Origin of the sequence: Candidatus Neomicrothrix sp. (assembly GCF_035329545.1) — a bacterium.
GTDB lineage: Bacteria > Actinomycetota > Acidimicrobiia > Acidimicrobiales > Microtrichaceae > Microthrix > Microthrix subdominans.
Map to the genome: position 1 here is coordinate 1 of NZ_DAOLGP010000016.1, position 57172 is coordinate 57172.

53 protein-coding genes (1 of these 53 cut by a window edge) are annotated in these 57172 nt (G+C 67.6%); 36 read left to right on the plus strand and 17 right to left on the minus strand.

Going from position 1 to position 57172, the window contains the following annotated elements:
• Positions 1-67 precede the first annotated feature (67 nt).
• Complete coding sequence (locus PKD89_RS10395) at positions 68-958, minus strand: restriction endonuclease (protein WP_287375482.1); 891 nt, start codon at positions 956-958, stop codon at positions 68-70.
• Between the two features lie 160 nt (positions 959-1118).
• Positions 1119-1814 carry an HAD family hydrolase gene (locus PKD89_RS10400; protein ID WP_289011624.1) on the minus strand — a complete coding sequence of 232 codons (696 nt, stop codon included), beginning with the start codon at positions 1812-1814 and terminating at the stop codon, positions 1119-1121.
• Between the two features lie 180 nt (positions 1815-1994).
• Between PKD89_RS10400 and PKD89_RS10405 the strand changes: the two genes are divergently transcribed.
• Genes PKD89_RS10405 through PKD89_RS10420 form a run of 4 tightly spaced genes read left to right on the plus strand, consistent with a single transcriptional unit; the run spans position 1995 to position 3699 of the window.
• Complete coding sequence (locus PKD89_RS10405) at positions 1995-2252, plus strand: type II toxin-antitoxin system Phd/YefM family antitoxin (RefSeq protein WP_289011625.1); 258 nt, start codon at positions 1995-1997, stop codon at positions 2250-2252.
• Entirely contained in the window at positions 2252-2671 is a 420-nt protein-coding gene (locus PKD89_RS10410) for a type II toxin-antitoxin system VapC family toxin (RefSeq protein ID WP_287375475.1), read from the plus strand. The genes PKD89_RS10405 and PKD89_RS10410 overlap by 1 nt, the downstream gene beginning before the upstream one ends.
• A gap of 51 nt (positions 2672-2722) precedes the next feature.
• Positions 2723-3241: a YbaK/EbsC family protein gene (locus PKD89_RS10415; protein WP_287391021.1), complete on the plus strand. Its 519-nt coding sequence runs from the start codon at positions 2723-2725 to the stop codon at positions 3239-3241.
• Entirely contained in the window at positions 3238-3699 is a 462-nt protein-coding gene (locus tag PKD89_RS10420) for an NYN domain-containing protein (protein WP_289011626.1), read from the plus strand. The genes PKD89_RS10415 and PKD89_RS10420 overlap by 4 nt, the downstream gene beginning before the upstream one ends.
• Before the next feature lie 61 nt (positions 3700-3760).
• Here PKD89_RS10420 and PKD89_RS10425 read toward each other — a convergent pair whose 3' ends face one another.
• The 4 genes from PKD89_RS10425 to PKD89_RS10440 all read right to left on the minus strand — a co-directional run bounded on the left by PKD89_RS10425 (position 3761) and on the right by PKD89_RS10440 (position 6132).
• Positions 3761-4054 carry a Dabb family protein gene (locus PKD89_RS10425; RefSeq protein ID WP_289011628.1) on the minus strand — a complete coding sequence of 98 codons (294 nt, stop codon included), beginning with the start codon at positions 4052-4054 and terminating at the stop codon, positions 3761-3763.
• Between the two features lie 33 nt (positions 4055-4087).
• Positions 4088-5008, minus strand: a complete 921-nt coding sequence (locus tag PKD89_RS10430; protein WP_289011630.1) for an AAA family ATPase — start codon at positions 5006-5008, stop codon at positions 4088-4090.
• A 75-nt stretch (positions 5009-5083) separates the two neighbouring features.
• On the minus strand, positions 5084-5635 hold the full coding sequence (locus tag PKD89_RS10435) for a DUF4916 domain-containing protein (protein ID WP_425591244.1): 552 nt from the start codon (positions 5633-5635) through the stop codon (positions 5084-5086).
• Positions 5636-5679: 44 nt separating this feature from the next.
• The gene (locus tag PKD89_RS10440) at positions 5680-6132 is read right to left on the minus strand and encodes a hypothetical protein (RefSeq protein WP_287375604.1); all 453 of its coding nucleotides are present in this window, start codon (positions 6130-6132) and stop codon (positions 5680-5682) included.
• 124 nt (positions 6133-6256) lie between these two features.
• Between PKD89_RS10440 and PKD89_RS10445 the strand changes: the two genes are divergently transcribed.
• From PKD89_RS10445 to PKD89_RS10460, 4 genes are all read left to right on the plus strand, one after another.
• Positions 6257-7063, plus strand: coding sequence for a DNA-formamidopyrimidine glycosylase family protein (locus PKD89_RS10445; protein ID WP_289011631.1), 807 nt, complete (start codon positions 6257-6259; stop codon positions 7061-7063).
• A gap of 37 nt (positions 7064-7100) precedes the next feature.
• Positions 7101-7421, plus strand: coding sequence for a hypothetical protein (locus PKD89_RS10450; RefSeq protein ID WP_289011632.1), 321 nt, complete (start codon positions 7101-7103; stop codon positions 7419-7421).
• A gap of 69 nt (positions 7422-7490) precedes the next feature.
• Entirely contained in the window at positions 7491-7712 is a 222-nt protein-coding gene (locus PKD89_RS10455) for a TlpA family protein disulfide reductase (protein ID WP_289011633.1), read from the plus strand.
• A gap of 202 nt (positions 7713-7914) precedes the next feature.
• Entirely contained in the window at positions 7915-9372 is a 1458-nt protein-coding gene (locus PKD89_RS10460) for a sugar transferase (protein WP_324332428.1), read from the plus strand.
• Between the two features lie 105 nt (positions 9373-9477).
• Here PKD89_RS10460 and PKD89_RS10465 read toward each other — a convergent pair whose 3' ends face one another.
• The 3 genes from PKD89_RS10465 to PKD89_RS10475 form a co-directional block, all read right to left on the minus strand.
• On the minus strand, positions 9478-11967 hold the full coding sequence (locus tag PKD89_RS10465; protein WP_289011635.1) for a lysylphosphatidylglycerol synthase transmembrane domain-containing protein: 2490 nt from the start codon (positions 11965-11967) through the stop codon (positions 9478-9480).
• Positions 11968-12159: 192 nt separating this feature from the next.
• A complete protein-coding gene (locus tag PKD89_RS10470) occupies positions 12160-13512 on the minus strand; it encodes a geranylgeranyl reductase family protein (RefSeq protein WP_287375624.1) in 1353 nt (450 codons plus the stop codon).
• A 147-nt stretch (positions 13513-13659) separates the two neighbouring features.
• Positions 13660-14403 carry a c-type cytochrome gene (locus PKD89_RS10475; RefSeq protein WP_287391037.1) on the minus strand — a complete coding sequence of 248 codons (744 nt, stop codon included), beginning with the start codon at positions 14401-14403 and terminating at the stop codon, positions 13660-13662.
• A 230-nt stretch (positions 14404-14633) separates the two neighbouring features.
• Between PKD89_RS10475 and PKD89_RS10480 the strand changes: the two genes are divergently transcribed.
• The 11 genes from PKD89_RS10480 to PKD89_RS10530 all read left to right on the plus strand — a co-directional run bounded on the left by PKD89_RS10480 (position 14634) and on the right by PKD89_RS10530 (position 23510).
• Complete coding sequence (locus PKD89_RS10480; RefSeq protein WP_287375630.1) at positions 14634-15059, plus strand: hypothetical protein; 426 nt, start codon at positions 14634-14636, stop codon at positions 15057-15059.
• A 4-nt stretch (positions 15060-15063) separates the two neighbouring features.
• On the plus strand, positions 15064-15480 hold the full coding sequence (locus PKD89_RS10485) for a 4Fe-4S binding protein (RefSeq protein WP_287375633.1): 417 nt from the start codon (positions 15064-15066) through the stop codon (positions 15478-15480).
• A gap of 81 nt (positions 15481-15561) precedes the next feature.
• A complete protein-coding gene (gene extP / locus PKD89_RS10490) occupies positions 15562-16299 on the plus strand; it encodes a selenite/tellurite reduction operon b-type cytochrome ExtP (RefSeq protein ID WP_051012058.1) in 738 nt (245 codons plus the stop codon).
• 13 nt (positions 16300-16312) lie between these two features.
• Positions 16313-17071, plus strand: a complete 759-nt coding sequence (locus tag PKD89_RS10495; protein WP_287375638.1) for a menaquinol-cytochrome c reductase cytochrome b subunit — start codon at positions 16313-16315, stop codon at positions 17069-17071.
• 97 nt (positions 17072-17168) lie between these two features.
• Positions 17169-18023 carry a ubiquinol-cytochrome c reductase iron-sulfur subunit gene (locus PKD89_RS10500; RefSeq protein WP_287375641.1) on the plus strand — a complete coding sequence of 285 codons (855 nt, stop codon included), beginning with the start codon at positions 17169-17171 and terminating at the stop codon, positions 18021-18023.
• Positions 18024-18095: 72 nt separating this feature from the next.
• The gene (locus PKD89_RS10505) at positions 18096-19544 is read left to right on the plus strand and encodes a c-type cytochrome (protein WP_289011639.1); all 1449 of its coding nucleotides are present in this window, start codon (positions 18096-18098) and stop codon (positions 19542-19544) included.
• Positions 19545-19547: 3 nt separating this feature from the next.
• A complete protein-coding gene (locus PKD89_RS10510; protein ID WP_287375645.1) occupies positions 19548-20537 on the plus strand; it encodes a hypothetical protein in 990 nt (329 codons plus the stop codon).
• 2 nt (positions 20538-20539) lie between these two features.
• Positions 20540-21031 carry an NADH-quinone oxidoreductase subunit A gene (locus PKD89_RS10515; RefSeq protein ID WP_287375648.1) on the plus strand — a complete coding sequence of 164 codons (492 nt, stop codon included), beginning with the start codon at positions 20540-20542 and terminating at the stop codon, positions 21029-21031.
• Positions 21031-21612 (plus strand): NADH-quinone oxidoreductase subunit B family protein, encoded by a 582-nt coding sequence (locus PKD89_RS10520; RefSeq protein ID WP_320412775.1) that lies wholly within the window; start codon positions 21031-21033, stop codon positions 21610-21612. The genes PKD89_RS10515 and PKD89_RS10520 overlap by 1 nt, the downstream gene beginning before the upstream one ends.
• Complete coding sequence (locus PKD89_RS10525; RefSeq protein ID WP_289011641.1) at positions 21609-22106, plus strand: NADH-quinone oxidoreductase subunit C; 498 nt, start codon at positions 21609-21611, stop codon at positions 22104-22106. The genes PKD89_RS10520 and PKD89_RS10525 overlap by 4 nt, the downstream gene beginning before the upstream one ends.
• Positions 22107-22208: 102 nt before the next feature.
• A complete protein-coding gene (locus PKD89_RS10530) occupies positions 22209-23510 on the plus strand; it encodes an NADH-quinone oxidoreductase subunit D (protein WP_287375653.1) in 1302 nt (433 codons plus the stop codon).
• Here the strand turns inward: PKD89_RS10530 and PKD89_RS10535 are convergent.
• On the minus strand, positions 23507-24481 hold the full coding sequence (locus PKD89_RS10535; RefSeq protein WP_289011644.1) for a DMT family transporter: 975 nt from the start codon (positions 24479-24481) through the stop codon (positions 23507-23509). The genes PKD89_RS10530 and PKD89_RS10535 overlap by 4 nt on opposite strands.
• Positions 24482-24559: 78 nt before the next feature.
• On the opposite strand from PKD89_RS10535, the gene PKD89_RS10540 reads away from it, so the two are divergent.
• Positions 24560-25594, plus strand: a complete 1035-nt coding sequence (locus PKD89_RS10540; protein ID WP_289011646.1) for a magnesium transporter CorA family protein — start codon at positions 24560-24562, stop codon at positions 25592-25594.
• Here the strand turns inward: PKD89_RS10540 and PKD89_RS10545 are convergent.
• Positions 25507-26319 (minus strand): hypothetical protein, encoded by an 813-nt coding sequence (locus tag PKD89_RS10545; protein WP_289011649.1) that lies wholly within the window; start codon positions 26317-26319, stop codon positions 25507-25509. The genes PKD89_RS10540 and PKD89_RS10545 overlap by 88 nt on opposite strands.
• Before the next feature lie 470 nt (positions 26320-26789).
• Here PKD89_RS10545 and PKD89_RS10550 point away from each other — a divergent pair, with 470 nt between their 5' ends.
• The 13 genes from PKD89_RS10550 to PKD89_RS10610 all read left to right on the plus strand — a co-directional run bounded on the left by PKD89_RS10550 (position 26790) and on the right by PKD89_RS10610 (position 44906).
• Positions 26790-28322 carry a glycoside hydrolase family 5 protein gene (locus PKD89_RS10550; protein WP_287391049.1) on the plus strand — a complete coding sequence of 511 codons (1533 nt, stop codon included), beginning with the start codon at positions 26790-26792 and terminating at the stop codon, positions 28320-28322.
• Between the two features lie 132 nt (positions 28323-28454).
• Positions 28455-29102 carry an NAD(P)H-dependent oxidoreductase subunit E gene (gene nuoE / locus PKD89_RS10555; protein WP_287375661.1) on the plus strand — a complete coding sequence of 216 codons (648 nt, stop codon included), beginning with the start codon at positions 28455-28457 and terminating at the stop codon, positions 29100-29102.
• Positions 29099-30562, plus strand: coding sequence for a complex I 51 kDa subunit family protein (locus PKD89_RS10560; RefSeq protein WP_287375663.1), 1464 nt, complete (start codon positions 29099-29101; stop codon positions 30560-30562). Before nuoE ends, PKD89_RS10560 begins: the two co-directional genes overlap by 4 nt.
• Positions 30555-33236, plus strand: coding sequence for an NADH-quinone oxidoreductase subunit NuoG (gene nuoG, locus PKD89_RS10565; protein ID WP_289011652.1), 2682 nt, complete (start codon positions 30555-30557; stop codon positions 33234-33236). Before PKD89_RS10560 ends, nuoG begins: the two co-directional genes overlap by 8 nt.
• The gene (gene nuoH, locus PKD89_RS10570) at positions 33236-34510 is read left to right on the plus strand and encodes an NADH-quinone oxidoreductase subunit NuoH (RefSeq protein WP_287375667.1); all 1275 of its coding nucleotides are present in this window, start codon (positions 33236-33238) and stop codon (positions 34508-34510) included. The genes nuoG and nuoH overlap by 1 nt, the downstream gene beginning before the upstream one ends.
• The gene (nuoI, locus tag PKD89_RS10575; RefSeq protein ID WP_289011655.1) at positions 34510-35208 is read left to right on the plus strand and encodes an NADH-quinone oxidoreductase subunit NuoI; all 699 of its coding nucleotides are present in this window, start codon (positions 34510-34512) and stop codon (positions 35206-35208) included. Before nuoH ends, nuoI begins: the two co-directional genes overlap by 1 nt.
• Positions 35208-35906, plus strand: coding sequence for an NADH-quinone oxidoreductase subunit J (locus PKD89_RS10580; protein ID WP_287375671.1), 699 nt, complete (start codon positions 35208-35210; stop codon positions 35904-35906). The genes nuoI and PKD89_RS10580 overlap by 1 nt, the downstream gene beginning before the upstream one ends.
• Positions 35903-36229, plus strand: coding sequence for an NADH-quinone oxidoreductase subunit NuoK (gene nuoK, locus PKD89_RS10585; RefSeq protein ID WP_287375673.1), 327 nt, complete (start codon positions 35903-35905; stop codon positions 36227-36229). Before PKD89_RS10580 ends, nuoK begins: the two co-directional genes overlap by 4 nt.
• A 4-nt stretch (positions 36230-36233) precedes the next feature.
• Positions 36234-38300, plus strand: coding sequence for an NADH-quinone oxidoreductase subunit L (gene nuoL, locus PKD89_RS10590; protein ID WP_287375675.1), 2067 nt, complete (start codon positions 36234-36236; stop codon positions 38298-38300).
• Entirely contained in the window at positions 38300-39913 is a 1614-nt protein-coding gene (locus PKD89_RS10595; protein ID WP_289011658.1) for a complex I subunit 4 family protein, read from the plus strand. The genes nuoL and PKD89_RS10595 overlap by 1 nt, the downstream gene beginning before the upstream one ends.
• Positions 39910-41463, plus strand: a complete 1554-nt coding sequence (locus tag PKD89_RS10600; RefSeq protein ID WP_287375679.1) for an NADH-quinone oxidoreductase subunit N — start codon at positions 39910-39912, stop codon at positions 41461-41463. Before PKD89_RS10595 ends, PKD89_RS10600 begins: the two co-directional genes overlap by 4 nt.
• Positions 41464-41616: 153 nt before the next feature.
• Positions 41617-43656, plus strand: coding sequence for an FHA domain-containing protein (locus PKD89_RS10605; RefSeq protein ID WP_289011659.1), 2040 nt, complete (start codon positions 41617-41619; stop codon positions 43654-43656).
• A gap of 65 nt (positions 43657-43721) precedes the next feature.
• Positions 43722-44906: an MFS transporter gene (locus PKD89_RS10610; RefSeq protein WP_287391060.1), complete on the plus strand. Its 1185-nt coding sequence runs from the start codon at positions 43722-43724 to the stop codon at positions 44904-44906.
• A gap of 88 nt (positions 44907-44994) precedes the next feature.
• Here PKD89_RS10610 and PKD89_RS10615 read toward each other — a convergent pair whose 3' ends face one another.
• From PKD89_RS10615 to PKD89_RS10635, 5 genes are all read right to left on the minus strand, one after another.
• A complete protein-coding gene (locus PKD89_RS10615) occupies positions 44995-47430 on the minus strand; it encodes a protein kinase domain-containing protein (RefSeq protein ID WP_289011660.1) in 2436 nt (811 codons plus the stop codon).
• Between the two features lie 112 nt (positions 47431-47542).
• Positions 47543-48130, minus strand: a complete 588-nt coding sequence (locus tag PKD89_RS10620; protein WP_287375690.1) for a hypothetical protein — start codon at positions 48128-48130, stop codon at positions 47543-47545.
• Positions 48130-48966, minus strand: a complete 837-nt coding sequence (locus PKD89_RS10625; RefSeq protein WP_324332431.1) for a hypothetical protein — start codon at positions 48964-48966, stop codon at positions 48130-48132. Before PKD89_RS10625 ends, PKD89_RS10620 begins: the two co-directional genes overlap by 1 nt.
• Before the next feature lie 415 nt (positions 48967-49381).
• Positions 49382-53644: an FtsK/SpoIIIE domain-containing protein gene (locus PKD89_RS10630; RefSeq protein ID WP_289011662.1), complete on the minus strand. Its 4263-nt coding sequence runs from the start codon at positions 53642-53644 to the stop codon at positions 49382-49384.
• Between the two features lie 250 nt (positions 53645-53894).
• Positions 53895-55433 carry an ATP-dependent DNA ligase gene (locus PKD89_RS10635; protein ID WP_289011663.1) on the minus strand — a complete coding sequence of 513 codons (1539 nt, stop codon included), beginning with the start codon at positions 55431-55433 and terminating at the stop codon, positions 53895-53897.
• Positions 55434-55526: 93 nt separating this feature from the next.
• On the opposite strand from PKD89_RS10635, the gene PKD89_RS10640 reads away from it, so the two are divergent.
• Positions 55527-55859, plus strand: a complete 333-nt coding sequence (locus PKD89_RS10640) for a hypothetical protein (RefSeq protein WP_287375711.1) — start codon at positions 55527-55529, stop codon at positions 55857-55859.
• A gap of 14 nt (positions 55860-55873) precedes the next feature.
• Here the strand turns inward: PKD89_RS10640 and PKD89_RS10645 are convergent, their stop codons facing one another.
• On the minus strand, positions 55874-56416 hold the full coding sequence (locus PKD89_RS10645; RefSeq protein WP_289011664.1) for a hemerythrin domain-containing protein: 543 nt from the start codon (positions 56414-56416) through the stop codon (positions 55874-55876).
• Positions 56417-56740: 324 nt separating this feature from the next.
• On the opposite strand from PKD89_RS10645, the gene PKD89_RS10650 reads away from it, so the two are divergent.
• Complete coding sequence (locus PKD89_RS10650; RefSeq protein ID WP_287391070.1) at positions 56741-57118, plus strand: NADH-quinone oxidoreductase subunit A; 378 nt, start codon at positions 56741-56743, stop codon at positions 57116-57118.
• Positions 57109-57172, plus strand: partial view of an NADH-quinone oxidoreductase subunit B family protein gene (locus tag PKD89_RS10655; RefSeq protein ID WP_287391071.1) — the beginning only. 455 nt of this gene lie beyond the right edge of the window; 64 of the gene's 519 nt are visible here — the first part of the coding sequence; the start codon lies at positions 57109-57111; the stop codon falls past the right edge of the window. The genes PKD89_RS10650 and PKD89_RS10655 overlap by 10 nt, the downstream gene beginning before the upstream one ends.

Genomic DNA, 57172 nt, shown 5'->3' on the forward strand with positions numbered 1-57172 from the left:
TACCAGGTGGCGCAACCCCCCAAAACTGGTCCCTACCAACTGGCGCACGACACGCGACGAAAGGATCTCAGCCGTGCATTTCTCTGACGGAATAGAACGGGTTGCCGGTCTCGACGGCATGCCGACGCTTTCGTTCGAGAACTTCTGCGAGCGAGATCCGGTTCTCCAGGATGGCGACTAGATCAGCCCCGTCCATGAGGATCAGCGGAGAGCGCTCCGTTCTCTTGAGGAGTGCGCCCTCCGTAAAACCCGATATTGAGATGCAGAGGCCGAGAGTGTTGGCTGCCTTCGATTCAACTTTGGCGCGGAAGTGATTGAGTTCCCTGGGGTCGACGGGTACCTTCCACCACTTTGCTTCCATCAGGTAGTCATCGGTGCGAAACGTGAATGCGCCATCAACCTGTTCGTGGTCGATGTTGTAGGCAGCCCTTGGATCGAGATCGTGCAGGGCAAATAGCCGCTCCAAGAGCCGCTCGAATTCAATGCCTCGACCTTGTGGGTCTGTCTTCTGGGAGTGCAAGACCATAAATTCAGCATTGAGTTCAGCCAGCACCGCCTCGTGCGTACGTCGCGTAGCTGATTGTTCGAGATCATCTTGAATCCGCCGAAGCGTCTCGTCTCGGGCATTGAGAAGATCGCGGTTCTGGCTCGTTACAGCCTGGACCGCCCTCAGGGCTGCTTGCGCAACCTTGACTTTGGAGGGCCCGTCTTCCGTTCGTGCGAGGCCGTCAAAAGCGTCGGGGTAGTCAGCCAGGCGTTCGAGCAGGTCGAGGGCGGTCTCTTGGTATCGAGATTCATTGGTCTGAAGTTGGGTGACGACTTCGACTGCGACCTGTCGCTTTGAGGATGCTTCGAAGCTAATACGGGAGAGAACCTCGGGGTGGTCGGCGAGGGCACTTCGTAGGAACCGCTCGAGGTCGCGCTTGTACCAGTAGAAAACAGCAAGTGCTTCAAGCATTGCGTCCCACGCACCGTCACTGATTCGAGCACTTCGTCGTCTGGTCATCCTGGTCAAGTGTGCCCCAAACGCCGGCCTCGTTGGTCAGCAAGGCGACCAGCGTCCGTCGATTTGGCGGGCAGAGAAGATTGCTGCGGGTGGACGGGCCGCTCGGTTTGGCTCAACTGAATGGCAGCGACCCGAGGAGCCGCACCAGTTCGTTGAGGTCGCGCACCTCATGGTCTGCGTCGGATCGGAACCCGGGGTTATCACCGGTTCGGTTGAGATAGATCGAGGTGGCACCGGCTGCGTTGGCGCCCTCGACGTGGTCCCAGTCGTCGCCGATGTGGGCGATCTCGGTGACGTCGACCCCCAGCTGGGATGCGACCATGGCGAACGCCCGGGGGTCCGGCTTTTCGAACCCGTGGTCGGGGCCGAGCACCACAGCGTCAAAGGTGTCGTGGAGCCCGCACCGTTCCGGGTAGGTGTTGCCGTTGCTGAGCAGACCCAGTCGATAGCGGCCCTTCAGCAAGGCGATCGCCGGGGCGACGTCCGCAAACAGCTCGATCTGGTTGAACCTGATGTTCATGTAGTGCTCGACGAGGACGGCCGCCGCGGCATCGGGCGTTGGGTGGCCTTGCGCAGTCAGCACCTCGGCAAAGGACCGCTCCCGCACCTCCTCGAGCCGGTGGGTGGCGCCGCGGAACCGCTGAACCAGCACGTCCCGCGCCTGGTCCATCGCCTCGGGGGTGACGGCGCCGGCCGGCACGTCGCCGCGCCGCTCCATCTCGGCGATGGTCGCCCGAAGTGCCCGACGTTTCACGGCGTCGAAGTCCCACAGCGTCTGGTCGGCATCGAAGCTCAGGGCTGTGATCATTGCGTTGCCTCCAGCTGGCACACCCGGCCCAAGTACTCCTCGACCTTCGCTTCGCTCCTCCACGACATTCAGTTGACGCTATAGCGACGGCGCGATGGCGAGGAGCTGGCTGAGGGTTCGATCTGCGGTGATCAAAAGCAGCAACGTTGCTACATTGGGCAGGCAGGGAAGGGAGAGGTCATGTCACCGACCAAATTCACCAGTAGGGAGTTCAACCACGACACGGGTGCAGCAAAGCGGGCATCGGCTCACGGTCCGGTGTACATCACCGATCGAGGGCGACCAGCGCACGTGTTGTTGACCATCGAGGACTACCGCCGTCTCGCCGACGGCGAAGCCAACGTCGCCGAGCTGTTGTCCCTGCCCGAGGGTATCGGTGACATCGAGTTCGACCCGCCACGCTCCCGCGAGCACGGCACGCCCGCGATGTTTGACTGATGTTTGTCCTCGATACCTGCATCGTGTCGGAGCTTCGCAAATCCCGATCACAGGCCGATCCGGGTCTGATCGGTTGGGCGGACGGGGTGCCGGCGACGGAGATGTATCTGTCGACGATGTCGCTCTGTGAACTGGAGCTTGGCGTGCTCCTCGCGGAACGGCGTGACCGGGCAACCGGAAGTGTCCTGCGAACCTGGCTCTCGGAGGCGGTGATGCCGACGTTTGCGAGACGCATGCTCCCGATCGACGGTCAGGTCGCCGCTCTGGCGGCGTCGCTCCACGTGCCCGATCCTGCTCCGCTTGCCGGCTCCCTCATCGCAGCGACCGCGCTGGCGCACGACATGGCCTTGGTCACCCGAAACGTGGCCGACTTTGACCGGTTTGTCGGTCTGTTGGTGATCAACCCGTTTGAGACGTGAGCGGCTGCCCGGGATCGGCCGCACGGTCGCTGAACATGGGATCATTCGATGATGAGCAACGAAACCTCTACGAACGCAGGTGTCGCCCCAACGGCGAGCACGTCCGGCAGCGTCGCCCGGGTGGTTGAGGCCCTCGACGCGGCCGGGATCGACGCCGAGGTTCGGCACTTTGACGAGTCGACCCGCACTGCCGCCGATGCGGCGGCGGCCTTGGGCGTGTTGCAGGCCCAGATCGCCAAGACCCTGGTGTTTCTCGCCGACGGCGCACCCATCATTGTGGTGATGGGCGGCGACGACCGGGTGGACACCGAGGCGTTGGGGGCCGCCCTCGACGGCGCCACGATCGGGCGGGCCGATGCGGATTCCGTGCGGTCCGGCACCGGCTTTGCCATCGGCGGTGTGAGCCCCGCCGGGCTACCCCGCGGCCTCACCGTGCTGGTCGATCGCTCGCTCAGCGAGGTCGGCGAGCTCTGGGCGGCGGCAGGCACCCCGAAGAGTGTGTACCGCACCAGCTATGGCGAGCTGCTGTCGGTCACCGGCGGGCGAGAGGTCTCGGTGGCCCAACGGTGAATACGGGGGCGGAAGACGCGGGGGTGGAGCGCCCGGGGGTGGAGCACACGGTGGCGGAGGGACAGTCCACGCCACTCTGGGTGATCGACGGTAACAACGTGATGGGATCTGCTGCCGACGGGTGGTGGAACGACCCGTCCGCAGCGGCCGCGCGGCTGGCCGAACGGGTAGGACGCTGGGCCCGGTCGATCGACGCTGCGCTGGCGCTCGTGTTCGACGGATCGCCCGATGACGCGATCTCGGCGGCGGCCGGCGGCAACCTCGAAGTGCTCTATGCCCGACGGAAGGGCCGGGACGCCGCCGACGATCGCATCGTCGAGGAAGTGGAGGCCCGCTACGGCGACCATCCTGAAACAACGGTCGTCACCTCCGACCGTGGCCTGATCGGCCGCCTGCCCCCGGGTGTGCTCGTGACGGGTGCCGGACGGTTTCTGCGCTCCCTTCCGGAATCATCGTGACCCTCGACGATCTTGAGGAACCGGATGCCGCACCACATAGGGTGGCGTCGCTGTGGCGCCGTCAGTCGTGGAACTGAACCGACTGGCGGTGCGCGACCAGCGGTTCCACGTGATCGGTGACGACGGCCCTGTGCGCGGGATGGGCCAGGTAGGCGCGCCAAGCGGCCTCGTCGGCGTACTCGCCCACGATGGCCACGTCGGCGGTGTCGTCGCGGAGCCCCAGATCCCGGCCCGCTCGGTAGGAGACGATCTCGGGGATCTGGGCGGGAAGGGAACGCAGCGCGTCCACCAAGGCGTTGACCTGGGTGTCGTCGGCGTCATCTCGCATGGTCAGCAGCAGCACGTGGCGGAACATGGCCTCATTATCTCATGCGCCGTGGTGCGCTGATCAGGGCGAATCGGCCAGCCCGTCCAGCGCAGAGCCGATCGCCTCGAGGTCCTCGGGGGTCTTGGCGATCGAGCCCAGAGTAGAGCGGGCAACGTTCGTCTCGAACTCGACGAGGCCGAGTGCGGTGAGGGCTGCGACCCAGTCGATCGACTCGGCCAGCCCTGGCGGGTAGTCCAGGTCGAGTGTCCGTACCTCGAAGACGAATGCGGTTGCTGCCTCGATCAGCGGCAGCCCGGCGTCACCCACTCGGCGGCGGACGATCTCGACCGCTCGTTCGACCGACGGGTGCTCCATCCGGTGGTAGTGGCAGCCCCGTTTGAGTGCGTTGCTGAGCGGACGGCTGCCGTTGCACGTAATGATGACGATCGGCGGAACCTTGGGGCCAAACGTGCCGATTTCGGGCACGGTCACCGACATCTGCCCGAGAAACTCCACCAACAGGGCCTCAAAGCGAGCGTCGCTTCGATCGACGTCATCGATCAGGAGTACAGCTGGCACCTCGTCGTCGTGGCGAACCGCACGCAGCAGCGGCCCGTCGATGAGGAAGTCCGCGGTGAAGAGGTCGTCCAGCGACGTCGCCGGCGTCGCTGCCGGGCTGACGTCCTGTGCCTGGTCGGTGGGAAGGTCGTTTGTGGCCTCGGCCCGCCGGAGCGCCAGCACCTGTCTGGGCCGGTTCCACCGATAGAGCGCGTCGTCGGCGGTGCTGCCCTCGTAGCAGTGCAATTGGATCAGCGGGGTGCGCAGCGCAGCGGCCAGCGCCGTGGCGGCGGAGGACTTGCCCACGCCGGAAGGGCCTTCCAACAGGAGCGGTTGGCTCAGCCGCATGGCCAAGAACAGGGCCATTGCCAGGCCCTCGTCGGCCAGGTAGTCCAACCGGTCGAGTTCGGAGCGCAGCGGATCGAGCGTGGAGTTGATGGACACGCCGTCAGCTTGGCAGGCCACCGATCAGGGCGGCGCCGTTGCGACGCAACGTCATGATCGGGGCAGGCCCGTCGGTCAGGGCAGGGCGGCTGCGTGGGCGAGTGCCATGCGGATGAGGCGTCCCTGGCCGTTGGCCATCTCGCCGCCGGTCGCCACTGAGATTGCTTCCTCGGGGGTGATCCAGGCAAGGTCGAGGGCATCCTGGGCCGGCGAGCACGGGCCGCCAACCGGCACGACGTAGGCCAGGCTGATCGCATGCTGGCGAGGATCGTGGAAGCCGGTGACCTCCCGGTCCGGGAAGTACTCCACAACGGTGAAGGGGGCAATCGAGGCCGGCAGCCGGGGCTCGGCGTCGGCCCCCAGGTCTTTGGCAAGGTGCCGCAGCAGGGCGTCGCGCACCCGCTCCCCGTACAGGACCCTCCCGGAGACGACCGCCCGGCTCATCGAGCCGTCGGGCAACATGCGCAACAGCAGGCCCACCTCAACCACCTCGCCGGCGGTGTTGACCCGAACCGGCACGGCGTTGACGTACACCATCGGCACCGAGTCACGGGCCGAACCCAGCCGCTCAGGGCTGAGCCAACCCGACTCGGCCAAGGGGTTGCCGTTGGCCGACGGGTGGACCACCTCCACCTCGCCGAACGAACCTTCGCCGCCCGCTCCCTGGTCGCTCACAGCTCTGGCGAGTCCTCGAACACCTGATCGCGATCGTCCTCAATCAGTTCGAGCGCTTCCTCGTCGGCCGGCAGCACTGCGGGGGCGGACCGCTTCTCGGGTTCGGCGGCATCGGCTGCCAAAAGGTCGGGTACCTCGGTAAGGCCCAGTTCGGCCCTGACCGAACGGACGACCTCGGCGTCGTCCTGCAGACCCGGTTCGAAATCGTCCTCGAGCACGAAGTACTCCACCGCTCCTCGCAGCAGCGCCCGCTGAGCGTCGTCCAATCCCTCCGCTTCGTCGAGCAGTTGTGAGATCTGCTCCGCCAGGCGGTGCGCCCGGCCCGATTCCGGGCTGGACTCCAGCTCGGCCAGCCGGGTTGCCACCCGCGAGCGCAGATCAGGAATTTCCGAGATCATCAGGTTGTCGGCCAGCATCCTGGCTCGTGCGAGTGCTACTTCGGTAGGCATCGGTGCTCCTGGGTTCACGGCGGGACCGTGGTAGCGGTACCCGCTTCGCGCCCGCCGCATGCGGGGACCCTCAGTGTGCCACGACCGAGGTGGCGTCGGCGGCTGGCGGCGGCATCCTGTGACGATGCCCGAGGGAGACACCCTGTACAAGACCGCCGCCCGGCTTCGACCGGCGCTCGAGGGCGGCGAGCTGGTGCGCTTCGAAGCGCCGCGCCTCCAAGGGCTCCGCCCTCGACCCGGTGAACGGATCGACTGGGTTCGGGCTGTGGGCAAACACCTGCTGATCGGCTGTTCCGGTGGGTTGATCATCGACACCCATCTGCAGATGGCCGGCACCTGGAGGCTGGTCGAGACGGGTGGACGGTGGCCGAAACCGCAGCACCTCCTCCGTTGCCGAGTCGACGTCAGGGATTGGCAGGCCCTGTGTTTTTCGGCCCCGATGGTGCGGACCTGGCCGGTCGCCGACCTCGGTACTTCCCGTTCACCGCTCGCCCACCTGGGGCCTGACCTGTGCCTGGTCGACGCCGACCTCGACGCTGCGGTCGAGGCGATCGAGCGGCTCGCCGAACCGGACGCCGACGTGGGTGATGTGTTGCTCGACCAGCGCTGTTGCTGCGGGGTCGGCAACGTCTATCGCAACGAAGTGTGTTGGGCCCTGAAGCTCCACCCCGCCACCCCCGTCGGTTCGCTCGACCGTGCGGCGCGTCGTCGGCTGGTTACGACCGCTGCGCGTCAACTGCGTGCCAACCTGGTCGGCGGGCAGCGTCGCACGGTCCCCGGTGGTCTGGCCGTGTACGAGCGAGCCGGCGCGTCGTGTCGACGCTGTGCCACGCCGATCGCCACGCGACGGATGGGCGCGGGCCAGCGAGTCACCTTTTGGTGCCCCACGTGTCAGGAGGACCCGCTCGGTGAGCCGAAGCGGCGCAGGTGATGTTGAGGCCGATCCGACGAGGGATACCGTGAAGGGTGTGACCCCCGTCCCCGATCCTGTGACCCAGCGGTCCGGTGCATTGCGGCCAGGACGTGCGCTTTCAATCCGTTCCGTCGTCGGTGGGGTGGTCCTGACCGGCGCACTCCTGGCCGTGGGCTGCGGCGGTGACGAGCCGAGCGCCGTTGCGGATGGCGATGCTGCACCAAGCGCGTCGCGCTCCGGCGGCGAGGCTCCGCTCGATGCAGAGGCGGCAGACGCCATCAACCTCAGGGTCGTCGCCGACGGTTCTCAGGTGGCCCTCGCCGATGTGGCCGCCACAGACCGGCCAACCCTGCTGTGGTTCTGGGCCCCCTTTTGACCCGTCTGTCGGGCAGAGGCTCCCGACATCGAGCAGTTGGCTCGAGAGCATTCAGATGACCTGACCGTGGTGGGCCTGGGCACCCAGGACACCTTCGCCGACGCAGAAACATTCGGTTCCGAATTCGACATGTCCGCCACCCGGTTGCTCTGGGAAGATGGTTTCGACTCGTGGCAGATGCTCGGGATTCGGGCCCAACCGGCCGGCATCCTGTTGGACGCCGACGGCAAGGTCGTCGACTCATGGCAGGGTCCCGTGTCCCCCGACGATGTCCTGGACGCACTTCCGTAAACCCGGGAATTGTCGTCTGAATCTCATCCGGGAGGGTGGGTGAACCCGACATAGCTCTTGAATCACCCTGATTCCACCCCGCTATAGTGGACCCGGATTGGATACACTCAAGGTCGCGTCCTCGGTGGAAGTACACCGGTTGAAGGGCGCTTGCGAGAGCACCTTGGCGGGAGCGGCGCACATGGCGACAGAAGCGGTTGGGATGCGGCAATCCCACTTTGCGGGACAGCTGGTCGACTTCGACTTTCGGTCGCCCTCCCTCGGCCACCCGGGGCTTGCCGCCAAGGTGGTGTTGGCGACCGTCGATACGGTCGTGATGTTGGCCAGCTCGCTGGTCGTGATGCTCGTCGTAGCTCGGTTGGGTGGGTGGGGGCCCGGGGACTGGCGCCGGCACCTGGCGTTGTTGGTGCTGTCGGTCCCCGTGTGGCCCACGGTGTTCGTGCAGCACAAGCTCTACACCACCCGGTTTGTCGCCAGACTGATCGACGAGGTTCGACGCGGCGCCCACGCCATCTTCATCGGCATCGTGGCGCTGGTCGTGATCGCCTCGCTGTTCGACCTGGCGATCTCGCGCGGCTATTTCGCCGGGCTGCTGGTGGTCGGCAACCTGGCGCTGGGGGCCGAGCGCTACGCGGCCCGGCGGATCTTTGCCCGTCGTCGTTACCGGGGGGCATCGACCAAGCGCGTGCTCCTGGTCGGCACGAGCGCTGAGGCCCAGGCGCTGGCGGCCATGTTCGTCATCGAGAAACACCTCGGCTACGAGGTGGTCGCCTTCGTTGACGACGACCCCGATGCCCCCGAGACGATCGATGGCATCCCGGTGTATCACCAGAGCGAGGATCTGGTGGAGTTGGCCGATGCCAAAGAGGCTCAGGGCGTGATCATCGCCACCACGGCGATGAGCCTGGAACGCTCCAACCGCTTGGTTCGGGAGTTGTCCGAGGCGCGGTTGCACGTCGAGATCACCTGGCCGCTGCGCGACATCGCCTCCCATCGACTCACCGTGCGGCCGCTCGGTCGATTTCCCGTCGCCTACGTCGAGCCGGTGGCGCGTTACGGCTGGCGGACCGCAGCGAAGCGAAGCTTCGACCTGCTGCTCGCCGGCTTGGGGCTTGTTCTCGCATCGCCGTTTCTGCTGTGTGCTGCTGTGGCGATCAAGCTGACGTCGCCTGGGCCGGTGCTGTTTCGCCAGACACGGGTGGGGCAGCATGCCCGGCCATTCGAGGTGCTGAAGCTGCGGACGATGGTCATCGATGCCGAAGCCCGACTGGCCGAACTCGACAAGCTGAACGAGGCCGACGGTCCAATGTTCAAGATGAGCGGCGACCCGCGCATCACGCGGGTCGGTCGCTGGTTGCGTCGGGCCTCGTTTGATGAGTTGCCTCAGCTCTGGAACGTCATGCGGGGGGAGATGAGCCTGGTGGGCCCCCGCCCGGCCCTGGCCTCGGAGATGGCCGAGTGGGACCCCGAGCTGTACAACCGACTGCGGGTCAAGCCCGGCATCACGGGGATGTGGCAGGTCAACGGTCGCAGCAACACGTCCTTTGCCGACTACCAGCGTCTCGACCTGTATTACGTCGATAACTGGTCGATCCTGGTCGACGTTGGCATCCTGGCCAAGACCCTGCCAGTGGTGTTGTCGTCGCGAGGAGCGATGTAGCGACCCGTGTGGCTGGGCGATGTAGCGACCCGTGTGGCTGGGCGATGTAGCGACCCGTGTGGCTGGGCGATGTAGCGACCCGTGTGGTCGGGTTTCGCTGCGACGTCAGATGTACTCGTGGCGCTGGAGCCAGCGAAACCCGATCCAGCCGGGAAGGTTGGGCAGCCAAAAGGTGATTAGGCGAAACAGGATGACCGCTGGCACCGCTGCGGCGTTGGTCAGGCCGGCAGCGACCAGCCCGCTGACCAATGCGGCCTCGATGGCGCCCATGCCCCCCGGGGTCGGCGCCACCGATGCCACGCTGGCACCGATCAGGTAGACCGCTCCGATCGAGGCCAGCGGCAGGCCGCCGCCGAGGGCCACGACGGCGAAGTACAGGGCGAACATGTTGCCGAACGTCACCAGCGCGGATCCGCCGAACAGCTCCAGCATCTTGGCCGGACGGCGCACGACGTCGGAGACGCCATCGGCGGATCGCTTGATGGTCGGCCAGACGCGCTCGCGCAAGAGCCGACGTGTGGCCGGCACCAGCAGTGCGAGGCCGGCCAACACGGCGACGACAGCAAGCCCGATGAGCAGCGATTCCGGCTTGGGGAGCGAGACGCCGCGGAATGCGCGACGGCCTGCCCAGATAACGAAGATGGCGAGCATCGACATGTGGACGAGGAAGCCGGCCACGGTGGTGAGGCCCACCGCCGACACAGCCACAGCCTTGTCGACGCCCTGCTTCTGGAGGAAGCGGGCGCTGAGCGCCATACCGCCCACCCCTGCCGGCGCCAGGGTGCCCGTAAAGGACGCAGCCAGCTGTGAAACGACCAGCGGACCGGGTCGCAGACGTAAAGGCACGGCGCCCGCCAGTCCGGCGGCCCCGCCGACGTAGGTGACGGCGGTGAAGGCGGCGATCACGGGCATCCACCACCAGTTGGCCTCGCCGAGCCGTTGGACCATCTTGGGCACGTTGGCAATCTGCGGGAGCATGGCGTAGGTGGCGGCGGCGAGAACGACCAGCATCAGCACGGTCTTCTTGTCGACCCGTTCCAGCTGAGCGAGCTGTACGTCCTCGACGTCGGTCTCCTGACGCGCCGCCCGTTGCAGATCGTCGAGCAGATGCTTGTGGGGGCGGAGCGCCTTGCGTGTCGGCTGGTCGAGCGCCTGTGTCTGCAGGCGAGGCAGGGCCCGAACGACCGCGTCGGCCCCGAGCACTTCGACGGCGGGACGTACGCTTCGCTCTGGTCCTGCGAGTAGCGCAACGGCCACGAGCGCCTGGGCGACGTCGGCGTCGAGCGCAGCGTCGTCAGCCGCCAGCTCGCCGAAGGCGAAGTCGACGAGCGAGACCAAGCCGTCCGCCCCGAGGATCAGCGAGTCTGGTCCGATCCGTCGGTGGGCAATCTGGCGCCGGCGCAGCGAGACCAGCTGGGCAAACGCATCGCGCACCTGAGCATCGTCGAGGGCGGTCGGATCCTTGGAGCCGGTCTCGACCGGGCCACCGCCGTCGTCGTCGACCGAGCGGTCGTCGGAGGGCAGAACCTTGAGGTCTCCAAAGGGCCGCCCGTCGAGGTGGTCATAGGCGATCAGCACCGACTCGAGACCGGTGGGAGCGATCCCACGCACCTTGGGCGTTCGAACCCCGGCGTCCCTCGCTGCATACGTCATCAGCGCTTCGTGTTCGATGCTCTGCTCCAGCGAGGCGAACGGGCGGTCGTCCCCGGCGTGCTTGTAGCGGATAAACCGGTACAGCCGATTGAGCAGGTCGGCGGCCCGGCGTTCCTCCCCGGACACTCGGACGTGCAGCTGCGAGCCATCCTCGAGCACCGCTTCGCACCGGGTCGATCCGGGGGTGTCGGTAGCGAGGATGCTGAGCTGCCGCACGGCCAAGCCGTCGTTGACCAGCGCCTTCGTGATCCTCGCGGCGCTCGGGCGGCGATCGGGCCGCCCGAAGGCGTACAGCACAGCAGCCCCGATCGTGGCTCCAATCGGGAGGGCCATGATCAGGGTGCCGGGCAGGTTGTAGGAGACGACCAAGCGGATGACGACCAGGACGGTGATCCCAATCTTGCCGGCCCGACGCCAACGCGACACGACAAAGGGGCCGAGCACGATGAACGATGCGGTCCAGACGGCGATGCCCAGCGCTCCCGAGGTCGTCGCCACCGTGATGCCGTCGCGTGCGGTCAGCTGGGCGACGATCGCCTTGGGGGTACTGCGGTCGACGAAGTGCAGGACGAGGGCCATCGCACCGATCGCGAAGACGTCGGCGACGAACACGTAGCCGAACAACCGGAAACGCTTCGTGACGAGGGGGACGAGCACGATGGCCCCGATGACGACGAAGCCCAGCCATTCGAGCGACCCGTGGATGATCCGCTCGATCGTGCCGGGCAGCCGGTCGAGAAACCGGACGGCATCGCCTTCGAGTCGCACGACCGAATCCTGGACGAGGAGCATCACCACGATCAGCGCTGCAGCGATGACGGCAAAGATGCACACCCGGAGCAGGTCGACGGGCGAGCGCTGGTACCCGAGCAGTTCCTCTTCGGCCGGGGTTCCGCCGCTCGAGTACACGGCGGCGGGGGCGGTCGGCTTCGGTCTCGACATTGACCCCAACGCGGGGGACGGTGGTGGCTGCGTCATCGCCGTGACCCGACGGCCAGGGAGACGCGTCCGATCAACCGAGGACCCATTGTGCTGCTGCCCATCACCGGATCCTGGTCGTCTGGCGGCCTTGGGTCCAGACCGCGCCGCAAACGGTGGGTGGTGGGCGGTGTGTTCGGTTCGGCACGGGCAGCGCTACACCCGTTCGGGGATGACCCGTGCGATCGTGGCAGCCGACTTGTAGGCCAGCTCGGCCGCACCCAGCTCGTCGGGGCGCAGCAGGTTGGCCATGATCGCCAGGACCCACTCCATCAACGTGCGGCTGCGCATGCCCACCCGGGTGAGCTGATGCATGAGTGCCGGTCGACCGATGATCTGGGCGAACAGACGGCCGACCTTGAAATACAACCCGTACTCGTCATCGAGCAGCTGCGGGTAGCGCTGAAGGGGGATGGCTGAGCCGCCCTCGATGCTCTCGCGTAGCAGCCGGGCGCCGATGCGGCCGGTCTCGTAGGCGTAATCGATACCCTCGCCGTTGAACGGGTTGATCGAGCCGCCGGCGTCGCCGGCCACCAGCCAGTTGGGGCCGACCTTGGGGTTGACCGAGCCGCCCATCGGCAGGCGCCCGCCGGTGGGCGCCTCGATCGGGGCGGTGGGGTCGATGCCCCAGTAGTCGGGCAGGGTGTGGGCCCACTCGGTCATCAGGTGGCTGGTGTTGACCGATTTAAAACCCGAGAAGGTGGACAACAGTCCGATGCCGACGTTGATCGTGCCGTCGCCCAGCGGGAAGACCCAGCCGTAGCCGGGCACCGCGTTGCCCTGACGGTCGCGAACGTCGAGGGCGGATTCGATCCACGGGTCGGCGTGCAGCGGGCTCTCGTAATAGCCACGGATCGCCATGCCCTGGGGCATCGCGCGGTTTCTGGCGGTGCCGAGCGCCCGGCCGAAGCGGCCTTTGGCCCCGTCGGCGACGACGACGAAGTCGCTGCGCAACTCATAGGTCTCGCCGGACGCCTTGTGCTTGACGGTGGCGCCCATCAACTGGCCGCCCTCGAAGACCGGGCCGACCGCCTCGGTGCCCTGGTGCATCACCGCTCCGGCGGCGACGGCGTTGTCGGCAACGAAGGTGTCCAGGTCGCAGCGCTTCACGACGTAGCCGTAGTTGGGGTGGATCGGGTGGTCGGGCCACGCCAGCTCCATCGTGCGGCCGTGGGCGATGGTGCGAAGGCCCGAGTACTTGTGGAACCGCTCCAGCTCATCGCTCAGGCCCATGTCCTGAAGCTGGGTGACAGCGCGGGGGGTCAGCCCATCACCACATGTCTTGTCGCGAGGGAAAACACCCTTTTCGACGATGGCGACGTCGATGCCGGCCTTGGCCAGCCAGTAGCCGGTGGCGGCGCCGGCTGGTCCGCCCCCAATGACGAGCACCTGGTGTCGACGTCCACCTTCGGGTGGGACGCCATTGGGTTGAGCGGTCGCACCGGCGATCGGGGACACCGGAACGGGCGCGTTGGGGGCGACGTCGGCTGGGGTGAGCGTGGCGGTCATCGGAGTTCTCCAGGCATGGGGGACCCCTCAGCCTGCCTCGCGGTCGAAGCCGGGCGTGGTCATAGCGGCCGGAGCCTGCTGCTTAAAGCCGTGCGGTAATGCGCACGACCGCTTTCGACGAGCGTGGCCGTCGTGAGGAGGGAACGATTACTCGACCGGTGGCTCGGCTTCCCACTTGTCGAGCGTCTCCTGGAGCTCAGCCTGCTTGTCGGCCAAGATCGGGTCATCGAGCACGGCCTGCCAGTCCTCGAGGTTGAACTCTTCGCCCGACAGGGTGGTCCGCTCGTGCAGGGTGACGTCGAGCAGTTCCTCGCCGGACAGGCTGGCCCAGGCGGGCATGCCGCCGCCCACCGCCTTGTTGACCCCGCCATAGGTGGGACCGACCTCGGTCTTCCAGCCGTCCGAGCCCAGGTAGAGCCAACGCACCTGTTCGGCCGGATCGGGGAAGGTGACCAGCAGGGCACCCTCGGCCAGTGCGGGACCGCTGCCGCCGCCGCCGCCGGCGCCGTGACATGCCGCGCAGTTGGTGCCGTACACCTCTGCGCCCGAGGCCAAGGGCGTGAGCTCGTCGGAGGTAGGTACATCGTTGGTGAAGGCGAAAATCAGCGCCCAGAGGGGCAGACCGACCAGCATCGCCTGGGCGAAGGCGGGGACTTTGCGACGCCGCTTGGCGGCCGCCACCCAGGGAAGGTCGGGCTTGGGTGGCTTCGGCGGAGCCGGGGGAGCGGCGGCGGGCGCCCGGGCCGGGGTGGCCGCCGCGCTCGTCGCGGGAGCGGCCGAAGTGGCCGGCGCCGGTGCGGCGGCGCTGCCGCCGGCATCGTCGCCGCCAAGGCCCAGCGCAGCGCGGCGTTCACGGCTGCGGGCCAGCAGGTGTTCGGGGATCTCGGTCACGCTCGCTATGTTAGGACCGACCCTGAAGCCCCAACAACACAGCTCGGCGAATCGGTCGCCATCTGGTGCCTCGCGGCGCCGCAGTGGTAAACCGTCACGGACTCCAACCCGCCGTCGACGCACTTGTGAGCCGATTCACGAACTGCGGACCCGATGGGTAGAGTTCAGTCCGATCCCACCCGGTCCGTTTGGGACCGACTTCGTCCAATCCCAGCTAGCGAGGAGAATCAGTGGTTGCCTTCATCACCACAATCGTGATCCTGGTTCTGATGATCCTCCCGGTGTTCCCCTACGCCAAGCGTCGACCCGAGGGCACGCCCCTCACCTGGGGCGAGGCGATGGTGGGTGCCACCTACGTCTTCGGCGTGTTTTTCTGGGCCTATGCGGTGGTGCCCCACCAGTGGCTCACCTTTGCCGACGCCGAACTCGGCTGGCGGAGCGACCTGGTGTGGCTCGGTCCGGACGGCACCTGGCTCAACTGGTTCCCGATCAACATCCCGGCCGTTGTCGCCCGTGACGTCATCGCCACGATGATCTACATCGTCGGACTGGGGTTCAACATCTGGATCTGGGCCTGGTGGCAAAACCGTTCGCAGCGCACGACGAAGCCGGTGCCGGTCTCCACCTATGGCCGCCCGCTCGTGAAAAAGGGGTGAGTCGATGGCTGTCACCGATGCCAACCCACCGCTTCCCGAGTTCGTCGACGACTACGTGCTCCAGGAGGTCGACGCCGACTACCTGGGCCGGGCGGTCAAGCCCAAGCAGTTCATCCACATTGACCAGTCCGAATGCATCATGTGCGAAGGCTGCGTGGACATCTGCCCGTGGAAGTGCATCCACATGGTCACCCCGGACGCGATCGAGGAGGCCATCGACACCGAGCAACCCGGTCAGGATCCGTCCGACCAGGTGATGTTTCTCATCGATGACGACGTGTGCACCCGGTGCGCACTGTGCGTCGACCGATGCCCGACGGGCGTCATCATCCTCGGCAAGATCGGGGCTCCCGCCGCCGGCGGCGACCAACATCAGCGCACCCCAACCCATGGCTACGGCTATGGGATGCGGTTGGGCTGAGCAGTAACGACGACTGAGATCAGGGAGTAGTTCGTGGCCAAGACCATGTCCTCCGGCGGCACTCAAAAGCTCCAAGAGCGGATGACGAAGCTGTGGGCCGATACCCAGGGTTCCCAAGCGTGGAACTCCATCTTCCGTCCGGGATCCATTTTCCGGAAGGGATACTCGGACAGCCCGAGAAACCGCAGCTATGTGGTGATGAACTCGGTGCTGTACCACCTACACCCGGTCAAGGTGAAGCGCCACGCGGTCAAGGTCAGCTACACGCTGTGCCTGGGTGGCCTGAGCTTCTTCCTGTTCATCCTGTTGACGGTGACCGGCATCTTCTTGATGTTCTTCTACCGGCCGACCGCCGCCCAGGCCTGGGGTGACATCTACCAGCTGCAGACCTCGGTCACGTTCGGGTTGTTGGTCAGAAACATGCATAGGTGGGGTGCCCACCTCATGGTGCTCTCGGTGTTCCTCCACATGGCCCGGGTCTTCTACCACGGCGCCTACAAGGCGCCTCGCGAGTTCAACTGGGTGATCGGCGTCATCTTGCTGACCCTCACCCTGCTGCTCAGCTTCACCGGCTACCTCCTGCCGTGGGACCAGCTGGCCCTGTGGGCGGTGACGGTGGGTACCAACATGATGGGCTACACGCCGGTGTTCGGTCAGCAGGTGCGTTTCGTGCTGCTGGGCGGAGGCGAGATCGGCTCCAATACACTGCTTCGATGGTACGTACTCCACGTCCTATTCTTCCCGTTCGTGACCGTGATCTTTATGGCTATCCACTTCTGGAGAGTCCGTAAGGACGGCGGCATCTCCGGACCGCTCTAGGAGAGGAACACCCATGACCGAAGTTCCCGAACATCTCCTCAAGCGGGCTCAAGCCGCCCGCGACAAGGCCAAGACCGAGGCGCCCGCTGATGCGGGCGGCGGCGATGCTGCCCCGGCAGGTGACAGCCGTATCCCGGCGCACTTGTTGGAGCGCTCCAAGGCCGCCAAGGCCAAGCAGGCCGGCGGCGGCGACGCAGCCGGCGTGGCGCCCACCGGTGGTGGCACGGCGGTAGCGACCGCTCCGCCCCCAGGGCCTCCGACGGCCGCCGGCCCGGGTGGACACACCCAGCGCCTGCTCACCGTGGTGAAGTCCGGCTCGATCCAGGACGTCAAGGCCAAGCCGATGGACAAGGTCCACACTTGGCCACACCTCCTGCTCATCGAGTTCGTAGCAGCCCTCTTGGTGACGGCGTTCCTGTTGATCTTCTCCTGGGTGGTCAACGCTCCGCTGCAGGATCTGGCCAACTTCAACCAGACGCCCAACCCCTCGAAGGCTCCCTGGTACTTCTTGGGCCTTCAGGAACTGCTGACGATGTTCCACCCGATGGTCGCCGGCGTGACCATTCCCGGCATGGGCATCTTCCTGTTGATCCTGGCGCCGTACATCGACAAGAACCCTTCGAACAAGCCGGAGTTCCGGAAGTTCGCCATCGCGTTGATGACCGTGCACCTGATGTTCTGGGGCGTCCTGACCATCATCGGTTCGTTCTTCCGGGGACCCGGCTTCAACTTCACGCTGCCGTGGCGTGACGGCATCTTCTTCGAGTTCTGAGCCAGGCTGACATGGACCAACGCCACAACACTCACCGCCACGTCACACAACCCCGATTCATCCGTCCCGGGTGGACGGAGAGGAAGCGAGCGACGCCATGGGCGTGATCCTCATTGCAGTTATCGTTCTGGTCGTTCTGGCCGCCGTCATGGTCCTGGCCACCGCTTTGCGCCGCAACAGCGAGCGGGCCGTCGGCGACCTGAAGGGCGAGACGCTGCGCAACGACCGCCGTCAGCGCAAGGCCAAGCAGGGTCAGAGTGTGCCGGCCGGCCGCATGGTCGAGCAGAGCGCCGAGATCGAGCGTGTGTCCAAGGAGGTCGTTCCCGCCTCCAAGGCGGAGGTGGCCACCTTCACCCCGCCCGACCCCGAGACGATTGGCGTCACCCGTCGGCAGTTCCTCAACCGGTCGGCGGTCACGCTGACAGCGTTTAGCGCCGCCACGTTCGGAGCGGCCTCGATGGTGGCCTTCCTGTGGCCGACCGGCTCTAGCGGGTTCGGCTCCAAGATCAACATGGGCAAGGTTGCCGACCTCGAGTCGGCGATCGATGGGGGTGGCGGCTTTCTCTACAAGCCGGAAGCCCGTGCCTGGTTGGTCCGCTTTCCCAGCGCCGCCCTGCAGAAGGCCCGCAGCGTGTACAGCCCACCCGAGTTGGTCGGCATGGAAGCGGGCCTGCTCGCCCTCTACCAGAAGTGTCCCCACCTCGGTTGCCGCGTTCCCGACTGCGGCACCTCACAGTGGTTCGAGTGCCCCTGTCACGGCAGTCAGTACAACCAGGTCGGTGAAAAAAAGGCCGGCCCTGCCCCTCGTGGCATGGACCGCTTCGCCATGGAGATCTCCGGCGGCAACTTCGTTGTCAACACCGGAGCCATCGTCGAAGGCCCCCCGATCGGTACCAACACCACCGGCCAAGAGGCCGAGGGCCCGCACTGCATCGGCTCCGCCGAAGAGTGATTTTGCGCTGAGGGCCGCCCGGCTCCAGTCTGTATTCGCTGATCCCCGACCTCGAGCACGAAAGTCGCACACATGACGATGCTGCTAGCCCAGCAGACCACGCAACGATCGATCGGCCTTCTCGTGCTCGTCGTCGTCGCGCTCGGCGGCGTGGCCTACCTGGTGATCCAGGCCCGCAAGGGCCGCCAGGAGATCGGTTCGGAGCTTGAACTGGCCGCCAACCGCAAGCCGTACTTGGACGACGACGAGCTGGAGACCACCAAGCTCGACCGTTCGCTGATGGCAGCGGTGGGGTTGTTGCTGCTGATCGCCGTCGCCCTGCCGCTGTACTGGCTGGCCGAACCCGGCCGTCAGGCCGGTGCTGTGAAGTCCTTCGACGAGAAGTTCGTCGAGGCGGGCTTGGAGATTTACGAGCAGGGCGCCCAGTGCGTCAACTGCCACGCGGCCGAAGGCGTCGGCGGCGTGGCGACGTTCGTCATCACCGACGAACAGGGCGAGTTTGTCGACCAGGTGCAGTGGAACGCCCCGGCGCTCAACACCGTGCTGTGGCGCTTCTCGGTCGACGAGGTCCGCTACATCCTCAACTACGGCCGGCCCGGTACGCCAATGGCTGCCTGGGGATTGCCCGGCGGCGGCCCCCTCACCGAGCAGCAGATCGACCAGGTGATCGACTACCTGTGGTCGGTGCAGCTGAAGCCAGAGGAAATGACGAAGGAGATCGACGACGCTGTCTCCCAGATCGATAAGGGTCTGGCCCAGCGGATGATGGACGTCCGCCAGGTGAACGAGGACAAGGCTGCGGCCTTCAGCGAGTTCTCCGGAACTCAGAAGACCGTGGCCGACCTGCCGCTGCCCGTCGATCCCGTTCAGGCGAAGGAGGCGGGTGCCGAGGCGGAAGACCAAGGCCTCGCGCCGGACGAGAGGAAGTTTGCGATGTCGCGGCTCGATGAGGCGGACGAGCTGCAGCTCGGAGAGATCCTCTTCAACCTCGACGCTGCCTCCGGCGCCTACAACTGCGCACGGTGTCACGTACCCGGCGCTGCATACGGCCAGGGCGGCGAGACCTTCGACGACCTGCAGTACGGCGCCATGGGGCCTCGTCTGCAGGGCATCGAGACCCGGTCGACACCCAACGAGCACTTCGAGTTCATCATGTCCGGTTCCGAGGACGGCGTGAAGTACTTCAGCCGCTCGGTCGGCTCGGGCAAGATGCCCGGCTTTGGCCTCAACCCCAACGCCGATGCGGAGGGCGTGCCCCAGCTGGGAACGCTCGGCATGTACGACCCATCTCAGGTGTGGTCGGTCGTCACCTACGAACGCAACTTGGATCGCATTCCCAGCGCCAACCCTGACAACGCTCCCCAGGCATCGTCTGAGGCTGCCCCGGCTGACGCCGCTCCCGACCCCACCGTCAATCCGGCGGTGCCCGCTGGTGGAGATGCCCAAGGGCAGGCCGACGCCGCGCCAACCGCTGCCGCACCCGCCGGTTCGGTCCCGACCAATCCCACCGAAGAGGGCTGATCCATGTTCTCGTTGATCGCAGCGATCACGTTTGACCCGACGATCCGGGGCATTCTCGTGGTGGCCGTCGCCGTCGCCGTGCTACCCGGTTCGATTTTCATGATCATCTCGACCAACACCGGCGTGAAGCTGGGCATCCTGATCACCCTTGCTGGGTTGTTCGGATGGATTTTCCTGATGAGTTCCGTGTGGTGGATGTACGGCATCGGCCTCAAGGGCCGAGATCCGTCGTGGCAGGCCATCGAAGTCAACATGTCGCGGGATTCCGATACGGTCACCGAGCAGGTCAATTCGCTTCCCCGACCTGAGGATCTGCCCGACCCGGTGGAACTGTTGAACCGGTACCCGGACATCAAAGCCACCGCCATGGAAGACCCGGCATTCGCTTCGCTGGTAGAGACCGACCCTCAGGAACATCGCTTGACGCTGTCGAAGGTGGCGTCACTCGACTCCCAGATCCGTGAGGACCTCAACGAAGAACTGGGTGGTTGGCGCATCCTGTCCGAGCAGGACACCCGCCGGGGCGAAACCACGGCTGCTGCCGACGCTGTGCTGGCGTCGGATCGGTCGGTCAGCCTGACCGGATTTACCGGAACCGCGGACTACTTCGTCGAGGACGTCTTCTTCTACGGCGGCAAGACGGCCGACGAACCGCAGCTGCCCGACGATGACACTTCGGCGCTCAGCCGCGCTTGGACGCGCATCACCTCGATCTTCGAGCCGAAGAACCCCGACCTGCTCTCGGTGGTGACCGTGCGGCAGGCGAAGAACTTCGAGCCCGATCCTTCCAAGCCGCCGGCGACCACCCAACCCCGAACCGATGTGGATGCCCTGTCGGTGATCCAGCTGCGCAACCTGGGCAACAAACGGTTTGTACCTGCCTTGTTCACCCTCGTCAGCTTGGTGCTGTTCGTGTCCTTTGCCTATTTGCTGCACCATCGCGACAAGCTCGAGATGGCCATGGTCGAGGCTCACGAGCAGGAGAAGGACTGACGATGGGCCAGTTCCTGCCGGTGCTGGCCCTGGTGATCCTTGGCGCGCTGTTCGCCGGTATCTCCTCCTTGCTGGGCAGGCTGCTCAACCCGCCTCAGCCCAACCCCCGCAAGAACGCACCGTACGAGTGTGGGATCGTCGATCAGGTCGACGTTTCCTCGCGCTTCCCGGTGAAGTTCTACCTGGTGGCCATGATCTTCATCGTGTTCGACATCGAGATCATCTTTCTGTACCCGTTCACCCAGATCTTCCGGGAGTTGGGTGGCTTCGGGTTGGGTGACATCGTGCTGTTCTCGGCCACGCTGTTCATCCCCTTCCTGTTCCTCGTCTCCAACGGTGCGCTGGACTGGGGGCCGATCAAGCGGCTTCGCAAATCCGATATCCGCATCGGCGCCCACCGCACGACCACGACGACCGTGCGTCGGGTGGGCACCGAGGGTCGCGGCGCGGTCGTCGACATCCCCACCCCGCGCCCCGAGACCGAGGCGGCCTGATGAGCAACGACCTGACCTTCCGAAACGACGGCATCGCCGGCCTAGAGCACAACTTCCTCACCGGTAAGTTGGAGGATCTGGTGCAGTGGACCCGCACCCGGTCGTCATGGCCCGCCACGTTTGGTCTGGCCTGCTGTGCACTGGAGATGATGGCCACCGGCGGCAGCCACTACGACATGGCCAGGTACGGCATGGAGGTGTTTCGGGCCTCGCCCCGTCAGGCCGACATCATGATCGTCGCCGGTCGGGTCTCCCAGAAGATGGCGCCGGTGCTCCGCCAGATCTATGACCAGATGATGAACCCCAAATGGGTGATCTCGATGGGCGTGTGTGCCTCGACCGGCGGCATGTTCAACAACTACGCCCTGGTGCAGGGCGTGGATCAGGTGGTCCCGGTCGACGTGTACGTGCCCGGCTGCCCCCCGGGCCCGGAGACGCTGATGCACGGCATCGAAACGCTGCATGCGTCGATCCGTGCGGGCGAGATCCTTGGCCGGCGGGAACGCTACAACGGCGGCGCCAACATCCACATCGATGGCCCCAACCTGGGTCAGTCGGTCACCGTGGCACCCCGCTCATGAGCGATACCGCCGTCACCGATGAGGCAACGCTCGATCGGTTCGCCGAGTTTCCCACGACGGGGGAAGGCAACCAGCGGGTGATGTTCGTACCCCGCGAGCGGTTGCTCGACGTGTCCGAACTGCTGCGCGCCGACGGGTACTGGATGTGTGTCGACCTGTGCGGCGTCGACTACCTGTTGAACCCGGATCGCCCCCTGCCCGGGGGTGTGACAGGCGAGCGTTTCGAGGTGGTCGTCTGCCTGATCGACCACCGCCATCACCGCCGGCTGCGTCTGCGCGTGCAGGTGCCCGAGGATGATCCGACCATTCCCAGCCTGATGTCGATCTGGCCGTCCGTCGACTTCCCGGAGCGCGAAGTGTGGGACTTCTTCGGCATTCATCCCGAAGGCCACCTGGGCGTCGATCGCATCCTCATGCCCGACTCGTGGGAGGGGCACCCGCTCCGCAAGGACTTCGAAGTGGGCGACATCCCCGTGCAGTTCAAGGAGGCCTGAGCAGTCGTGTCACCAAACGCGCCGTCTCCAACCGCACCGATCTCGGACGCGCCGACCGATCCAGCGTCGTCCATCGGCGGGTCATCACACGCCCCAAGTTCCTTGGCCGGTTCCCCCGAGGAACTGGATCCGTCGGCCGCGCTCGACGCCCTCGACGCCGCACGCGCCGAACTGCTCGACGACAAGTACGTCCTGCGACTGACCGAATCCGAGGCCGAGGAGCACTCGGGGCTCACCGAGGATCAGAACATGATCATGAACCTCGGCCCCCAGCACCCCTCGACGCACGGCGTGTTGCGGGTGGTGCTCGAGCTGGAGGGCGAAACGATCCGTCGCTCACGCCCGGTGATCGGCTACCTGCACACCGGCATGGAGAAGACCGGTGAGCAGCTCACCTACCTCCAGGGTCCCACCAACGTCACCCGCATGGACTACGCGGCCCCGCTGTTCAACGAGACCGTGTTCTCGCTGGCCACCGAGGAACTGTTGGGCGTCGAGGTGCCCGAGCGGGCCACGTGGATCCGCACGCTGCTGTGCGAGGTCAACCGCATCAGCTCCCACATGCTCTACCTGGCCACCAACGGCATGGACCTGGGTGCCGTCGGCATGATGTTGTACGGCTGGCGCGAGCGTGAGGAGACGCTGCGGTTCCTGGAGTTCGTCACCGGCCTGCGCATGAACCACAACTTCATTCGGCCCGGCGGCGTGGCAGCCGACCTGCCCGATGGCTGGCAGGCCGAGCTGGAATCGGTGCTCGATCTCATTCCCGGTCGCTTGGAGGAGTTCGACAAGCTGATGACCGGTCAGCCGATCTGGCGGGAACGGCTTCAGGGCGTCGGCGTCATCACGGCCGAGGAGGCGATCACCCTCGGCGCAACCGGCCCGATCCTGCGGTCAACCGGCTATGCGTGGGACCTGCGCCGCGAGCAGCCCTACCTGGCCTACGAGCACCTCGACTTCGACGTGATCGTTGGCAGCTACGGCGACTGCTTCGATCGCTACGCCATTCGCGTCAACGAGATCCGCGAGTCGATCAAGATCCTTCGCCAGTGCATCGATCAGATGCCCAAGGGCAACTACAAGGTTCAGAACAAGAAGGTCACGCCGCCGCCTCGGGCCCGCATCGACGAGTCGATGGAGGCGCTGATCCACCACTTCAAGATCTACACCGAGGGCTTCAAAGTGCCCGAGGGTGAGGTGTACACGGCGATCGAGAGTCCCCGTGGCGAGCTGGGCTGCTACATGGTGTCCGACGGCTCGGGCACGCCCTATCGCATGCACATCCGGGGCCCGTCGTTCCACAACCTGCAGTCGCTACCCCACCTGATGGGCGACTCGATGATCGCCGACACGGTGGCGATCATCTCGTCGGTCGACCCGATCATGGGCGAGGTCGACCGCTAGGACGTTTCCTCGGTGCCGGCTGCATCGACGGTCGTCGAGGTGGGGGTCGCAGGCGGCGTGGTCCCGGGGGTCTCGGAGCGGCTGGCCATCAGAGCGCCGCCGATCACCAAGACGACACCGATCACGGCCAGCGCCTCGACCTGGTCGCCCTGAAAGACCACCCCGAGCACCAGGGCAACCACGGGGATCAGGTAGGTGATGAAGGAGGCTCTGGTTGCGCCCACTCGGCCGACCAGGCTGCCCATGATCAGAAAAGCCAGCCCGGTGCCCACGATGCCGAGCACCGCAACCGCCAGCGCAGGGCGAATTGCAAACTCTGACGACGGCAGTCCCCACAGGCCGTAGGGCAGCGTCCACAGCGTTGCCAACGCCAGCATGCGGCCCATCAGCGGACGGGAGCCGTACTTGGCCTGCAAGGGGGCGGCAAGGTTGATGGCAATGCCATAACACATGGTGGCGACGACGACGAGGGCCACCCCCCACGCCTGAGTGCCACCCTCACCGGCGGAGGGGGCGCTGATGGCGATCACCCCGATGAAGCCGACCCCGACCCCGGCCAATTGGGCCCCGCTGGTGCGGGTGGAAAAGAACAGCACGCCGAACAGTGCGGTGAAGATGGGCATGGCGCCGTTGAGCAATCCGGTGACCGCCGAGTTGATGTGCTGTTCGGCGATCGGAAAGAGCGTGAACGGAATGGCCACCCACAGCACCGAAAGTGCCACCACCTTGATGCGGTCGGCGGGGTCGACCGCCATGGGTGGTCCGGGCAAGACGGCCAGCGTGAGTGCCCCCAGGCCCACCCGCAACAAGGTCACCAAGCCGGGGCTGATCGATTCGAGTCCGATCGCAATGAACAGAAAGGACGAACCCCAGATACCCGCCATCGAGACGAACATCGCCCAGTCCACCGCGCCGAAGGCTCGGGTGGGCGAAAGCGAGCGCACCGGGGCTGAGGCGAAGGGGTCGGGCATCGTCACAGTCTCGCCGACGGCGGCCGGTCGCCGTCGACGATGACGCCAACCATGAGCGGCGCCAGATACCCTCGGGCGATGATCGGGCCGCAGCCGTCGTCGGAACCCCGACCATCGGAGGTGTTGTTCGGCGGGGCACCGGCGGTCGCCAGCCGGGCCTATCGTTTCGGCAACGTCATCGATCGCCACTTTGGCCTCGATCGGGTGTCCGACTACCTGGAGCAGGCCGACACCGTGGTGTGGATCGATCTCTGCCGGCCGGCGACCGCCCAACTCGACGCCATTGCCGCCGAGTTGGGACTGCACGACCTGGCCGTCGAGGATGCCCTGGAGTCCCATCAGCGTCCGAAGCTGGACCACTACGACTCGCATCTGTTCCTGTCGTGTCACGCTCTCTCGACGACTGGGAACGGCAGCGAACTGCACAACACCCGGATCGACGCGTTCATCGGCGACCGGTGGCTGGTGACCGTTCGCCACAACGACGACTTCCCGCTGGAGCCGTTGCTGGCCCGCTGGGATCACTCGGGCGACCTCGTCAGCCATGGTGTCAGCTTTCTGCTCTACGGGCTGCTCGACGCAGTGGTCGAGACCTACTTCGATGTCGTTGCGACCTTCGACGACTTCTACGAGGAGATCAGCGACGGCATCTTCCGCGACCAGCCGGTCGATCCCGCGCGCCAGCGCAACTGGTTCGAGATGCGCCAGGCGCTGTTGCGCTTTCGTCGGCTCACCGTGCCGATGCGCGAGGTGATCACCGGGCTGATGCGATCGGATCGCGGCGTGGTTGCCAGCGACCTGTACCCCTACTACCAGGACGTCTACGACCACATGCTGAGGGTTATCGAGAGCACCGACGCCCTCCGGGAACTGGTCGCGACGATCGTGGAGACCAACCTCAGCCTACGGGACTACCGCCAGAACCTGATCATGAAAAAGGTGACCAGTTGGGCGGCGATCATCGCCGTACCCACGCTGGTCAGCGGCTACTACGGCATGAACGTGCGGTTTCCCGGCTTTGCCAGCTACTGGGGTGCCGCACTGTCGGCTGCGCTGATGCTGATCTGCTCGTTGACCCTGTACGCCATCTTCAAGCGGCGCGACTGGCTGTAGCTCACGACGGCCACATCGAGATCGGCATCGCAGCAGCGATCGAACGCCCGCTCCATGGCCTCAAGAATCCAGCTCTCCACATTGCCGAACGCTCCGCCCCCGAGCAGCGTCAGGTACAGGCGCTTGTTGCCGGTGCGTTCGGCGTTGGCGACCCCCGCCAGCAACGTCGCTTCGTAGGCCGCATCGAGTACGAGCCGAGCGAATGGCTCCCAGTCCTCGAGGGGCAAGTTCGAGTAGCCGACCGGAAGCGCCGAGCAGTACGCCTGGGTCACGAGATGTCCGGCGCCGGGCAATGTCACCTCCGTACCGGCCTGAATGCCGATGCGGAGGCCGCCCATCAGCACGTCCCGATCCTGGGGTGCCATCTCGGCCACCCGATCGGCAATATCCGCCAGCCCGCCAGGCGTCGCCAGGGCGTACCCGTTCGTCATCGTCCAGAGCCGACCGTCGTCGTTGCCAAGCGTTTTGCCCAGGTCCGTCAGGCAGTCGACCTGGGTCGTTTCGCTCTGTCCGATCGAGTTCCCGATCGGCACCAGCCAGTTGCGGTAGATCGTGCCGGCGCCACAGGCGACGGCGCACGCCGGCCCCTGTGTCCGATCCGCGGCGTAGCCGGTCACCCCACGCTCGGGGGTGATGTGCTGGTTGACCATCTCGAGCAGGTTGAACTGCGAGGCCACCTGGAAGAGCGCGCCCTCGTTCTGCGGGTCGGCGTGCAGCTCGGCCACGCGACAATCTCGCTCACCGAGAGCGGCCCTGGCCGCCCGGTCGTCGATGCCCGCAGCTCGGCCAAGGACGGCGTCGCCAGGCTGCCATACGTCAACGTCCGCCCGTTTGCCAGCGAAGTGAACACATCTCCGTCGACGACGAGCTGCGCACGCACCTCATCGCCAGTGGTCTCCCTGAAGCCAACCAGGTGGTGGAACCAGCTGTGCCCCGATGCCAAGTCGGTCTCCTCAGCTTGCGGCTCTCGCCGTGTTGACCGCAGCGAGCCTGGATCGTGTCGCTCAAACCTACCCGAGCTGGTCAGCCCGGCGATGTCGATGCTCGGTGTTGGAGCGCTCCGTGGGGCAGACTCTCGGCCGGGCCCGTTGGCGGGCGGACGCGAACGGGCGGAGACGAGTATGCGGCGGCAGGCTGCGGAGCGGATGATCACAGGCGGCGCGGCCGCGCCGGTGCGCGCCAAAGGAGCACATCGATGAGTGTGCTGCGGCAGACGCGCGCTGCGCTGGCCCTCCTGGCGGTGGCGGTCGTGGTGGTCGCCTGCTCGTCGGAGTCCTCGAAGGGGTCGGCCGCACGCACCGCTGGGACGACGCCGTCGGGGTCGCCAGTGGCGACTGCCCCATCGACCACCTTGAAACCGGTCGAGCTCTGCCCGAGCAGCGAGGAGCTGTTCTGCGCTCGGTCGCCCCATGCGTTTGTTCAGACCGGCGCCCACGGCGACGAGGTGAGTCCCCTGGCCCTGGCGCCCGGCGCCGCGCCCACTGCGGAGACACCGGTGGCGCTCAGCGGGGTGAACCTCAAGCAGGGTCCGTATCGGCGAGGCGGCGAGTGGACGTCCGAGCTGCTCGACACCGAGTTGAGCGCCATGGCCGCCGAGGGGGCCCCGGCCTTCTCGGTCGTGCGGGTTGCGCTGGACTGGCCTCGATTTCAATACGAGGATGCCGACGGCGCGATCAAGATCGACCCCGACGGGCTGGATGCGCTCGACCGGATGATCGACGACGCCGCCGCTGCGGACATCCACGTGATCCTGGACGTGATCCACGTGCGGGCGCCCGATGGGCCGTGCGACGCCGATGAGCGCCTGTCCGGAGCGAAGTGGGATGTGCCGGCCTGGGCCTGGCAACGGGTCACCGGTCAGCCCCAGGACGCCGATTGCAAGGCTCGGCCCAGGGAGTTGGGTGAGCTGATGGACGAGGTGCTCGTGTTGCCCGAGACAACCGAGTTCCTCCGCACGATTCTCGAGCGCTACAACGCCTCGACCGCTCGGGGTCGCAACGTGGTTGCGATCGAGCCGGTGAGCGAGGCCGAATCGTCCGGTGGCTCGGCGATCTCGCGCAGCCAGAACCTGATCGACTCGGTCTACGCCAAGTGGCTGGCAGCCGAGGGGGAGGCATCGCTGCGACGCGCCAACCCCACCAAGATCCTGATCCTCAGTCCCAACAAGGGTGACACCAGCCTTTTTGGCGTCGACCTGACCCCGATCTCGCAGCCCAACGTCGTGTGGTCGCATCACGACTACACCATCGCTGTCACCGGCGGCTCCGAAGCCGGTGCTGGGTACTCGAATGAGGGGTGGGCCTCGGCCGACGTGCAGGACCACTCCTACCAGGCCCGGCCGGGCCGCCCGGCCTACGACCCCGAGCAGGTGCCCTTCGATCAGCGACTGACCGAGCGGCGCGACTACCTGGCCCAAATGCAGGGTTGGGCCGCGGCCGGGGCGTTGCCGATCTTCGTGGGCGAGTACGGCACGTACAACACCTGCGCCCCCCAAGGCGACCTCGAGGCCACAACGGCCTATGCCCAGCACAGCCAGGAGATCTTTGATGGGGCAGAGGTGGGCGGCGCCCCGGCGCCGGTGTCGCGCACCTGGTGGCAGCTGTCGGTTGGCGGGCGTTTCGGTGGTGACTTTGCGCTGCTGACCGTCGACGGGCTTTCCTGCCCGGACACCGATGCTGCCGGTTGGATGCCCTACGCCGTCGACCTGACCGATGGCCGCACCCGTTAGCTCTCCGCACCACGCTGTGCCGCAGCGGGTTTGGTGGGTCGCGATGGTGTCGGTAGCCTTCGCTGCAATGCACCCCGACCCGTGGCGGCACATTCCTTCCTCACCCGCGAGCGGGCCTAGGCAGGTGGGATCGTGAGCCGTTTAAGCCCTGAGAATGAAGCGTTGGCCAGGGAGATCGTCTCCCGCTACCCGCGCCCCAAGTCGGCGGTGATCCCCTTGTGTCACCTGGTGCAGGAGGAGCACGGTCACCTCACCGACGAAGGCATGCGCCATGTGGCCGAACTGGTTGGCGTCACGCCGGCCCAGGTTCAGGGCACCGCCACCTTCTACGAGATGTTCAAGATGCACGAGACGGGGCGCTACGTGCTCGGCATCTGCACCAACATCAGCTGCATGGTGATGGGTGGCGCCGATCTACTGGCCCGGGCCGAGGAACGACTGGGTATCCGTTCCGGTTCGACCACACCCGACGGTCGCGTCACGCTGGAGGACACCGAGTGTCTGGCGGCATGCACCGATGCGCCGATGTGCCAGGTCAACCACCGCTACTTCGGCCACCTGAGCGCCGACGACTTCGATGAGCTGCTCGACGACATCGCGTCCGGGGCGATCGATGAGGTCGTGCCTCCGCACGGCACCCTGGCCTTGGTCCGTCAGCACATCCCGGCCGATCGCCAGGCGATCATTGCGCCGCCCGAAACGCAGGTGGCGCCCCCCAGGTGGTTTGCCCGACGCGAGACGGAGCTGGCGCCCGCATCCGACGAGGGTGAGCACCGATGAGCTACCGCGATCACATCACCACCTTCGGTGCGGGCGCCGATGTTCCGATGGTGGTGTCCTCACGCTTCGCCGAGCCCGCCGGCCACACCCTCGATGGGTATCGAAGCACCGGCAGCTACCGGGGTTACCAGGCACTCGAGCGGGTGCTCACGATGGCGCCCTCTGCCGTGGCGACCGCAGTGCGCGATGCCACCCTGCTCGGCCGCGGTGGCGCCGGCTTCCCTGCGGGTGCAAAGTGGGGCTTGATGCCCGGGGACGTGTGGCCTCGCTACATCGTCGTCAACGGTGACGAGTCCGAGCCGGGCACCTATAAGGACCGTCTGCTCATGGAGCGCGATCCGCACCAGCTGATCGAAGGTTCGCTGATCGCCGCCTACGCGGTTGGGGCGGCACAGGTGTTCCTGTACGTGCGTGGCGAGATGGCCCATGCCCAGGAGCGCATCGCCGCCGCCCTCAACGAGGCCTACGCGGCCGGGCTGGTCGGCCGCAACATCGCCGGCTCGGACTTTTCGGTCGACATCGTCATGGCCTGGGGTGCCGGCGCCTACATCGTCGGCGAGGAAACCGCCCTGATCGAGTCGCTCGAGGGCGAGCGCGGCATGCCGCGCTTGAAGCCGCCGTATTTCCCGGCCGCCAAAGGCCTCTACATGGCGCCGACGATCGTCAACAACGTCGAGACACTATCGAACCTGCCGTGGCTGATCACCCACGGGACCGAGGCGTACCGAGCCGTCGGCACCGAAACCAGCCCGGGCACCCGGCTGATCGCCCTGTCGGGACATGTCAACCGACCGGGCATCTACGAGGTGGCCCAGGGCACGACCACCTTCCGCGACCTGTTCTTCGGTGAGGATTTCGGCCAGGGCATCCGCGCAGGCCACGAGCTGAAGATGTTCATCCCCGGCGGCGGCTCTGCGCCGTGGTTCTACCCCGAACAGCTCGACATGCCACTCGAGGGCAAGGTGGTGGGCGGCGCCGGCTCGATGCTCGGCTCCGGCGCAGTCGTCGCCATGGACGAGACCACCGATGCGGTCGCCGCCTGCCTGCGGCTGGTGCGCTTCTTCGCCCGGGAGAGCTGCGGTAAGTGCACCCCGTGCCGTGAGGGCACCACCTGGCTCGAGCGCATCCTTCGCCGCATCATCGACGGCTACGGCCGTCCGGAGGACCTGGGCCTGCTGGCGTCGGTCGGCGACAACATCTCCCCCGGGCCCTACCCCAACGCCGCCTGGGAGGCCGAGGGCCTCGAAGCGGTGCCGTTCCCGCCCAGGCAGACGACGATCTGCCCCTTGGGTCCCTCTGCGGTGGCCCCGATCACCTCGGCGCTCCGCCGCTTCCGGCCGGAGTTCGAGGCCTACATCGCGGCGGCCGAGAACAACCGTCCCCGCCTGACCGTGACCGCCGACCCACCACCGGCCGATCGGGTCGACGGGGCTTCTGCCGCTGGAGGTGCGCATGTCTGAGGACACCGCTGCCGATGACGTGGCCACGGTCGACGGGGTCGATGCCGACACCGCCGGCGCGGCCGAGGTGCGGGTCGAGCTCGGCCGTCAACGGCCGACGCTCACCAGGTTTGCCCCGGAGAACCCCAAGCCGATCGAGATCACCGATCCGGTCGAGATCACGGTCGACGGGCGCACGATGACCGTGCAGAAGGGCGATCTACTGATCGATGCGGTCGAGCGCCACGGCGTGTACATCCCGCGGTTCTGCTATCACCCGCGCATGGAGCCGGTCGGCATGTGCCGGATGTGCCTGGTCGAGGTCGAAGGCCCGCGCGGCACTGCGTTGGCCCCCAGCTGTATGCAGTGGGTGTCCGACGGCATGGTCGTCCACACCGAGAGCCCCAACGCGTTGAAGGCCCAGGACGGGGTGATCGAGTACCTGCTGATCAACCACCCGCTCGATTGCCCGGTGTGCGACAAGGGCGGTGAGTGCCCACTTCAAGACCAGTCGATGGCCTACGGGCCGGGCGAGAGCCGCTTCGTCGAGGAGAAGCGCCACTTCGAGAAGCCGATCTCGCTGTCGGAGACCGTCTACCTCGATCGGGAGCGCTGCATCCAGTGCGACCGTTGCACCCGGTTTGCCGATGAGGTGGCCGGCGACCCGCTGATCACGTTCGTCAGCCGCGGCAACACGATGCAGATCTCGACGTTCCCCGACGAGCCCTTCGCCTCGTACTTCTCGGGTAACACCGTCCAGATCTGCCCGGTCGGAGCGCTGACCGCCAAGCCGTACCGGTTCAAGGCACGACCGTGGGACTTGGCCGAGGTCGAGAGCACGTGCACGTCCTGCTCGGTGGGCTGTCGGATCACCGTGCAGTCGAGCCGGGACGAGGTGCTGCGCTTTCAGGGTGTCGACAGCGACCCGGTCAACTGGGGTTGGCTGTGCGATCGCGGTCGTTTCGGGTTCGAGGCCCTCAAGCACGACCGGATCGAAACACCCGAGATCCGCCGCAATGGTCGTCTGGAGACGGCACGCTGGTCGGAGGCCTACTCGGCCGCTGCGATCGCGATCCGAACTGCGATCGATACCGACGGCCCGGGGTCGATCGGGGTCCTCGGCGGTGCGCGTCTGACCAACGAGGCCGCCTACGCCTGGACCAAGCTGGCCAAGGGTGTCTGGGGCACCGACCACGTCGACGCCCAGCTGGGCGACGGCCTGCCCGCCGACCTGACGCTCGGCCTGCCGGCAGCGACGATCGATGAGGTCTGCGAGCCGGGCGGCACCGTGCTCTACCTCGGACCCGACCCGCGCGAGGAACTGCCGGTGCTGTTCCTGCGCCTGCGTCATGCGGTCAACAGCGACCGGGTGAAGCTGATCAATGCATCGCCGACCAGCGGCAGCCTCGACGACCTGGCCACGGTCAACCTGCCCATCCCAATGGGCGAGTTGGGCCGGTCGGTCGCCGCCTTGCTCAACGTCGGTCACGAACCCGCCGGCTCGGTCGACCCCGACCTGCTCGCAGCCGCCGCGCGGCTGCTCGACAGCGACGGCCCGCTGCGGGTCGTGATCGGGCGCCGCTCGCTGGCCGAGGGGATCGGCCCGGTGGCCGACGCCGTCGCCGCCATCGCCAGCGCCCGCAGTGACGCTACGTTCCTGACCGCCCTGCGGCGCAGCAACGTGCGCGGCGCCCTCGAACTGGGTATGGCCCCCGGGCTGCTGCCCGGCCGTATGACCCTGGACGGCGGTCGTGACTGGATGGCCGAGCGTTGGCACCGCGTGCCCGAGACGACCGGGTTGGACGCCGCCGGCATCATCGAGGCCGCCGCCGACGGCCGGATCCGGACGTTGATCCTGCTCGGCGCCGATCCGCTCGCCGACCTGGTCGCCGACGTCGACACCGCTGCGGCACTCGAACGGGCCACCGTGATCAGCTTGGCAACCCACCACAGCGCCTCCTCCCTGGCGGGCGACATCGTGTTGCCGGTGGCCGCCCATGCCGAGGTCGGCGGGACAACCACCAACCTCGAGGGTCGGGTCAGCGCTCTGGGACAGCGGGTCAACTCGCCGGGCTCAACCCGGGCCGACTGGGTGATCGCCGCCGAGCTGTCCGCCCGCCTGGGCACCGACCTGGGCCTCACCTCGATCGAGGGCATTCAGGCCGAGATCGAGCGGGTGGTGCCGACCTTCGCCGGCGCCGAACTGGACCTGCTGGGCGACCCGGGTCGTCAGGACGGCGTGCTGGTGCCGGTGATCGACGACACTGATTGGGCCGAAGCCGGCCTCCCCGAGCGGCTCGCATTTGTAGCGCCCGAGGTCACCCAGGTGCCGGCCATCTCGAGCTACTCGTTCCGCCTCGTGCTCACCCGCCGCCTCTACGACCGCGGGACCATGCTGGGGGCCATGCCCTCGAGTGCTCCGCTGGCCACCTCGTCCGAGCTGCGCATGAACCCGGCCGACTTCGGTCAGTTGGGCATCGCCGAGGGCGCCGAGTTGACCGTCCGGTCACCATCGGGCTCGGTGACCGTGCCCGCCCGAAGCGACCACGCCGTCGTCCGGGGCAACCTGGAGCTCAACGCCGGCGCCCAGCCCGGAGCGCTTGCACTGTGCGATCCGGACCAACCCCTCACCGAGGTGCGGGTCGAGACGCTCGACGATCCGGGTGGTTCTGGACATGCGGGGGGAGCTCAGTAATGGATCCAATGTTGTCGGGCAACATCGGCTGGGCGGTCGTGGGCATCGTCGTGCTGAAGGCGGTCCTCGCGTTCACTGCGCTGCTGGTGGCGGTGATCCTCATGGTCTGGTTCGAACGTAAGTTCATCGGCGACATGCAGAACCGCATCGGCCCCAACAAGGCCGGGCCCTTCGGGCTGCTCCAGACCGTGGCCGACGGACTGAAGCTGGCCTTCAAAGAGGACCTGCTGCCCGACCGCGCCGACAAGGTGGTGTTTCGGCTGGCCCCGTTCCTGGCGGTGGTCCCCGCTTTCGGCACGTTTGCCATCATCCCGCTGGCAGGCAACTTCAACGACGGCAGCGACGGCGTGGTGTCGGTGTTTGGCTACAAGACCTTCGTCCAGGTGGCCGACCCCCAATTCGGCATCCTGTTGATGCTGGCGTTCTCGGGCATCGCCGTCTACGGCGTGATGCTGGCCGGTTGGTCCTCCGGCTCGAAGTATCCCCTGTTGGGTTCGGTGCGAGCCTCGGCCCAGATGGTGTCCTACGAGGCCGCGTTGGGCCTGTCGATCGCGTCGATCCTGCTGGCCGCCGGGGTTCTGTCGACCAACGGCATCGTCGCTGGCCAGGCCACCTGGAGCTGGAACCTGTGGATGACCGGCCTGGTTCCGTTCATCGTGTTCTTCATCGCCGCCACCGCCGAGCTCAACCGGCCCCCGTTCGACTTTGTCGAGGCGGAGCAGGAGTTGGTCGGCGGGTTTAATACCGAATACTCCTCGATGCGTTTCGCCATGTTCTATCTGGCCGAGTTCATGAACACGGTCACGATGTCGGCGGTCATCGTCACGCTGTTCTTTGGCGGACCGGCCGGCCCGACGTTCGGCCTCACCGGTTTCCTCGGCACCTGGCTGATTCCGTTCCTCTGGTTCTTTGCCAAGCTGGCCGTGTTTCTCTGCGTCTTCGTGTGGTTCCGGGCCACGCTGCCCCGCTATCGCTACGACCAGCTGATGGAGATCGGCTGGAAGGTGATGATCCCGCTGGCGTTGGGCTGGTTCCTGGTGTTGACCGCGATCAAGGTGGGCGCCGACCAGGGTTGGAACATGGGGGCGGTCATCGGTGGGGTCATCCTCGTCCTGCTCGCCGGGTGGGCGTCGATCGTTGCCGCCTCGCGGGCGGCGGCGACCCGCAGGAGCGATGGTCATCTGGAGTTGATGGCCGATGTGGAGCTGCCACCGAAGGACGCCGGGCCGTCGACGAACGCGGGATCATCATCGAACCTGGCCGGGAGGCGCTGATGGGCTATCTCGACGGCTTTGCCGTGACGTTCAAGAAGCTGTTCAAGCGCTCCGACACCGGACGCGTCGTCACGGTGGACTTTCCGAAGGAAAAGACCGCCCGTCCCAACCGGTTGCACGGTCGACACGTGCTCAACCGGTACGAGGACGGCATGGAGAAGTGCATCGGTTGCGAGTTGTGCGCCGGCGTGTGCCCCGCCAACTGCATCTACGTGCGGGGCGCCGACAACGATCCCGACGACCCGACCTCTCCGGGCGAGCGCTTCGGTTACGTCTACGAAATCAACTACCTGCGCTGTATCCACTGCGACCTGTGTGTCGAGGCGTGTCCGACCGAGGCGATCACCGAAACCAAACAGTTCGCCTTCTCCTTCAGCCAGCGCGGCGATGCGATCTACACCAAGGCCGAGCTGCTCACCGACGACAAGGGTCGTGCTCAGCGGCAACCGTGGGAGCTGTGGTCCGGCGACGAAGACGAGCACACGTCCGCGTGGATGCGGGCCACCTCGCCGCAGGGCGACGCCAGCTTCGAAGGCGTGGTGGCCTGGTCGGGTGAGCTTGGCTTCGGCGTGCGGGCCCCCGAGGTCGGCCAGTCGACCATCGAGGATCATCAGCCGGCGACCAACCAGGTCGACGCCGCCGAACACCCCGAGGACCCCAAGCCCGACGCCCTTCACAACGAAGGCAGGGCCCACTGATGGTCGAGTTCGTCGTCTTTGCGATTTCGGCGGCCATCGTGCTGGGCGGCGCACTCGGTGTCGTCGGGTTTCGTAGCCCGGTGCACAATGTGCTGTCGCTGATCGCCACCCTGTTCGGAGTGGCCGTACTGTTCATCGCCCAGGAGGCCTACTTCCTGGCTGCCGTGCAGATCATCGTCTACGCCGGCGCCATCGTGGTGCTGTTCCTGTTCGTGATCATGTTGTTGGGCGTCGATCGCCTGGAACGCCTCGATGCCGACCGTCTCAAAGGTCAGCAGGTCGCCGCCGCCGTGGTCGGCGGCGCCATCGCCGTACTGTCGGTGCTGGCCCTGTTCGCCGGGGACCAGGGCGCCGGCGCCAATGCGGCGGTCACCCGCTCGCTGCAAGGCGAGCGCGATGTCGAGGGCTTGGCCCGCCTGGTGTTCACCGACTACGTATGGGCCTTCGAGATCACCTCGGCGCTGCTCGGCATCGCCGTCGTGGCGGCCGTGCTGCTGTCCCGTCGCTCCAGCGAAGCGCCAATCGACGCCGACGACTACCCGGAGGTCACCGACATCTTCGAATCGGACGTCCCCGAGGATTTCCTCGACGATCCCGACGACGACCTCGGCGCAGCGGGTCAGGCACCCAGCCCCCGCCCGGTCGAGGCCGCCGGATCGCCCGGAGATCTGGTCCGCGACAGCGAGGATCCGCAGTGACGCCGCTCGCCGCCGACCTCACCATCGGTCAGGACGCGTATCTGCTGTTGGGCGCCGGCCTGTTTGCCATCGGGCTGGTCGGCCTGATGGTTCGAAAGAGCGTGCTGATCATGGTGATGTGTGTGGAGCTGATGCTCAACGCCGTCAACATCACCCTGGTGTCGTTCTCCCAGACCCTCAACGACCGGGTGGGCCAAATGACTGTGTTCTTCGTGATGGTGGTGGCAGCAGCCGAGGTCACGGTCGGGCTTGGCCTGATCGTGGCGTTGATGCGTCGCCGTCCCGGCGCCACCGCCGACGACATTTCGGTACTGCGGGGCTGAGCTGATGAACCTCGCCGAGCTGATCTGGCTCATCCCCGCCTTCCCCCTGCTGGGTGTCGTGTTGTTGTTGATCGCAGGCCCCAAGATGGGCGAGCGCGCCGGCTGGCTGGCCACCGCCATGATGGGCGGGGCGTTCGTCTCGTCGGTCGTGGTGTTCGCCGGGCTGCTCAGCCTGGGCGAAGAGGAACGCGAGGTGACCGTCACCCTGTTTCGCTGGATCCCCGCCGGGGCCTTCAGCGTCGACATTGGCTTCCTCGCCGACCCCTTGTCGATCACGATGTGCCTGTTCGTCACCGGCGTGGGCGCGTTGATCCACTTGTATTCGATCGGCTACATGCACGGGGATCCCAAGTTCTCCAAGTACTTCCTCTACCTCAACCTGTTTGCCTTTTCGATGCTGATGCTGGTGACCGGTTCCAACCTGTTGGTCACCTTCCTCGGCTGGGAGGGGGTGGGGGCGTGCTCGTACTTCCTCATCGCCTTCTGGTACCGCAGCGAGGTCAACGCCGCCGCTGGCAAGAAGGCCTTTATCACCAACCGGGTGGGCGACGTCGGGTTCATGCTCGGCACCTTTTTGGTGTTCACCACGATCGGCTCACTCAACTACCTCGACATCTCGGCGGCAGCGGCCGGTATCACCGGAGCGACCGCCATCGCCATCGCGCTGCTGTTCTTCATGGGCGCCGTGGGCAAGTCGGCCCAGCTGCCGCTGTTGGTCTGGCTGCCAGACGCGATGGCAGGTCCGACGCCGGTCTCGGCGCTGATCCACGCCGCCACCATGGTCACCTCGGGCGTCTACCTGCTGGTCCGCCTCAACCCGATCCTGTTCGAGGCCGCCTGGGCCAACGACGTGATCGCCTGGGTGGGCGTGCTGACCGCCTTCTGGGCGGCGACGGTGGCGCTGGCCCAGAACGACATCAAGAAGGTGCTCGCCTACTCGACGATCTCGCAGCTGGGCTACACGTTCCTCGCCGTCGGCACCGGCGCCTACGGAGCCGCCATCTTCCACGTCGTCACCCACGCCTTCTTCAAGGGCCTGTTGTTCCTCGGTGCCGGGTCGGTGATCCACTCGCTTCACGGCGACCAGGACATGCGCCGCATGGGTGGGCTGCGCAAGTACCTGCCGATCACGTCCGCAACGTTCATCATCGGCTGGCTGGCCATCGCCGGCGTGCCGCCATTCTCTGGTTTCTGGAGCAAGGACGACATCCTCGCCGGCGCCTGGGAGTTCGGTCCGTCCGGCAAGGTGCTGTGGGCCCTCGGCCTGCTCACCGCCCTGCTCACCGCGTTCTACATGACCCGTCAGGTGATCCTCGTGTTCTTCGGGGACGAGCGCTTCCGGCCGGAGGAGGTCGCTGCCGAAGACGCCGCCGCCGACGCTGCCGCCGCGGTGGCGGCCGGTGAGGGCGATGTCGAGGTCGAGGCCGCAGCGGTGCTCGTCGCCGCCGGGGGCGGCCCGGACGCTCGTGGGACCGACTGGGCACTGGTGCCGATCGAGGAGCCCCGGGAGGAAGGCATCGGCCTCGAAGCGGGCCAGGACCCGCACGAATCGCCGCCCCTGATGTGGATCCCGCTGGTGGCGCTCGCCGGTTTGGCCCTGATCGGCGGTCTGCTCAGCACGCCCTTCTCAACGAGCACCCGCTTTCTCGAGCAATGGATTGAGCCGGTTCTGGCCCATCCCCACGAGGCGCCCGGAGCTTCGACGCTGATCACCTTGGCGGTCATCGCCGTCATCACCGCGCTGTTGGGTATTGCCGCCGGCTACGGCGTCTACCTGCTGCGCAAGGCCGACCCTCGCCGCATCGAGCCCAACTTCTTTCGCTCGGCTTGGCACTACGACGAGGGCCTGTCCGCCTTCGTTGCCGGGCCCGGCCGTCGGTTCTTTGACGGGCTGGCCGAGTTCGACCGTCAGATCATCGACGGAGCGGTCAACGGTCTCGGCCGGTTGTCGATGCGCGACGGTCGCTACCTGAGCCGCCTGCAGACCGGCCAACTGCGCCGCTACGTACTCGGCCTGTCGGTCGGCGCCGCCACCGTGTTGGTGTACTTCGTGACCAGGATGACCATCTGATGTCGGCCATGCTCGCTACCTCCACCCTGCTCGCTTCGACGTCCGAGGAGCTGCCGGCGTTGCTGCCCGCCCTGGTGCTTGCACCGATCCTCACCGCGCTGGCCGTGATGCTGGTGCCAGCCCGCGGCGAGGACACGCCACGTCAGGTGGCCCTGCTCGGCGCCCTGGTCACCGCTGCGCTGTCGGTGTACATGCTCACCCAGTTCCAGCGTGGGGATGCCGGCTACCAGTTCGAGGTGCAGACCCCCTGGATCTCCGACTGGGGCATCTCCTGGCACCTTGGCGTGGACGGCATCTCGCTGTTCCTCGTCGTGATGACGGCGGTGCTGTTCCCCATCAGCATCCTCGGCGCCCGAGCGGGCCACGCCCCCAAGGCGTACTACGCCTGGATGTCGCTCTTGATGGCCGGCTCGATCGGCGCCTTTTTGTCGCTCGACCTGCTGTTGTTCTTCGCCTGCTTTGAGCTGGTGCTGGTGCCGATGTACTTCCTGATCGGCCGTTGGGGGCACGGTAACGCCACCTATGCCGCCAACAAGTTTTTCCTGTACACGATGTTCGGCTCGGCGTTCATGCTGGTCGGGCTGTTGTCGCTGGCGTTCCTTAACCAGCGTGCGACCGGCCGTCTCAGCTTCGACCTGGTCGAGCTGACCGCCAGCCAGGCGATCTCGACCAACGCCGCCCGTTGGATCTTCGCCAGCTTCGCTCTCGCTTTCGCCGTCAAGGTGCCACTGTTCCCGGTGCACACCTGGCTACCCGACGCCCACACCGAAGCGCCGACCGCCGGTTCGGTGGTCCTCGCGGGCGTGTTGTTGAAGCTCGGTGCGTACGGGCTGATCCGCTTCGGCCTGGAACTGTTTCCCGAGGCCGCCCGCTGGGCCACCCCGGTGATGATGACCGTTGCGGTGATCGGCATCATCTACGGCGCCATCGTGGCCGGGATGCAAACCGACCTCAAACGCCTGATCGCCTACTCGTCGATCGCCCACATGGGCTTCATCGTGTTGGGCATCTTTTCGCTCACGATCATCGGCCTCAACGGCGGTGTCATCCAGATGCTGAACCACGGCATCTCCACCCCGGCGTTGTTCCTGCTGGTCGGCTATATCTACGAGCGGCGCCACACCCGGGACATGAACGTGCTGAGCGGTCTGCAGGTCAAGGCGCCCATGTTGGCCGGGTTCTTCATGCTCGTGATGCTCAGCTCGGTGGGTCTGCCCGGGCTGAACGGTTTCGTCGGCGAGTACCTCTCGATGTTGGGGGCCTGGCAGACGCACCGTTGGTGGGCGGTCGTCGCCGTCTTCGGCGTGATCCTCGCCGCGTTCTACCTGCTGTGGGCCTACCAACGGGTCTTCCACGGCGAACCGACCGGCGACAACGAATCGATGACCGACCTCAAGACCGGCCAACGCTGGCTGATGGCGTCCTTCGTGGCCATCATCGTCTTCTTGGGCGTCTACCCGCAGCCGGTGCTCGAACGCATCACCCCCTCGGTGGAGCGGGTGGTCACCCAGTTGGAACGACATAGCGATTATCGGGCACCCGAGAGGCCGACGGCACCGATCGCCGCAGATGCTGACGCTGAGACGGGCCTGTCCGGGGAGGGCGAAGGATGATCGCCACGATGCTTCAAGCACTTCCGGGCAGCGTGGCCCAGGGCGGCAGCCCGGCGGTCACCCCCGAGGTGGCCTGGGGCTACCTGTCACCGGTCCTGATCATGTTCGGCGGCGCGTTGGTGTTGCTGCTGCTCGCAGCGTTGCTGCCCGGCGGAGTGCCGCGCCACGTCGCGTCCTTTGGCACGGCGGCGATCGGCCTCGCCTCGATGGCGGCGGGCATCCCGTTGTGGTCGATGATCGTGGACCCGACCGGTGGGCCGACCTCGGCGGTGTCCGGAGCGGTGGGGGTCGACGGTTTCTCCGTCTTCTCGTACTGGGTGATCGCCGGTGCGGTCGTGCTGGTCGCCCTGCTGTTCCACAGCTATCTGGCCCGCGAGGGGCTCGAGGGCGTCGAACCGTATGCCCTGATGCTGTTCTCCGCAGCCGGCGGCATGGTGATGGCTTCTGCCAACGACCTCGTCGTGTTGTTCATCGGGCTGGAAATCCTGTCGCTCGCCGCCTACACGCTGGCGGCGATGCACCGGCGCCGCATCGGGTCGCTCGAGGCAGGGCTGAAGTACTTCATCCTTGGAGCCGCAGCGTCGGCGTTCCTGCTCTATGGCATTGCGCTGATGTACGGGGCCACCGGCACGACCAACCTGGGCCGCATGCGCTTGTACCTCGACGGTCAAGGCCTGACCGCCGACAACCTGTTGCTCGGTGGCATCGCAATGTTCATCGTCGGTATGGGTTTCAAGGTGGCGGCGGTTCCGTTCCACTGGTGGACGCCCGACGTCTACCAGGGCAGCCCGACCCCGGTCACCGCCTTCATGGCCTCTGCGATCAAGACCGCCGGGTTCGTCGGCCTCCTGCGGGTGCTCGTCGTTGCGCTCCCCGCCTACCGGGGCGATTGGCGACCGGTCATCGAAACGCTGGCGTTGCTGTCGCTCTTCGGCGGGGCGCTCGGCGCCATCGTCCAGACCGACGTGAAGCGCATGCTGGCGTACTCGTCGATCAACCATGCCGGCTTCATCCTCGTCGGCCTGGCGGCCGCCTCCGACAAGGGCATTTCGGCGGCGTTGTTCTACCTGGCGATCTACTCCCTGATGACCATCGGTGCCTTCGCCGTGGTGACGATCATCAGCCGTGAAGGCGACGGCCACACATCGCTCGCCGACCTTCGAGGCCTGTCCCAAACCCGTCCTGGGCTGGCGATGGCCTTGGTGGTGTTCGTCCTGGCCCAAGCGGGGGTGCCGTTCACCGGCGGCTTCTTCGCCAAGTTTGGCGTGATCGCCGCAGCGGTGGATGCCAACCTCTGGTGGATGGGCGTTGCCGCCATGCTCAGCGCAGTGATCTCGGCGTTCGTCTACCTGCGCATCGTTGGTGCGATGTTCTGGGCGTCCGATGACGACGCCGTGGATGCCCCCGCGCCGGCCACCCGCAGCCAGCTGCTGCTGCCTCGAACGGCCATGATCACGATCGGGCTGTGCCTGATCGGCGTGGTGCTCACCGGAGTCTTCCCCGGGCTGATCACCAACCTGACCCGCCAGGCCGTCGTCATCCTCGGCTGAGCGCTCACCGCACAACGTAAGGATGACCGTACTCCCCGTGGTGCCCCACCGGGGGCGCCCGGCCCGGTAAGTTGAGGCGTCCACCGCTCCTCGGGGTGATCCTCGACGATCGTGGTGGGTTCGGCAGATCCAAACCAGCGAGGGGCTCCCCATATGGCGATCAACGGCTACCGCACCATCCCGACCGACGGTTCGGGCGAGCTCTACTCGTGGCCGGGGTGCGTGGTCCTCGTCAGCTCGGGATGGAGCGATGGGGCTGCCTTCGCCGATCGGGTGGCGCGCACCGATCACGACGATGCAGCGCTGGCGTTCCGCGACCTGGCCGGCTGGCTACTGGCCCGCTCCGGCGACACGGTGGCCGACTTCGCCGCCGTCCTGCAGACCGGGTCGTCCCTGCTGTGCATGGCGGCCGGCAGCTCCGAGGTGTTGGTCGGCGACGGTCGACGGGTGGTGGCCGACGTGTCGGGCATGTGGGCCCAGCTCGTGTTGGCTCAGCAGCCCGACCGCATCGAACTCGGGGTGAGCGCAGGCCTCGCCCCCGACCGGGTCGACCTGGAACACGGCGTCGTGCCCGCCGATGGTGTGCTGCTGATCCCAGGTGGCGGCGAGTCTCCCGGATCGGTGGCCGGCGCGGCCGCCACCTCATCGGCGACCGGCCCTGCCACTTCGGGCGAGGCCTCCGGTGGCACCGCCGGTTCCCCCGAGCCCGCGGCCTCCCCGGTCGGTGCGGAGTCAGCCTCAGACCAACATCGGTCCGCCGCACTGTCCCAGCCGCCGGTGTCCGCACCCGAGGTCGGTGGGGACGTCCAGCCGCCCGCGGCGCAACCGGCCCAGTCGGGCGCAGGCTCGGGTGGTGTCGTGGCCGCCCCCGGAACGGTTGCGCCCGCATCCGCCGGCTCGCAGCGGGTGGCGGCAACGGAGCGTCCCACGGTCGGGGACGCCGCTTCCGATGCCGCCCCCGAGGAGAGCGACGCCACCGAGGGCGGTCCGGGCTCCGACCCGAGGGGCTCACCGGGCGCCGTGAGCGGCGGTTCGGGCCAGTCCCGTCACCAGTTGCCCTTCGACGCCGAGTTCGGCAGCCAGCCGACCGATGCCGACGGCTTGGTCGGCCTCGTCAGCGAGGAGCCGGAGCCTTCGGGCACCTCCGGCTCCGCCACCCCTGCCACCGCCCGATCCGCCGGCCAGGCCGGCGATGAGGGCGTCGAGCGCCCCGAACCCACCGGCGAGCACCTGTCCGCTTCGACCTTCACCGAGAACGGCGAGCCTGACGGCCCGCCGATCGACGATCAGTCACCCGCTGGTGAGGCGACGGGTCTCGTGCCCATCGTGACCACCCCCAGCGTGCCCGGCGGCATGGTGTCGGGCTCCTCGGGTGGGGGGACGGCGGCGACGTCGACCACCGAAGCGCCGGGCCGAAGCCACCACGGTTCCGCCCCGCCGCCCCCGGACGACGCATGGCCTCCGCCGCCGGCGTGGGCACCAGGTGGTGGCGCAGCATCCGACGCCTCGGCATCGGACGATCAGGACGCCGATGCACGAGGCGACAAACGTCTCTCGGGCGATCCTCGTCCCGATGACCCCGAGTTTGGCGACGATCCCTTCGCTGACGACAGCGTTGTCGCCCCAGCATCGGAGGATGTTTCCCTCAGCGACGAGCCATGGGCCGGCGACTGGGCGGTTTCGAGCGATGTGGGAGCCGCCGATGCCGACCTGGTGACCGGTGAGCCGGCCGACGACGACGGTTCCGACGAAGACTCCGCTTCAGAGGACGAGGGCACCCCGAAGGACGACACTAACGAACGCGATTGGGACTCCGACGGTCTTGATGACGACCAGTCGATCCCGCTGTTGCTCTTCGATGATGGTGTGGCGGTCGAGCTGCCCGGCGACGTGCTGATCGGGCGTCGGCCCGACCCCGGGGTACGTGACGACCCCTCGCGTCTGCACACCCTGACGATGACCGATGACTCCCAGGCGGTGTCGCGCAACCACGTCGAGTTGCGCCGCCGGCTGGACGAGGTGTCGATCGTCGACTGTGGCTCCGCTAACGGCACGTTCGTCGAGGCCACGCCGGGTGAGCTGACCCGGCTCGATGCCGAAGCCCCGCACGTGCTGCGCGATGGCGAGCGGGTCGTCTTCGGCAAACGGTGGTTCGAGTACCGGGCGCCTCGTCCGACGGACTCCGACGAGTAATCGTCAGCTGATCGGCCCGACGAGCGAGGGGCCGCAGAGCGACTCTCGCCGTTACCGTGCCCCTGATGCGCCGCACACCGCTGTGGTTTCCCTTTGCCTTGACGTTGGTGGGGATCACATCCAACGCGCTGGTCACCCCGGCGCTGCCCAACGTGCTGGCGGAGTTCTCGGCGTCTGAGGCGACCTCGGGGTTCATCGTCGCCTCGGGCTCGGTAGCGGGCATCTTCGTGGCGCCGATCGTCGGCATCGCCGCCGATCGCATCGGTCGCAGACCGGTGATCGTCGCTTGCCTGTGCATGTTCGGCATCTTCGGCACGGCGGTGGCCCTGGCGCCGACGTTGCCGCTGCTGATCGTCGCCCGGTTTCTTCAAGGCGTGGGTTCGGCCGGTCTGCTCAATTTGGCGGTCGTGTTGATCGGCGACGTCACCAGCGGTGACCGGCGCACCAAGCTGATCGGTCGCAATTCGGCGGTGCTCACCACCGGCCTGGCAGTGCTGCCGCTGATCTCGGGCGGCGTCACCCAACTCTTCGACTGGCGGGTGACCTTCACCCTGTATTCGGCTGCGCTGCCCTTGGCGCTGGTCGGTTGGTTCGTCATCACACCCACCCCCTCCGTCCGGATCGACTCGGTCGCCGACCAGCTGCGCGGGGCGATCGATGCGGTGCGCCATCCGGTGAACCTGGCCAGCATCGTCGGCGCAACCTTGGTGTTCATCGGCATCTACGGGCTGTTCCTCACCGTGTTGCCGCTGCACCTCGAAGGCGAGTTCGGGCTGAACGCCGCCAAGCGGGGAGCGGTGTTGTCGGTACCGGCGGTCACGTCGACGCTGGTTGCGTTCAACCTCGGGCGCCTGCGCGCCGTGTTCGCTGTCCGTCAGCTGATCATCGGAGGTGGCGGCATCTTTGTGGTGACCTTCCTGCTGCTCGGTGCTGCGGGCACCCTGGTGCTCGTCGTCACAGCAGCCCTGCTCTACGGCGGCGGGGAGGGGATGTTCGTGCCCACCCTGCAGGAGGTCACGGTGTCGAACACCCCCGACGAGCATCGAGCCGCAGCGTTGGCCGCCTGGACCTCGGCCAGCCGGTTCGGTCAAACGGCGGGACCGCTGATCGCCGGCGGACTGCTGAAGGTCGTGTCCACCTCGGTCGTCCTCGGGCTCGGTTCGGTTCTGGGCATCGCCATCGTGATCCTGGGGGTGGCCGGCCCCTTCGCCCGCTCGACCGGCTCCTCGGCACCGGCCGACGCGTGGTGAGTACGGGATGATGGGCGCCCGACACGACGGGTTCCGCTCATCACGCTGCTGTTCAGCATCGGTTGGCGAGGCGGCGGTACCTCGCAGTTCAGTCCCAACACAGCGGCTCCGACACCTCGGCGGGCTGGCGGGACGTCACCACCCGAACGCAGGATGCCCCGGCTGAATCGGCGAGGACCGATGATCGTTCGGTGCCGGGGCGGAGCATCGGCCCTGGGCCGTCGATTGTTCCGCCGACGCCGGCCAGCCCCGAGGCGCTGGGACGGTCTTCGATGATCCCGCCACGTCTCGGGTAATCGTCGCGGCGCAGTACCCACGACAGGTCCGGGTCCGGATCCCCGGTGCGGATCAGCAGCAGTGTGCCGTCCGCTCGACGATCGAGGGTCAGCCCGGCGGGTGCATCGGCGCCGAGCGGGTCGGCGGGGGGTAGCCGCCGGGCGAGACCGGTCACCCGAGCCTCGGTATCGGCATCTGTGTTGGTATCTGTAGCCGAATTGGAATCGGTGGCAGGGGACGCGCGGTCGCCGATCGTCGGTCGGGGGTTGTCGCTCCGCGACGGTCCCGGGCCAGGACCCCCAAGAGCGAGGGCCCCGAGGGCGACGATCCCTGCGAGAGCGGTGGCGACCATCGTCGCCCGAAAGCGGGGACTTCGGGGACGTTGGTGGTGTCGCCGCGGAGATGGGGGATCCGAACCTGATGCGATCTGATCGGGTCGGTACAGGGCGCGCAGGGTGGCGGCTGCCACCGCGGCGCCCCCCGATGGGCGTCGGGCCGGGTCGGGCTCCAGCCACGCCATCACCCAGTCGGACAGGCCGGGCAGGCCGGCGAGCGAGGCCGGAGGCGCCTCGAGTGCCCCGGCCCGCCGCCGGGCTACCAGGGCTTCGGTCCCGTCGCCGCGGTCGAGTGGCGGCCGTCCCTCCGCCAGGTGAAACAGGGTGGCGGCCAACGCAGCCAGGTCGGCCCCTGGGCTGAGCGGCCCGCCGTCGAGCTGCTCGGGTGGGGCGTGTCGGGGTGAACACTCGGGCGCAGATGGGGCACCGGTGGGGCAGGTCAACGAGAAATCGGCCAACCGCACCAGTCCCCAGCGGTCGCGCAGCAGGTTGTGTGGCTTGATGTCGCCGTGCACCAGGCCGCGCCCGTGGAGGACGGCGAGCGCATCGGCGACCTGCGCCCCCAGCTGGGCGAGCTCGCTTGGGCTCCAGCGGCGTTCAGGGTCGAGAGCGCCCTCCGAACACCACGACAACACCAGGACAGGTCGCTCCCCGGCGACGGTCCCGTAGCATTCGATCGATGCCGGGTGGCCGGCGAGCTGAGTGAGGGCAGTCAGCTCGCGTGCCATGGGGGTTGGGCAAGGCATGGCCGCCGAAGAGCCGGCGGAAAATTCCTTCACCACCACATTGCGGGCCAACAGGGGATCGTGGGCCAGCCACACCTCGCCGTGGCCGCCCTGCCCAAGTGGGCGGAGCGGCCGCAGCCCATTGGGGAGGGGCCCGGGGGGAACGGACCGAGCCACGCCGCCGAGCACCGCTGTTGCGTCATGGTCGTGGCGAACCGGCCCCGCGCGACCCATCACCTGGCGATGCGTTCCGATGCTCGCCCGGACCGCAGCCGGCTCTGCGGGGTTCGGCGCTTCGCCGGAGAGGATTGAGCCCGCCGAGCCTCGGGCGGCCATGGCTTCCAGGGCTCGGCCGAGGTCCCCGGCGGCGATGATGTCGGGTTGGCGCCGGGTGACCGACGCCAGCAGTTCCGAGATCAACGCGACGGCCGGCTCGTGAGGCTCCGCTTCAGCCGTCCAGCTCGTGCCAACCCCCCGGCGATGACGCACATCGACAGCAGCGGGTGCGCCGTTCGGCGGCACGACTCCGAGGGCGTCGCCCAAGGTGAGGAGCAGGCCGTACACGTCGTCAGCCGGGATGGGAACGGTCCGCTCGGTGCATCGAGCGCCAAAACCGTCCAGGCGGGCCCGGCCCCAGCGATCGAGCCGGATGGCGGTGGCGTCGAGCGCCCCGTGAACCAGCGGTGGACGCAGCCGATGAGCGTCGTCGAGGGTGGCGGCCAGGGTGGCGCCGATCGTGATCAGGTCGGCGACGGGCAGCCGCGTGTCTGGCGCCTGCCCGGGTGCCAGGTCGGCCGGGGCGACCGCTCGTCCATCGGCGATGGACGGTGCCTCCCGCCCGTCGGCGCCGGACGGCGATTGGTCGGAGCCTCGACGTCGCCCGATCACACCGGCCAGCGTGGTGCCGGCCCACCCCAGGCGCACCTCGCATCGACCGCCGCTGATCGGGCGCGCCTGGTGAACCGCCACGACGCCGGGGTGGCCATCGAGACGTGCTTGGGCCCTGGCCGCCAACAGAAGCGCTTCGCCATCGTTCGACTTCCGCAGCTCCACGCTGGGATGGCCCAGCCCGCGTGCATCTTCGGGCGTTCGCCCGGCGGCGTGAGCGCTGCTCTCGGGGTGGGTGCCGCCAGGTTGTTCATCGATCAGGTCGCAGCGCCATCGTTGCCAACCCGGGCGGGCTCGCACCGCTACCGCTGCGGTAACCAAGCGCGGCGAACCATATCCCGGGGGTTGGTCCGGGGCGTCGGGGTCGTCCGGCGGGGCCGACCCAGCGGTGGTGTGAGCGATACGAATCGCTCTACCCCGCCAGCGATGTCGCCGGCTGTCGGGGAGCGGGTGAGAGTTCGGAGAGGGCCACCCGCAGCGCCTCGGCGGCTCGCTCGCCGCTGGCCCGGGCAGTCACCCGGCACTGGTGCCCCGTCGGCTCCAGCCGCACTTCGACCACCTCCAAGCGGGCGGGGTGTCGGGTGAGCCATCGAACCAGGCGCACCAGCGCTGGTTCGGGGGGCGGAGGGGACAGGCCCTTCAACAGCGACGCGTTGGCCTCGATCACGTCGATGCCGAAACGGCGAAGGCCTCGCTCGAGCAGGTGGGTTGCCTCCTCGCGGTCGTGGGTGGTCTCGACGCTGACCGGGTACGGGCCCCCGAGGTCGGACATCCACCATTGCAGTCGGTCGGCGCGACGGTCCCAGTCGTCTGGCTCGGAGCTGGCTGCGTCACCCCAGGGGGAGTGGGGATCAACCGGCGGCACCGGGCGAATGCGTCGCGTTGTCGGCGGGGCCACGCCCGCCGGAAGCGGTGGTCGAGCGTCGGGCCGACGCCGGGGCGCCACCCTCGTGCGGTCCGAGTCGGTGAGGACGGAAGCGCTCAGCAGGTGGTCGGTCATCACCGGGTTCCCTTCAGGTCGTCGAGCAACGCCAGGTCGGCCGGCTGCACCAGCTGGTGGGCAAGGGCGTGTTCGACCAGGTTCTGGCGACGGTCGTTGGCAGTGGTGCCGACCCGTCCCTGCAGGCCGCGGACGCCGTGGCGCGAGAGGCGGCCGCACAGGTGGTCGAGCTTGCGGTTGAACTTCGACAGTGTCCAGCCCAAACGCATCGCCGTCTGCCGGTTGGGCGGTAGCCGCTCCGGCTCGACGAGCGGGTCGCGCAGCCGGGGCTCCGCCAAGGCCGCCAGAAGCGCTCGCTGATCGTCGTTGAGTTCGAAGACGCCCCAGGGAACGGTGTAGTCGAGCTCGGTCTCGCCCGGTGTCGGGTCGTCGAGCGGGGAAACAGGGGCATGGGGGTCTGGGCACCGGCCCCGAAGCTCGTATCGGGTCGGTCCGGCCGCCAGCACCACCGCAAATTCGCCTGGCGACAACGCCGTCTCCACCCCGGGTGGCAGCACAACCATCGGGCGGCCGACCGACTCCAACACGCTCAGGGGCGGGTGTGGGCCCTCGTGGCGCAGCCACCAATGATCTGCCCGGTGGCGAAAACCCCCGGCCCGCCGGTGCAGGTAACGGTTGGACTCGTCGATGGTCAGTCCGGCTGCCCGTCCGAAGTCCAGATGATCGTCGGGGCCGACCAGCCATTCCTCGCCACAGAACTCAACGACCAGTGTTTGGCTGTCGGTGGACTGGTCGGGGCCGGGACCGGAGGCAGGACCGACGTCGGTGCCGATGCCCGGGCCGGCTTCCACGTCGACCTCGGATTCTGGGGGGCCGGTCGGAGGTGTCCCGGCCATGGCCGTGTGGTGATGTCCTCCGCTCCGCCGGATATCCGTGACACTTCGAGCTGACATCGTTCCGTCCCCCGGTTTTGTCCTTGAAGGTGGCCACCGGCGTCTCTCACCGGCGGCGCCTTTACGGCTCCGCCCACCGGCATCGTTCGCTCACGCTGCCCATCAATGGTTCCGTCCGTGGTCAGCGCCCCGGGTTCAAGAACCCGGCCGGGGCGTCCCGGCGCCCCGATTGACCCATCAGACCACAACGAGCTGCGTGGGTCTACGGGTCGCGCGACCCGTCGCCGGGCCTGGCACCGGCCAGCTTCACGCGGGTCCTCACCCTGGCGTCGTCCACGCACTGCTTCGCCCTGGCGTTGAACACGGGCAAACCGGTGGTCGGACAACCGGCTGAGCGCCGACTGGGGTCGAGCATCGCTCAACGGTCGGGCCAGCCCACCTGAACCGCGCGGGGTGCCTGCCCCCGTTCGAGGAGGTAGCCGCGGCCGGCACGCATGGCAAAAGGTCGGTAGCGGGGCAGATCACCCCCCAACAAGCGACCATCCTCGTCTGGTTCCGGAGCGAGCATCAGGCCTGCACCGTGACCCAGCAACGAGGTCACCACCGGGTTCCAGCGGTCGAGCGAGGCCGGATCGGCGGCCACTGCCACCAGTGGGGCGTGGCACTGTTCGTTCAGCGTCGCCAACCATCGGTCCAACGACGCCCAGTGGTCGTCGTCCAGGCGGTGTGCATCGTCGATCGCCATCATGGCTACCGGCTCGGCAGTGCCGAATCCCCCCTCTGCGTCGGGTGGGGCGCCCAAGACCCGATCCCAGGCGCCGGGTTGACCGATCGATCGACCGGGGCGGATGAGGACGCTGAGGCCCACGGTCCCAGCCGGCCGAAATGCTCTGAGCGCCTCCAGCGCAGTCGACCGTCCGCTGCGCGGGCGCCCCAGCACCCAGAACGGGCCATGGGGAGGGGTGCCTACCGGCGCGTCGCGTTCCAGGTCGATTCCGAAGCACACGCCGGTTTCGTGGGGCGCGTGCTCCGCCACCGAACGGTCCCACGACCGCAGCCGGGCCGGGTAGGTCGACAACAGCGGGGCGGCATCGGGATGGTCCCGCCGGACGGGCCGGGCCGGGCCGGGGTCGATGTCCGGCGCCATCCAGCGGAGCTGAACGAGCGGGCCCTCGGTCGGGTCGGACTCGCCGCCCAACAGGTGGGGCTGTGCGGTCACCAACCGGGCCCGACCCGGCGGCTGGCCGGCGGCTGGAGGCCGGTCGAGGCCGAGGTCCGGCTCGGCCTCCGCCCCTGCAAGGGCCAGCACCTCGGTGCGGGAGCTACGAACCTCGGGGGGGAGGGCTCCGGCCCGATCGGCGCTGATCGCTGCGGTGAGGCCCCGGCCGCGCGCCGTTCGAACCAGCTCGACCAACCGGGCGAACCAGCTCGACGTACCGGCCTGGTCGGCTCGATCCCAGATGCCCTCCCAACCGTCGATGATCAGCACCCTCGGTGTCATGGCTGGGTCGGTCTCCAGCCACCACAGCAGCCGAGCCATGCGTTCGTCGTCGCGTACGGGCACGATCGCACCCAGCGAGACCTGCGGATCCGTCCCAACCGTCGCACCGTCGAGCCGGGCGAGCGACCCACCCCCGTCGAGGCCGGTGACGGCGGCCCCGTTGCGCGCCGCCGTCATTGCCAGGGCCCGCAGGGCGGAGGTGCGCCCGGAGCCGCCACCGCCGAGCACCACCAGCACCCCGCCGGTCGGGTCGATGGTCCACAGGCCTCGTTGTCGGCGTCGTGGTAGGTCGGCGACCGCCATGGGCCAGCTTGGCGTCGTGGCGGTCGTCGGACGGGGTGGGTCCCGGCGGGTGATGGCCTCGGCGTGAACATCGGGTCGCCGGTCGACCAGCGCAGCCCAGGCAGCCCGGTCGAGAAGGGGCGGCAACGGCTCCAGCCACAGCCGCCGAGCGGCGCCGTCATGACCGGCGGCCCTGCGGGTGGAGGCGACCACGGCCTCGGCCTCGGTCCGGCCCCCCGCTGAGGGTGCAACCGTCGGACCGGGCGACGGGCGGTCCAGGGTGAGCGGTTCCACGGTTATCGGCGGCCGCTCACCCACGGTCGTTCCGGTGAACGCCACCTGCACAACCGTGGGCGTCGCTGCTCCCACCCGCATCAGCACCCGACCGGGGATGCCCACCGCCAGCCGGGCCGCTGCAGGGTTATCGAGCACATCGATCGACTCCTCAGCGTCGGCCATGCGGGCGACGAGCCGGAGGTTGGTGTTGGCTCGGATGGCGTCCGAGATGACACCGCGAGGACGCTGGGTGGCCAGGACCAGATGGATCCCCAGGCTGCGACCACGCTGGGCCAGGTCGACCAGGGCGTCGAGCACCGTCGGTGCACGCCGGGCCAACGCGGCGAACTCGTCAATCACCACCACGATCGCCGGCGGCGCTCCGACCGGGTCGTGACGTTCCATCGCTGCCAGGTTCTCCACCCCGGCCCCGTGCAGCAGCCGCAGGCGCCGGTCGACCTCGGCCTCGAGGCCCAGCCGAAGCCGCTGGGCCTCGTCGACGTCGAGGTCGGTGATCATGCCCGCCACGTGTGGCAGACGTGCGAGCGGGCCCATGCCCGTGCCGCCCTTGAAGTCGACAAGCACGAAGTTGAGCCGCTGCGGTGAATGTGCCATGGCCAGCCCGGCGACCAGGGTGCGTAACAGTTCGCTCTTGCCCGCACCGGTGGTGCCTGCCACCAGCGCGTGGGGACCGTCACGGCGCAGGTCCACGCGGGTTGGGCCGTCGGGACCCACCCCGATGATGGCGTCGAGCCCGCCCGGCTCGGGGATGCGTCCCGGTATCGAGGCGAGGGAGACGGCGGCGGGAAGCCCGGCACCCGTGCCGGTGCGATCACCGTCCCGGCGAGGCGCCAGGTGACGGGTCAGCCGGTCGAGGACGCGGTGGTCGAGGTGTTCCCAGCGCACCTGCTGGGGAACTTCTCCCGGTGCCGCTACGACGGTGGCCCGGCCGGGCCGGGAGGTGGTCACCGTTGCGCCGCAGCCCAGGGGGGTTCTTGACGGACGCCGACCCAACCACATCACGTGGATGCCCACGTCACCGAACCGGCACAGGGCGGCGAGGCGACGCAGTTCGAGTTGGGAACCGAGCTCGCCATCGAGCACGACGACGATCGGCACCTCCGCCTGACGCCGCTCACCATCGGTCTCGTCGCAACGTCGGCGACGGGCCGCACCCAGCGCGGCGAGCGATGCGGTCAATTGGTCGTGGTTGCGGGCGCCCGCCGTGCTGGGGCCGTCGAGCAGCTCGGCCGCCGAGCGGAGGTGGGGCAAGGCAGCCGCCCATCGCCACCCGGGTGCGTGACCCTCGGTGACGGCGACGGCCAACGCCACGTCCTCCGGACCGACCGCAGCGACGAGCTGCGCTACCAGCGATGCGGCCAAGAGGTGGGCATCGGGGCCGTGGATCCCGAGCGAGCCAACCTCGGCCAAATTCAATGCCGAGACAAGATCGTGACGCCAGCGCACCCGTTCGACGGCATTGGAGGCCTCGGCCAGCAGATCGGCAGGGCCGACCGACGCCAGTTCGCCGGTGACTGCGGCCCGCCCCTGAACGAGACCCAGCCGCAGGCGCAGGGCATCGGAGTGTTCGCGCCGACGTTCCCACAACCGCGCCGAGCCCGACTGTGCGGCGAGCGCCCAGTCGGAGAGAGGTGGGAAGGCATGGGCCTCCCGGCGGCGTTCCATCTCGAGCGCCGCTGCGAGGGCACGACATCGATGGGTCAGGTCCGTCCGCCACGCGGCCCGAGCCTTTCGGTCAGTCCGGCGAGCCGACCAGGCGTACTCGGTCGCCCCGGAGGCCAGCAGCAGCGGGGTGAAGAACCAGATCATGTTGCCGGCCATGCCACCGCCGAATCCGCCCCCGCTCATCATCACGATCGCAAATGCCGCGGTCAGACCGATCGACAGCCACGGCACGGTGCCCACGCCCGTGCGACGAGGGGGTTCGGCGATGTCGAGGCTGGGTGGGTTGGGGCACCACGGTGCCCGCGGCGGCCGCTGGTGGGAGCCGGGAGCATCGGCCGTCGGTCGGGTGGGCGCCACGATGACCAGCTCGCTGTCGCCCAGCCGGATCGGGTTTCCCGGTTCCACCGGCATCGAGGTGCGCAGTCGTCGACCGTCGAGGCCGATGACGCTTTCGCCGAGCGGCTCGATCTCGACGAGGGCCCGACGGCGGGTGAGGCGGAGGTGGCGTCGTGACACCGCCGGGTCGGCCAGCACCAGGTCGCAGCCCGGTGCTCGGCCCACCACAAGGGACTCGCCGAGCGGCACCCGGTGGCCTCGGTCGGGACCTCGCCGGACCGCCACCATCGTCGGTGCGACCGTCCCCTGGGACGGCTCGGTTGCGCAGTAGATCCTGACGACCTGGCCACGTCGAGGTCCACCATGGGGCAGGGTCGCCTCGGGGTCGATCACCCCGATGGCCGGATCGACCCCGACGAGCGAGCATTCGGTGCCGAGTGACGCGTCGATGTGATCGGCGTGATCGGACTGGCCTACGTGGCTGGCGAGCGCCCGGATGACTTCGGCCACGGTGGCGCCGGGCGAGTAGCCGACCCGCAGCGGTTCGGGTTCGGCATCGTCCCCCCGGTGCAGCCACAGCTCGATCCACTCGCGGTTCATCACCCGCACCCTCGCCCTCATCGGCGTTGTCGACGCAATGCAATCTCAGCGTGGCTGCGTCAGCGGGCGGATGCACTGGGTGTCGCGACCCGGGGTGAGTGATTGGCAGCATGGGTTGGTGAGCGAACCGATGCATGCCAACGAAGTCGACACCTTCGGCTACTGCCCCGGTTGGCATCAACGCCGCTCGTCGCCTGGTCGGGTCGGCACCAGTTGGAGCCGAGCACCGATGTCCGCTTGAGGCCGGACCTCAGCCCAGTTCGCGGACCGTCTGGATCGTGTCGGCCTGGTCCGGTGTCTTGTCCGGGCGGTAGCGAACCACGCGGGCGAAACGCAGCGCCACCCCGCCGTCGTAGCGGGTGGACCGCTGCACCCCATCGACGGCGATCTCGATGACCAGGCTGGGCGGCACGGTGACGACGTGACCGTCGGTCGGGTTGCCCGCCGAGCGGGCCAGGGAGCTGAGCGTGTCGGTCTGCCAGGTGAGCAGCGCGTCGGTGAGCCCCTTGAACGTCTTGCCCACCATGACGAACCCTCCGGCGGGGTTGCGTGCGCCCAGGTGCAGGTTGGAAAGCCAGCCGCGGCGGCGACCGTGACCCCACTCGGCGGCCAACACCACCAGGTCCAGCGTGTGCACCGGCTTCACCTTGCGCCAGGCGCTGCCGCGCCGCCCGGCCGCATACGCGCTGGTGGGGTCCTTGACGACGATACCCTCCTGGCCGGCGGCCAGGGCGCCCTCGTTGACGTCGGCGATCTCGTGAGCACTGGTCGCCTGTGCACCCTCGACCACCCAGCCGGCGGCACTGCGCCGCAGCGCGTCGAGGCGCTGGGTGAGCGGTGCGTCGATCAGGTCGACCCCGTCGACGTGGAGCGCGTCGAAGAAGTACGGCCGCACCGTCTCGGGTCGGGCCTGGTCGGCCGACACCCTCCCGGCGGTGTCCTGGAAGGCGACGGGCCGATTGTCGAGGTCGGTCACCAGCGCCTCGCCGTCGAGCACCAGCGCACCGCCGGGCATGTCGGCCACGGCATCGACCACGTCGCCGAGGCGATCGGTGATGTCGTTGAGGTTGCGGGTGAACACCCTGATCGCATCGGGCCCGCCAGTTGGCGATGCGCCTCGGTGAACCTGGATGCGGATGCCGTCAAGCTTGTGTTGCACCACTGCCAGACCGTCAACAGCCGCGTCCTCCCAGGCGGTGGCGGCGTCGGCGGACGACGAGGCCAGCATGGGCTGGACGGCCCGGCCCACCCGCAGCGACACCTCGCCCAGCGCTGCGGCGCCGCCAGTGAGGGCGAGCGCCACCGTGTCGTCCAGGCGGCCGCCCAGCATGGTGGCCCGGCGGAGCTGGGTGGCCGGGACGCCGGCGGCCTTGGCGGCGGCCTCAACCATCACCCCCGCCGAGGCGCCCTGGCGCAGTTCGCCTCCGAGCAACAGGGTGAGAAATCGGGCTTCGTCAGCGGTGGCCCGGCCGTATACGGCCTCGAGCAGTGCCACCCGGGCGGCACCGGAACCGGGTCCGGTCTGCGCTGCAACAGCGCTCAGCGCGACGTCCACGTCGGCGATCAACAGCGTCGGTTCGACCGCGACGGGGTGGTCGAGCGAGCCGATCGTGCGCCAACCCACGCCGATGCGGCCCTGGCGGGGTTCGCCGGTGAGAAACCCGACCGCCGGAACCACCTCGTCGGGCGCCAGAACGCCGAGCAGGCCCGCCAACAGGTCTCGCTTGGCGGATCGTCCGGACTCGGATGCCACCAGGGCAGAGGTAGCGACGACATCGGCAAAGCGCATCCCGGCAGTTTGTCAGCGCACGATGGCGCCGCCGAACGACCCGGCTGGTGGCGCGGGCCTATGGTTCAGTGACGTGCCTCTCGGCACATCCGGATGGGGATTCCTGTGATCTACGACGACGGCCGCATCGCCTGCGACGAGCACTGCGTGCACATCCGCTGGTACTACCTCTGGGGCCACAAGCGAATCCCGTACTCCTCGCTGTCGGCGGTCACCCGGCGTCGAATGACCCGGCTTCGCGGTCGATGGCGCATCTGGGGCTCGGGCGACTTCCGCCACTTCTACAATCTCGACGGAACCCGTCCGCGGAAGACCTGGGCACTCGACCTGGAAGTTGGTAAGTGGCCTATCCCGGTCATCACGCCCGATGATCCCGATCGGGTCGAGCAAATCCTCCGAGCCCGCATGCCCTCAGCAACGAGGTGAAGCCTCTCCGGGTGTCAGCCCGGAATGCTGTCGCGAATTCTGTCGATGATGCCGGCAACCAGCCCGGTCACCAGGTTGGCGGGCGGGGCGTCTGGCGAGGCCGGGTGGGGTCGGGTCGGCGCAGTTGACCGAGCCTCGTCAAGCGCGGCTCCAAGGTCGGACATGTCGTTGCGACCGAAGGTCTCGCGCATCATGGGAAAGAGGTCGTTCTCCTCTTCCTCGACGTGGTGGCGCACGTTTTCCATCAATACGGTCACCTTTGGATGGAACCGCTCGTCGGTGGGGTCCAACGTCTCGAGTTCCGCGAGGGTGATCTTGACCAGGTGGTGCTCTTCGAGACCTTCCAGGGTTTGATCCTGGGCCTCGTCGGAGAGCACCCGGGAGATCGGGTAGAACACCTGCTCTTCGATGGCGGCGTGGATCGACAACTCCTCGATGATCTGATCCACCAGTTTCCGCCGTGTCTTGATCGCCCGGTCGGTGGTGTCCTCGTACTTCTTGAACAGCTTCTCGACCTTCTCGTGGTCGTCCTTCAGCTGGGTGATGGCATCTGACATGGGCTCACGCTCCTGTGATCGCTCTGGTAGCGCCGTGGTGTACCCGACCACTTTGTTGACCAATCCTTTTGGGTGGCATCCAGCCGGGAGAATGACGCTTCGGCAACAGATACTCCGATCAGCAGGTGGCCAGCCAGCACGACCGGCGCCAGGACATCTCGTGGAGGGTGAGGGTGCTGCGGTCCGGGGCGGCGAACTCGCCGTGGCGCACCCCGCCGCCGACGTGCTGGGGACGCATTCTGTAGGAGCGAGCGCGGGCGGGCGACCTCCGGTGGCCGGGTCGTCTTTGGTGCCCCTCTCGGGCCGCAAGTAGATTGCATCATCGTGCTGGCCGCAGAATCGGAATTTCTTCGCTCATACCTGACTGCGGCGCTCATGGGCGCCGCCGGATTTGGCCTGGTTGCCCTGTTGTTGGGCATCAGCAGGCTGATTCGACCCGCCCGTGATGTGGGGGACAAGTACGTCACCTACGAGTCGGGCGTCAACCCGGTGGGCTGGGCCTGGTCGCAGAGCCAGATCCGCTACTACCTCTTTGCCCTCATGTTCGTGATCTTCGACGTCGAGGCCGTGTTCATTTTTCCCTGGGCCACCCGCCTGGAGGTGTACGGCGTCTTCGGCCTGATCGAGATGGGCGTGTTCGTTGGCGTGTTGTTGCTGGGTCTCCTGTATGCCTGGCGAAAGGGAGTGCTGAGATGGGTCTAGGCCTGGTGGAGGGCGGCAAGATTCCCAAGCCGCTGTCCAAACTGTTCAACATGT

Bases quoted from the DNA above. Each gene is read 5' to 3' on its own strand.
- PKD89_RS10395 (WP_287375482.1), bottom strand. From the start codon at position 958: ATGCTTGAAGCACTTGCTGTTTTCTACTGGTACAAGCGCGACCTCGAG.
- PKD89_RS10400 (WP_289011624.1), bottom strand. From the start codon at position 1,814: ATGATCACAGCCCTGAGCTTCGATGCCGACCAGACGCTGTGGGACTTC.
- PKD89_RS10405 (WP_289011625.1), top strand. From the start codon at position 1,995: ATGTCACCGACCAAATTCACCAGTAGGGAGTTCAACCACGACACGGGT.
- PKD89_RS10410 (WP_287375475.1), top strand. From the start codon at position 2,252: ATGTTTGTCCTCGATACCTGCATCGTGTCGGAGCTTCGCAAATCCCGA.
- PKD89_RS10415 (WP_287391021.1), top strand. From the start codon at position 2,723: ATGAGCAACGAAACCTCTACGAACGCAGGTGTCGCCCCAACGGCGAGC.
- PKD89_RS10425 (WP_289011628.1), bottom strand. From the start codon at position 4,054: ATGTTCCGCCACGTGCTGCTGCTGACCATGCGAGATGACGCCGACGAC.
- PKD89_RS10440 (WP_287375604.1), bottom strand. From the start codon at position 6,132: ATGCCTACCGAAGTAGCACTCGCACGAGCCAGGATGCTGGCCGACAAC.
- PKD89_RS10445 (WP_289011631.1), top strand. From the start codon at position 6,257: ATGCCCGAGGGAGACACCCTGTACAAGACCGCCGCCCGGCTTCGACCG.
- PKD89_RS10460 (WP_324332428.1), top strand. From the start codon at position 7,915: ATGCGGCAATCCCACTTTGCGGGACAGCTGGTCGACTTCGACTTTCGG.
- PKD89_RS10465 (WP_289011635.1), bottom strand. From the start codon at position 11,967: ATGTCGAGACCGAAGCCGACCGCCCCCGCCGCCGTGTACTCGAGCGGC.
- PKD89_RS10470 (WP_287375624.1), bottom strand. From the start codon at position 13,512: ATGACCGCCACGCTCACCCCAGCCGACGTCGCCCCCAACGCGCCCGTT.
- PKD89_RS10485 (WP_287375633.1), top strand. From the start codon at position 15,064: ATGGCTGTCACCGATGCCAACCCACCGCTTCCCGAGTTCGTCGACGAC.
- extP (WP_051012058.1), top strand. From the start codon at position 15,562: ATGACGAAGCTGTGGGCCGATACCCAGGGTTCCCAAGCGTGGAACTCC.
- PKD89_RS10495 (WP_287375638.1), top strand. From the start codon at position 16,313: ATGACCGAAGTTCCCGAACATCTCCTCAAGCGGGCTCAAGCCGCCCGC.
- PKD89_RS10500 (WP_287375641.1), top strand. From the start codon at position 17,169: ATGGGCGTGATCCTCATTGCAGTTATCGTTCTGGTCGTTCTGGCCGCC.
- PKD89_RS10505 (WP_289011639.1), top strand. From the start codon at position 18,096: ATGACGATGCTGCTAGCCCAGCAGACCACGCAACGATCGATCGGCCTT.
- PKD89_RS10510 (WP_287375645.1), top strand. From the start codon at position 19,548: ATGTTCTCGTTGATCGCAGCGATCACGTTTGACCCGACGATCCGGGGC.
- PKD89_RS10515 (WP_287375648.1), top strand. From the start codon at position 20,540: ATGGGCCAGTTCCTGCCGGTGCTGGCCCTGGTGATCCTTGGCGCGCTG.
- PKD89_RS10520 (WP_320412775.1), top strand. From the start codon at position 21,031: ATGAGCAACGACCTGACCTTCCGAAACGACGGCATCGCCGGCCTAGAG.
- PKD89_RS10525 (WP_289011641.1), top strand. From the start codon at position 21,609: ATGAGCGATACCGCCGTCACCGATGAGGCAACGCTCGATCGGTTCGCC.
- PKD89_RS10535 (WP_289011644.1), bottom strand. From the start codon at position 24,481: ATGCCCGACCCCTTCGCCTCAGCCCCGGTGCGCTCGCTTTCGCCCACC.
- PKD89_RS10540 (WP_289011646.1), top strand. From the start codon at position 24,560: ATGATCGGGCCGCAGCCGTCGTCGGAACCCCGACCATCGGAGGTGTTG.
- PKD89_RS10550 (WP_287391049.1), top strand. From the start codon at position 26,790: ATGAGTGTGCTGCGGCAGACGCGCGCTGCGCTGGCCCTCCTGGCGGTG.
- PKD89_RS10560 (WP_287375663.1), top strand. From the start codon at position 29,099: ATGAGCTACCGCGATCACATCACCACCTTCGGTGCGGGCGCCGATGTT.
- nuoG (WP_289011652.1), top strand. From the start codon at position 30,555: ATGTCTGAGGACACCGCTGCCGATGACGTGGCCACGGTCGACGGGGTC.
- nuoH (WP_287375667.1), top strand. From the start codon at position 33,236: ATGGATCCAATGTTGTCGGGCAACATCGGCTGGGCGGTCGTGGGCATC.
- nuoI (WP_289011655.1), top strand. From the start codon at position 34,510: ATGGGCTATCTCGACGGCTTTGCCGTGACGTTCAAGAAGCTGTTCAAG.
- PKD89_RS10580 (WP_287375671.1), top strand. From the start codon at position 35,208: ATGGTCGAGTTCGTCGTCTTTGCGATTTCGGCGGCCATCGTGCTGGGC.
- nuoL (WP_287375675.1), top strand. From the start codon at position 36,234: ATGAACCTCGCCGAGCTGATCTGGCTCATCCCCGCCTTCCCCCTGCTG.
- PKD89_RS10595 (WP_289011658.1), top strand. From the start codon at position 38,300: ATGTCGGCCATGCTCGCTACCTCCACCCTGCTCGCTTCGACGTCCGAG.
- PKD89_RS10600 (WP_287375679.1), top strand. From the start codon at position 39,910: ATGATCGCCACGATGCTTCAAGCACTTCCGGGCAGCGTGGCCCAGGGC.
- PKD89_RS10605 (WP_289011659.1), top strand. From the start codon at position 41,617: ATGGCGATCAACGGCTACCGCACCATCCCGACCGACGGTTCGGGCGAG.
- PKD89_RS10610 (WP_287391060.1), top strand. From the start codon at position 43,722: ATGCGCCGCACACCGCTGTGGTTTCCCTTTGCCTTGACGTTGGTGGGG.
- PKD89_RS10620 (WP_287375690.1), bottom strand. From the start codon at position 48,130: ATGACCGACCACCTGCTGAGCGCTTCCGTCCTCACCGACTCGGACCGC.
- PKD89_RS10625 (WP_324332431.1), bottom strand. From the start codon at position 48,966: ATGGCCGGGACACCTCCGACCGGCCCCCCAGAATCCGAGGTCGACGTG.
- PKD89_RS10630 (WP_289011662.1), bottom strand. From the start codon at position 53,644: ATGAACCGCGAGTGGATCGAGCTGTGGCTGCACCGGGGGGACGATGCC.
- PKD89_RS10635 (WP_289011663.1), bottom strand. From the start codon at position 55,433: ATGCGCTTTGCCGATGTCGTCGCTACCTCTGCCCTGGTGGCATCCGAG.
- PKD89_RS10640 (WP_287375711.1), top strand. From the start codon at position 55,527: ATGGGGATTCCTGTGATCTACGACGACGGCCGCATCGCCTGCGACGAG.
- PKD89_RS10645 (WP_289011664.1), bottom strand. From the start codon at position 56,416: ATGTCAGATGCCATCACCCAGCTGAAGGACGACCACGAGAAGGTCGAG.